The sequence below is a fragment of the Chitinophaga sp. genome, from assembly GCF_035761305.1.
Classification (GTDB): domain Bacteria; phylum Bacteroidota; class Bacteroidia; order Chitinophagales; family Chitinophagaceae; genus Chitinophaga.
In genome coordinates this window covers 1-43722 of sequence record NZ_DASTRI010000201.1, presented here as the reverse complement: position 1 = coordinate 43722, position 43722 = coordinate 1, and the positions used below count along the sequence as shown (strand labels likewise).

Annotated in this window: 22 protein-coding genes, 2 tRNA genes and 1 pseudogene; 13 read left to right on the top strand and 12 right to left on the bottom strand. The window is 51.4% G+C overall.

From position 1 onward, the window contains the following. From VFS25_RS17070 to VFS25_RS17055, 4 genes and pseudogenes are all read right to left on the bottom strand, one after another. Positions 1-430: pseudogene (locus VFS25_RS17070) on the bottom strand (hypothetical protein); the annotation flags it as partial. A 25-nt stretch (positions 431-455) separates the two neighbouring features. Then, positions 456-2930, bottom strand: a complete 2475-nt coding sequence (locus tag VFS25_RS17065) for a glycoside hydrolase family 95 protein (protein WP_326463376.1) — start codon at positions 2928-2930, stop codon at positions 456-458. Between the two features lie 210 nt (positions 2931-3140). Continuing rightward, positions 3141-3587: a hypothetical protein gene (locus VFS25_RS17060; protein WP_326463375.1), complete on the bottom strand. Its 447-nt coding sequence runs from the start codon at positions 3585-3587 to the stop codon at positions 3141-3143. Further along, positions 3587-4186 carry a Panacea domain-containing protein gene (locus tag VFS25_RS17055; RefSeq protein ID WP_326463374.1) on the bottom strand — a complete coding sequence of 200 codons (600 nt, stop codon included), beginning with the start codon at positions 4184-4186 and terminating at the stop codon, positions 3587-3589. The genes VFS25_RS17060 and VFS25_RS17055 overlap by 1 nt, the downstream gene beginning before the upstream one ends. 293 nt (positions 4187-4479) lie before the next feature. On the opposite strand from VFS25_RS17055, the gene VFS25_RS17050 reads away from it, so the two are divergent. The 5 genes from VFS25_RS17050 (at position 4480) to VFS25_RS17030 (ending at position 17738) form a co-directional block, all read left to right on the top strand. Continuing rightward, the gene (locus VFS25_RS17050) at positions 4480-8613 is read left to right on the top strand and encodes a hybrid sensor histidine kinase/response regulator transcription factor (RefSeq protein ID WP_326463373.1); all 4134 of its coding nucleotides are present in this window, start codon (positions 4480-4482) and stop codon (positions 8611-8613) included. A 549-nt stretch (positions 8614-9162) separates the two neighbouring features. Next, positions 9163-12015 (top strand): TIM-barrel domain-containing protein, encoded by a 2853-nt coding sequence (locus VFS25_RS17045; RefSeq protein ID WP_326463372.1) that lies wholly within the window; start codon positions 9163-9165, stop codon positions 12013-12015. 233 nt (positions 12016-12248) lie between these two features. Then, positions 12249-15362 (top strand): TonB-dependent receptor, encoded by a 3114-nt coding sequence (locus VFS25_RS17040; RefSeq protein WP_326463371.1) that lies wholly within the window; start codon positions 12249-12251, stop codon positions 15360-15362. A 26-nt stretch (positions 15363-15388) separates the two neighbouring features. Then, complete coding sequence (locus VFS25_RS17035; RefSeq protein WP_326463370.1) at positions 15389-16948, top strand: RagB/SusD family nutrient uptake outer membrane protein; 1560 nt, start codon at positions 15389-15391, stop codon at positions 16946-16948. A 22-nt stretch (positions 16949-16970) separates the two neighbouring features. Next, complete coding sequence (locus VFS25_RS17030; protein ID WP_326463369.1) at positions 16971-17738, top strand: hypothetical protein; 768 nt, start codon at positions 16971-16973, stop codon at positions 17736-17738. Positions 17739-17889: 151 nt separating this feature from the next. Here the strand turns inward: VFS25_RS17030 and VFS25_RS17025 are convergent, their stop codons facing one another. The 5 genes from VFS25_RS17025 to VFS25_RS17005 form a co-directional block, all read right to left on the bottom strand. Beyond that, the gene (locus VFS25_RS17025) at positions 17890-20646 is read right to left on the bottom strand and encodes a glycosyl hydrolase (RefSeq protein ID WP_326463368.1); all 2757 of its coding nucleotides are present in this window, start codon (positions 20644-20646) and stop codon (positions 17890-17892) included. Between the two features lie 33 nt (positions 20647-20679). Continuing rightward, a complete protein-coding gene (locus VFS25_RS17020; RefSeq protein WP_326463367.1) occupies positions 20680-21741 on the bottom strand; it encodes a glycoside hydrolase family protein in 1062 nt (353 codons plus the stop codon). A 32-nt stretch (positions 21742-21773) separates the two neighbouring features. After that, positions 21774-23261: a RagB/SusD family nutrient uptake outer membrane protein gene (locus VFS25_RS17015; protein WP_326463366.1), complete on the bottom strand. Its 1488-nt coding sequence runs from the start codon at positions 23259-23261 to the stop codon at positions 21774-21776. 4 nt (positions 23262-23265) lie between these two features. Further along, complete coding sequence (locus VFS25_RS17010; RefSeq protein WP_326463365.1) at positions 23266-26412, bottom strand: TonB-dependent receptor; 3147 nt, start codon at positions 26410-26412, stop codon at positions 23266-23268. A 257-nt stretch (positions 26413-26669) separates the two neighbouring features. Then, on the bottom strand, positions 26670-29081 hold the full coding sequence (locus tag VFS25_RS17005; RefSeq protein WP_326463364.1) for a glycoside hydrolase family 31 protein: 2412 nt from the start codon (positions 29079-29081) through the stop codon (positions 26670-26672). Positions 29082-29321: 240 nt separating this feature from the next. Here VFS25_RS17005 and VFS25_RS17000 point away from each other — a divergent pair, with 240 nt between their 5' ends. Then, positions 29322-33647: a hybrid sensor histidine kinase/response regulator gene (locus VFS25_RS17000; protein ID WP_326463363.1), complete on the top strand. Its 4326-nt coding sequence runs from the start codon at positions 29322-29324 to the stop codon at positions 33645-33647. A gap of 55 nt (positions 33648-33702) precedes the next feature. Here VFS25_RS17000 and VFS25_RS16995 read toward each other — a convergent pair. The 3 genes from VFS25_RS16995 to VFS25_RS16985 form a co-directional block, all read right to left on the bottom strand. Beyond that, a tRNA-Gly gene (locus VFS25_RS16995) sits at positions 33703-33775 on the bottom strand. A gap of 95 nt (positions 33776-33870) precedes the next feature. Beyond that, entirely contained in the window at positions 33871-34071 is a 201-nt protein-coding gene (locus tag VFS25_RS16990; RefSeq protein WP_326463362.1) for a hypothetical protein, read from the bottom strand. A 322-nt stretch (positions 34072-34393) separates the two neighbouring features. After that, positions 34394-35431 carry a glycosyltransferase family 2 protein gene (locus VFS25_RS16985; protein ID WP_326463361.1) on the bottom strand — a complete coding sequence of 346 codons (1038 nt, stop codon included), beginning with the start codon at positions 35429-35431 and terminating at the stop codon, positions 34394-34396. Positions 35432-35592: 161 nt separating this feature from the next. Between VFS25_RS16985 and VFS25_RS16980 the strand changes: the two genes are divergently transcribed. The 7 genes from VFS25_RS16980 to VFS25_RS16950 form a co-directional block, all read left to right on the top strand. Next, entirely contained in the window at positions 35593-36738 is a 1146-nt protein-coding gene (locus VFS25_RS16980) for a HAMP domain-containing sensor histidine kinase (RefSeq protein WP_326463360.1), read from the top strand. A 65-nt stretch (positions 36739-36803) separates the two neighbouring features. Further along, positions 36804-36887 (top strand) — tRNA-Leu (locus tag VFS25_RS16975). Between the two features lie 182 nt (positions 36888-37069). Further along, entirely contained in the window at positions 37070-37657 is a 588-nt protein-coding gene (locus tag VFS25_RS16970; protein ID WP_326463359.1) for a Crp/Fnr family transcriptional regulator, read from the top strand. Between the two features lie 125 nt (positions 37658-37782). Then, a complete protein-coding gene (locus tag VFS25_RS16965) occupies positions 37783-38295 on the top strand; it encodes a hypothetical protein (RefSeq protein ID WP_326463358.1) in 513 nt (170 codons plus the stop codon). A 300-nt stretch (positions 38296-38595) separates the two neighbouring features. After that, entirely contained in the window at positions 38596-39150 is a 555-nt protein-coding gene (locus VFS25_RS16960) for an RNA polymerase sigma-70 factor (protein WP_326463357.1), read from the top strand. A gap of 92 nt (positions 39151-39242) precedes the next feature. Continuing rightward, positions 39243-40427: a FecR family protein gene (locus tag VFS25_RS16955; RefSeq protein ID WP_326463356.1), complete on the top strand. Its 1185-nt coding sequence runs from the start codon at positions 39243-39245 to the stop codon at positions 40425-40427. Between the two features lie 454 nt (positions 40428-40881). Beyond that, a partial coding sequence (locus VFS25_RS16950) for a TonB-dependent receptor (RefSeq protein WP_326463355.1) occupies positions 40882-43722 on the top strand: 2841 nt, incomplete at its 3' end.

The following is a 43722-nucleotide window of genomic DNA, read 5'->3' as shown; positions in this document are numbered from 1 at the left end:
CCACTACGCCCAGCTGCAGGCGGTGCGGGTTTGCGCGGTACCATTCCATCGCATCTTTAGGCCGCCCGGGCCGGTTCTGTGAATACAGGTAGGGCACCTGCCGGTCGTGCACCTTATACTTTGTCCATACTTCGGTTTGCTGGTAGCGGTAAACATTGGGAAAGCTGTGCCAGCCCCATTCCGACTGTGTGCCCAGGGGCACGCCGCCCTGCTGGTAATATTCCGGGAAAGTTTGCAGGCCCGTAGGGTCTACTGTAAAAGCAAATTCGCCATTGCCCACAGAAAGCGACGCCAGCGAGTCAAACCGCTGTACAACAATATTGTGGCGCGTTACCAGCGCGTGCCGGTCTATTTTACCTGTGTGCTGCTGCGCAAAGGCCGTTTGCACAAAAAGGCCTGCATAAACAAGTACAAGGAATATACATCTCATAAGATAGCTGACATAGTTTTAATGACTACTCTCCCGTTAACGTGTACACGCCGCCTGCAACGGTGTTAAACGTGTACAGGTAACCGGTACCGTCCCCCTGTAATGCGGTAAGGGTAAGGTCACCGCTGCCTTTTACCGGGTGCAGCACCCGCAGGCGGCAGGGGCCTCCTTTCTTTGCAAGTATAACGGCTTTTTTCAACTTTCCATCGGTCCATTGCATATCAATCTCAAATCCGCCCCGTGCTACCAATCCTTTTACCTCCCCGGCCGGCCAGGCGTCCGGCAGGGCCGGTAACAGCTGTATGGCATCAAGCTGGCTTTGCAGCAGCATTTCCGTAATGCCCGATGTGCCGCCGAAATTACCGTCTATCTGGAAAGGCGGATGCGCGCAGAACAGGTTGGCGTAGGTGCCGCCGGCATTATGATAATCTGTAGCGTCATTGCTGCTCAGCTTCAGCAGCTCGCGTAATAATTTGTAGGCATGGTTGCCGTCCAGCAGGCGCGCCCATACATTAATCTTCCAGGCTTTGCTCCAGCCGGTGCCACCATCACCGCGTATGGCCAGCGTGCGCTTGCAGGCTGCTGCGAAAGCGGGCGTGGTAAGCGGCGATATTTCCCTGCCGGGGAATAAGCCGAACAGGTGCGAGATATGGCGGTGCTCGGGATCTTCATCCTTCCAATCTTTATACCACTCCTGCAGGTTGCCTTTGCGGCCTATCTGCAGCGGGAACAGCCGGCTTTTGGCTTTTACCAGCGTATCGCGGAAAGCAGCGTCTGTTTGCAATACAGCGTCTGCATCAATTATATTGCTGAACAGATCGCGGATGATAGACATATCCATAGTGGTAGCTATGGACACATCGCCCTTTACGCCCTTATCTGTAATAAACACATTTTCCGGTGAGGTAGACGGCGCCGTTACCAGGTGGCCTTTGCCATCTTCCACCAGCCAGTCAAGACAGAATTGTGCGGCAGATTTCATGATGGGGTAGGCAGTATCGCGCAGGAACTTTTTATCGCCGGTAAAACGATAGTGCTCCCAAAGGTGCTGGCACAGCCAGTTACCGCCCATAGGCCAGTTGGCCCATTGCGGATCGCCTTTGCCCATATCCCCTACAGGATTGGAAAGCCCCCATATATCGGTGTTATGGTTGGCGGCCCAGCCGCGGGTATGGTAAAAATGCCGCGCGGTGTAACGGCCGGTGCTGGCCACGTTTTGTATGAGCGTAAGCAGGGAGCGGTGCATTTCAGGCAGGTTACAGGCTTCCGCTGCCCAGTAATTCATTTCCGTATTAATGTTAATAGTATAGTTGGAGCTCCAGGGCGCCCGCAGCTCTTTATTCCAGATGCCCTGCAGGTTGGCCGGCACGCCGTTGAGGCGCGAGCTGGAGATAAGCAGGTAACGGCCAAACTGGAAGTACAGGGCTTCCAGCGTTGCATCGGGCGCTCCCTGGGCATAACGGCGCAGGCGCTCGTCGGTAGGCAGGGTGGTGCGCGCTATGCCGGGTGAGGGCGGCAGCGTAAAGCTAACGCGGTTAAAGTAGTGATGGTAATCATCCAGGTGGCGCCTGCGCAGCTCATTAAACGGGTGCTGTGCAGCGGCTTGCAAATAACCGGTGGCCAGCTTATGCTCGTCTTTACCTTCACTGTCGGGGCATTTGTTAAACCCGTTAAAGCTGGTAGCGGCAGATACCAGTATGAGGGCCTGTGTGGCATTGCTGATCTGTATACCGTCTGCCGTGGTCTTTACTGTACCGTCTGTATTACTGGCGCGTATCTTCAGCTCAAAGCGCATGCCTTTGCAGCCGCTTACATCTTCATATATGATAGGCGCTTTGTTATAGTTTACATAGCTGGGATCCAGGTGGGCAGGGGCTTTACCTTTGAGGGTTAATTCCTGCTGCCCGCTGGTTGTTGTTTGATGGCGCAGCTGGCTGGAGGTGGTAATAGTGCAGTTCAGCGCATTCTTTTTGCTGGCGGTTAACCGTATTACGATCACCTGGTCTTTACCGGAAGAAAATACCTCTCGCGTATAGGCAACACCGTTACTGGTGAAACGCGTGCCGGCTACTGCATCCGCTATATTCAGGCTGCGTACATAATCCGCGGGAGCGCCTTCCAGCTGCTGCTTAATATGAATATCTCCCAAAGGCAGGTACGACTGGCTGTACACGCCCTGCATTTGCTGTACCTCTTTGGCAGCAGCAGTATAATCTTCTTTGAAAAGGGCTTCGCGTATGGCCGGCAGATGTTTATAGGCTTCAGGGTTCACATTGTTATTAACCGGCCCGCCGGACCACAGGGTAGCTTCATTCAGCTGCAGCAGCTCATCGTTCACACCGCCAAACACCATGGCGCCCAGGCGGCCGTTGCCTACGGGCAGGGCTTCTGTCCATTCCTTTGCCGGTTGCTTGTACCAGAGTTCCAGTGTATTCGCATGTTGCTGCGCAGTAGCGGCGCCTGCAAGTAGCAGCAGGGCAGATAATAGTTTCAGTTGCATCAGTTTACAATAAATTGGAACGTACAAAATACAAATTCGTTTGCATTCTATTTTCGCAAAAGCTGATGAAAATTGATCATGAAGGGGAAGGTCCCGGAAAAAGCGGGAATAAGCTTTTTTATTGGGATTTTAATGATATTGCCGGGTTACCAGCGACTCTCCATGCCGGAAGAATTAAACAGCACTACGGCAGATTAAGCGTTTATACCATTAAAAACTGTCTTTAGCAGGCAAAATTTCTTTAATATCCTCTGCAATAAGCGGGCTTTCATGAAGACCAATAATGATCTGTTCATAATACTCCTCTGATATTTCTCCTGAGTACCGGACCGCCGCTGAGTTATACATTCTTTTGAACTCCTCAAAAGTATAAATGTGGCAGTTATTGCAGTCAACATAAGTGTCTTTAGTGAAAGGATTGCCATCTTCACCAGGCCTTATGTAAACGAGAGTAGCAAAAGGCAGCTTCCGCGATTCTATGAATTTTCTTCGTGATTCAAATTGAGAAGTACAACAGGTAAAGATTAACAGGCAATCATCTGTTCTTTTAACGCAGATAAAATAGTGAGGAACATCTGAATCTATTTTTGCGCTTGTAAAGTAGTACACTTTTTTTTCCTGAACGGCCCGCAAAAACAGCTCAAATGGCACCTTCATCACAATATATTTGACATTTTTTGATCTTCCAGGTAAATGTCTTTAGCCAACTGGGTTGAAGAGGGATCAGCTATAAACAATTTGGTACTGTCATCAACATCTTCAAAAAAATCGATGTAATTCATTTCAAACCTGGATGCAACCTTTTGCTTTAATGCAGACTCATATTTTTTCCATTCAGGAAACTGGTGGGACAGTTTACTGAGCGTGAATTGATCGAAAGCTCCGTATTTTTCTAAAATTTTCTCAAGTATATCAAGATCTGTTTTAGAAAAAACTTTTGTGTTGGGAACCTTGTTAGTATTATAATTCAATTTGTCTGTTATTACAAGATATTCATTGGAATAATTGAGCTCATCATCACTTAGTGAAAAAGAATTTATCTCGAGAATATCTCTTGTAGTTGAGGGAACAGGGCCATACGGCAAAGCAAAGTAAACATCGCCGGTTATAGTTCTGCCATAGGTTCTGAGATGTAACCTATCTGCCAGCCAAATCAGCTTTATGGCTTTCATCTTGTTTAATGGAGAGCCGTTTTTTTCGGCAAGAAAATTTAGGGCCTGAACAGCTTTTTTGTAGTTAAAACCTCTCATCAACATAAAGGTACCAATTTCCTTTCACAAAAATACTAATTTTTTTAGTAACCAACCAGTGAAAAATCATCCTCCCAAAATCAGCCACTGTAGTGCTCCAGCAGTGTGCAATCGTTTGCGTAAAAAAGAGTGCTAAAATTTGGACATCGTTTTAGCCCTCCTTACTTTTATCCTATAATATTATGGACCTGAGTACCATAACGTGGAATTTAGCACAAAGGTCGAACTCTTTCGACCTTTTTACTTTAATTTAGAGGCGGTACAAATGATGCATGTTTTCACGCTGCATCCTGCACAGCATGAGAAGATACGCCGTTATATTTTTCCTGTTATCATTACTCCCGGTACTGCGCGCCTTTCCACAAACGCCGTCATACCAGTTTACCCGTATTGATATTGACCAGGGACTTTCCAATAACCAGGTCAGCTGCATATTCAAAGACAGCAAAGGTTTTATGTGGTTTGGCACCGTGTCGGGCCTGAACCGCTACGACGGTTACACCTTCCGCATTTTCAAGCACGACCTGCGCGACACTACCTCTTTACCGGATAATTTTATTGAGCGTATTACCGGGGCGCCCGGCGGCCTGCTATGGATTTACGCGCGCGACGGCCAGCATGTGTACGACCCCGCCCGCAATGCTTTCCGCCAGCCGCAGCCGGTATTGCAGCAATGGGGCATACCCGGCGCCGCTGTGAACGATATTGTGCGCGATACCATGGGCCGCTACTGGTTCATAGTACCCGCCGCCGGCCTGTATTGTTACACGCCGGGCAAACAACCAGCCCTGCATATACAGCATACTAAAGACAGCGCCAGCATTTCCGATAACAACATTGCCGCTATATCCGGCGCCGGGCAGGGCCACTGCTGGCTGCTGCACGGCAACGGCCTGCTCGAAAAAATGGATGGCCGCACCCACCGCGTCATATACCGCAATGACTATTTACAACGCCAGCATAAAGGCGCCGTACAAACCTATTCACTGCTGACCGACCGTGAAGGCGACCTGTGGATATACAGCACCACCGACCCGCAGGGCGTATGGTACTTTAACCGCGCCACGCAAAGCTTTGTTCATTATGACCAGAACAGCAGCCCCATACGGCTGAACAATAACATTGTGCGCGGCGTAGTGCAGGATAACCAGGGCCGCATATGGATAGGCACCGACCATGGCGGCATTAACATCATTAACAAACAACGGCAAAGCATACACTACGAAGTGAACCAGCCGGAAAACCCCAAAAGCCTGGCGCAGAACAGCATTACCACCCTGTATAAAGACAACACCGGCATTATATGGGTAGGCACTTATAAAAAAGGCGTGAGCTACTATCATGAAAATATCGTAAAGTTCCCGTTGTACCAGCACCAGCCTTTTAACGCGCAAAGCCTGCCCTATGACGATGTGAACCGCTTTGTAGAGGACGATGCCGGCAACCTGTGGATAGGCACCAACGGCGGCGGTCTTATTTACTTTAACCGTAACACCAACACCTATACGCAATACCGTCATGATCCCAACAACCCGGCCAGCTTAAGCAGCGATGTGATCGTAAGCCTTTGGATAGATCACCGGCAGCAGCTGTGGGTGGGCACTTACTTTGGCGGGTTGGACTGTTTTGCCAACGGAAGGTTTGCACATTACCGGAACGATCCGGCTAACCCCGCCTCCCTGAGCAATAACAGCGTATGGGAAATATTTGAAGACAGCCGGCAGCAGCTGTGGGTGGGCACTTTAGGCGCAGGGCTTAACCTGTTCAACCCTGCCACGCAAACCTTCCGCGTGTACCGCAAAGAGCAGCCGAACGCCATACACTCCAACTATATTGCCGCCCTGCTGGAAGACCAAAAAGGCAACCTGTGGATAGGCACAGACAACGGCGTGGATATAAAAGACGCTGCTACCGGGCGTTTTACCGCCTACAGCAAAACACTAAGCAACAATAACGTGATTTGTTTGTTTGAGGACAGCCGCGGCTGGATATGGATAGGCACCCGGGAGGGCCTGAACCTGTATGATCCCCAACAGCAGCAATCACGCATATTCCGCAAAGAAGACGGGCTGCCCGACAATACGGTGCTGAACATCCTGGAAGATAATGACCATACCCTGTGGATGAGCACTCCCAACGGGCTCTCTAACCTTTCCATTACCACTGCCGCAGGAAAAACGCCTGCCTTCCATTTCCTGAACTACGATGCGGCAGACGGGCTGCAGGGCAAGGAATTTAACGAAAACGCCGCGCTGAAAACCCGGCAGGGCGAGCTGCTGTTTGGCGGCAGCAATGGCTTTAACCTGTTTTACCCGCATACCATTACCCGCAATAAAAATGTGCCGCCCCTGGTGTTCACCGACTTCCAGGTGTTTAACAAAAGCATGGGCGCCGGCGAAAAAATAAACGGCCGCGTGCTGCTCCGGCAGGATATTTCCGCCACGCAACAGATCACGCTGAAGTATAAAGAGAATGTTTTTTCCATCGGCTTTGCAGCGCTCAGCTACTTTCATCCTGAAAAAAGCCGCTACGCCTATATGCTGGAAGGCTTTAACCAGGAATGGCTGACCACCGGCGACGGGCAGCGCAAAGCGACCTTCACCAACCTGGACCCCGGCGATTACGTGTTCCGCGTAAAAGCATCCAACAATGATGGCGTGTGGACCCAGCACCCCCTGGAGCTGCGCATTAAAATATTACCGCCCTTCTGGAAAACGCCCCTGGCCTTTTTAATATATGGTGTGCTCATACTGGGCGCGCTGCTGCTGGCCAGGCGTTTAATGCTGGAAAGGGAGCGGCTGCGTTTCCGTATTGAGCAGGAACGGCAGCAGGCGCAGCGCATGCATGAGCTGGACGCGCTCAAGATCCGTTTCTTCACCAATATTTCCCACGAGTTCCGCACCCCGCTGAGCCTCATCATTACCCCGCTGGAAAAGATCATTAAAAACACGCAGGAAACAGGCGTTAAAGGACAGCTGGAGCTGATACAGCGCAATGCCCGCCGCCTTTTGAACCTGGTGAACCAGCTGCTGGACTTCCGTAAAATGGAGGTGCAGGAAATAAAGCTGCACACCACAGAAGGCGATATAGTAGCCTTTATACAGGAGCTCACCGCCTCTTTCTCCGACCTGTCTGAAAAGAAACAGGTGCGGCTGAACTTTCATACCTCCGTGGGCAGCCTGGTAATGAGCTATGATGCAGACAAAATAGAAAAGATCATCTTTAACCTGCTGAGCAACGCATTTAAATTCACGCCGGAGCACGGCCACGTAACAGTAGGCCTGCAACTGTCGGACGACGGCCGCCAGCTGATCATACAGGTAAAAGACACCGGTATTGGTATGCCGCTGGAACAACAGGAACGCATATTTGAAAGGTTTTTCCAGCATGAGGGGCAAGGCTCGCTGCTAAACCAGGGCAGCGGCATCGGGTTAAGCATTACCCGGGAGTTTGTGAAGCTGCACGGCGGCACCATTACGGTTGACAGCGCGCCGGAAATGGGCAGCTGCTTTACCATACAGCTGCCGGTAAAAACAAATGCCGCCCTGCCGGTACCCGTTACAGAAATAACAGCTGCCGGCGCGCATACGGTACAAACACCGTCCGCACCGGCGCCTGCACCGGTTATTCCGGTACGCACCGGCAAAAAACCGCTGGTGCTGCTGGTAGAAGATAATGAGGATTTCCGCTTTTACCTGAAAGATAACCTGGGGCTGCACTACCAGGTAGCCACCGCAGAAAACGGGCAAAGCGCCTGGAACATATTACAGCACTCCCTGCCCGACCTGGTGGTAAGCGACATCAGTATGCCGGTAATGGACGGCCTGGAGCTGTGCCGGCGCATACGGGGCAACCAGCGCACGGCCCACATTCCCATCATATTGCTCACGGCCCGCACTACGGAGGCCGACCAGCTGGAGGCGCTGGAACGGGGCGCTACCGACTTTATTACCAAACCTTTCAGCTTTGAGGTGCTGCTGTCCCGCATCCGCAACCTCATTGCGCAGCAGGTAACCCTAAAAAAATCGCTGCGCGAAAAAATTACCGTCAATCCCAGCGAAGTGGCCATCTCCTCTGCCGACGAACAATTTATACAACAGGCCCTCCAGGTGGTGGAAAAACACCTGTCGGATCCCGACTTTTCAGTGGAAGACCTGAGCCGCGCCCTGCACATGAGCCGCGTATCGGCCTACAAAAAAATATTATCCCTTACCGGCAAAACGCCTATTGAGTTCATCCGCTCCATCCGGTTAAAACGCGCGGCCCAACTGCTGGAAAAAAGCCAGCTTACCGTGGCGGAGGTGGCTTATGAGGTAGGCTTTAATAATCCCAAGTACTTCTCGCGCTACTTTAAAACAGCATATAACGTATTGCCCTCTGCCTACGGCCGGCAGCAGTCACCCGGCGGCGAAGCAACAAATGATACCCCATAAATAACCAAATCCTATACCTCTGCCCCGCGGGCAATCGATAGTTTTATGCATTGATCATTATAAGATATGCCTCGAAGAAACTATCAACATCGCCGCAAGCTGTACCTGACCGTAGAAATACTGTTGTATGCCCTTATTACCACCGGCCTGGTGCTGTTGCTATTGATATGACTATCAATAGCTTTTTACAAAACAATACCTGTCAGGTTAACATTTAATATACTTTCCGCTATCATTTGCATACCCTGGCGCCAACATGCGTTAACATAATCACCCCTAATCAAAAACATTCCGCTCCCCCGGGAATGGCGCAGGCAGGGTAGATTTGGAATTACGAATTATTCAATTACGAATTACGAATTGGTGTGCGGCTGAAGATGGTTGCGCACAGGAAAATACGATCAGGAGATTTTAACTATTACAATGGCAGGAGAAGAACAGCTGAACCAGGAACAACAACGCCTTTGCTTGTGACATTTCGCTTCAACAGCATTTCCCAATTCGTAATTCGTAATTGAACAATTCGCAATTAACTCAAGTTCCACTTGTATGATAAGAAAAACGCTCATCCCGGCATTGCTATGCACGTTATGTTCCCACATTGGTTTGGCCGGAAATGTAGAAAGACTTAAAGACGGTTTATTGATCCACCTGGAACAACCTGCCCCTAACGGTGCACGGCAGGTACAGCTGCAGGTAGTATCAGACAAAATTATTCATGTATCTGCAGGCCCCGGTGAAGATATTGCCGCTACACCCAGCCTTATGGCGGTTATTACCGGCTCTCCTGCCGTAAAATGGACCTCGGAGGAAAAAAACGGCACCGTAACGCTGAAAACCAGCGCGCTTACCGCCACCGTATCGCTGCAAACAGGAGAAGTAATGTTCCGCAACGCCGGCGGGCAAATTATTTTGCAGGAACCCGCAGGCGGCGGTAAAACCTTTACCCCCGTAACCATTAACGGCAAGGCGCTTTACCACATCCGGCAAATATTCAACTCCCCTGCCGATGAAGCGTTTTATGGCCTGGGCCAGCACCAGACCGGTTTAATGAACTACAAGAACCAAGATGTGGACCTTACGCAATACAACTCCATTGCCGCAGTGCCTTTCCTGCTCTCCAGCCGCCAATACGGTATTTTATGGGATAACTATTCTATTACCCGCTTTGGCGACGACCGGCCGTACGAACAGCTGGGCAGCTTTACCTTATATAATAAAGACCATCAGCCCGGCGGGTTAACCACTACCTATGCATCCCGCATGCACCCCGGCCACATATACCTGCGCAGGGAGGAAAACAAAATAGATTACACCTTCCTGGCCGACCTGCACAACATACCCGCTGCATTTCCGATGGATAAAGGCATGGTAACCTGGGAAGGATTTATATCGCCTGCGGAAGATGGGCTGCATAAATTTTTTATGACCGCCTCCGGCTATATAAAAGTGTGGATAGATGGTACCCTGGTGCTCGATAAATGGCGGGAGGGCTGGAACCCCGGCCCAACCGTATTTCAGCATGCGCTGCACAAAGGCCGGCAGCATGCGCTGAAGATAGAATGGATCCCCGAGTCGTCGCAGGCATTTGTATCATTGAAATGGCTGAGCCCTACCCCGCCTGCCCTGCAGGATAAATGGGCGCTCACCTCCGAAGCAGGCGAAAAGCTGGATTACTATTTCGTTTACGGGGATAATGCGGATGAAGTGATCAGCGGCTACCGCACCATTACCGGCCGCGCCACCCTGCTGCCCAAATGGGCTATGGGTTTCTGGCAAAGCCGGGAGCGGTATAAAACACAGGCTGAAATAGAGGAAACGGTACGGGAGTTCCGCAAAAGGAAAATACCGCTGGACAACATTGTGCTGGACTGGTCGTACTGGAAGCAGGACGCCTGGGGCAGCCAGCAGTTTGATCCCGCGCGCTTTCCCGACCCCGCCGGCATGATCAGCCGCCTGCACAACAAATACCATACGCACTTCATGATCTCTGTATGGCCGAAGTTTTATGAAGGCATTGAGAACTACCGCCTGTTTGATGAAAAAGGATGGCTGTACAAGCAGAATATTAAAGACCGGCAGCGCGACTGGATCGGCAAAGGCTATGTATCTACCTTTTATGATGCCTACAATGCAGATGCGCGTAAGCTGTTCTGGAGCCTGCTCAATAAAAACCTGTTCAGCAAAGGAGTAGATGCCTGGTGGCTGGATGCTACCGAGCCCGATGTGCTGTCGAACGCCTCTATTGCACACCGCAAGGCGCTCATGAACCCAACCGCCCTGGGACCGGCCGACCAGTATTTTAACGGCTATGCGCTGGCTAACGCTGAGGGCATATACGAAGGGCAGCGCCAAACAAAGCCGGACCAGCGCGTATTTATTCTCACCCGCTCGGCCTATGCCGGTATACAGCGTTATGCCGCTGCTACGTGGAGCGGCGACATTGCAGCCAGGTTTGACGAGCTGGCGCGCCAAATACCCGCCGGCATTAACTTCTGCCTTTCGGGACTGCCCTACTGGACCACTGACATTGGCGGTTTTTATGTAGAGGACAAATACGACAAGCCGGCCCCGCAGGGCGCTGCCCTGCAGGAGTGGCGTGAGCTGAACACCCGCTGGTTCCAGTACGGGGCTTTTTGCCCGCTGTTCCGCAGCCATGGCCAGTTTCCCTACCGGGAAATGTTCAACATTGCGCCCGCAGGCAGCACCGAATACGAGTCTATGCTGTACTATGACCAGCTGCGCTACCGCCTGATGCCTTACATCTATTCACTGGCAGGCGCCACCTACCATAAGAACTATACGATCATGCGCGGGCTGATAATGGATTTTGGAGCAGATACCGCGGTGCAGAACATAAAGGACCAGTTCATGTTTGGCCCGTCGCTGCTGGTAAACCCGGTATATGCCTACCAGGCCCGCAGCCGCCGCTTATACCTGCCGGCCGGCGCCGGCTGGTACAACCTGTACACCGGCGAATACAACGCCGGCGGCGAATACATTACTGCCAACGCGCCGCTAAGCCGTATGCCGCTGTATGTAAAAGAAGGCAGCATACTGCCCTTTGGCCCTGCCATACAATACACCGGGGAACGCCCGGCAGATACCATTACGCTGTATGTGTACACCGGTAAGGATGCGCAGTTTAACCTGTATGAAGATGAAGGCGTGAACTATAATTATGAGAAAGGCAGCTACAGCAACATACCGCTGGCTTATAATGAAGCTGCGCAAACGCTTACTATCGGCAAAAGGGAAGGCAGCTTCCCAGGCATGCTGCAGCAAAGAACTTTCCGCATAGTAAAGGTGGGCCGCAACAATGCCGTAGCGCTCAATTTCAACCGGCAAACAGATCATGTAGTAACATATAACGGTCAGGAAAAAACGGTGTTGCTGCAATAGCAGCGGCGCCGTTATTACCCGCAAACTAAAACCACGATATTATGAAAAAACAATACCTGCATACCTATGCCACTTAACGGGGAACAATCCACACTGCTTTACCTGGATAACAGGCGTTTCACATGAAAGTACAGGTGTGCTTCCATGCCGCTTCTAAAACAATCAAACAAGTTCCACATGAAATTTGCTTTGGCTCATTCCATGTGGCCTTTGAAAAATTTAAACAGTTTCACATGAAAAATGCGTACAAAAAATCTTCTATCCATGGGCTCTACAGCCTCCTGCTCCTGGCACTGGTACTGGCCGGGTACAGCGCTGCCGCCCAGGAAAGCAAACATCCGCTAACCGGCAAGGTAACGGATGCCAAGGATAACAGCCCGCTGCCGGGCGCCAGCGTAGCCGTAAAAGGCGCTACCAGCGGCACCATTACCAACGGCAACGGCGAGTTTACCCTGCAGGTTAACGATACCGACTCACTGGTGGTTTCACTGATAGGATTTAATACACAAAGCATAGCCGTTAAAGGCCGCAGCAGCATTACCATTGCCCTGGAAGGCGGCACTACCGGCCTGGATGAAGTGGTGGTAGTGGGCTACGGTACCCAAAAAGTAAAGCTGAACACCGGCGCCATCGGCCGCGTGAACGGCGCTGCGCTGGAAGAAACGCATACCCTGCGCGTTGACCAGGCTTTACAGGGGCAAACCGCCGGCATACAGGTAACTTCCAACTCGGCCCAGCCGGGTGAAAGCATGAAAGTGCGTATACGCGGTACCGGTACTATCGGCAACTCTGATCCGCTGTATATTGTAGATGGGGTGCCTACTTCAGACATCAGCTACCTGAACGCATCGGACGTAGCCTCTATGGATGTGCTGAAAGACGCCGCCTCCGCCGCTATTTACGGTTCCCGCGCGGCTAACGGCGTAGTGATCATCACTACCAAAAAAGGCCGTAAAGGCAGCATGCAGGTATCTTACGACGGTTTTTACGGCGTGCAGAACCCGGCCCGTAAACTGCCATTACTGGATGCCCATGAATACGCCATTGTAATGAATGAGGCAGCCATCAACTCCAGCCGCGCGCCCTACTTTTCGGTGGAACAGGTTAACCAGCTGGGCAAGGGCACCGACTGGCAGGAAGCCGTGTTCAATAAACACGCCCCTACCCAAAGCCACACCGTTAACGTATCCGGTGGTTCTGAAAAGTCCGTGTACTCGTCCTCGTTATCTTATATGAAGCAGGACGGTACTATCGGCTTTAAAGGACAGTCACAATATGAGCGCCTCGCCTTCCGCCTTAGCTCCGAGCATAACATGTACAAGGATGTAGTGAAGTTCGGCGAAAACTTCACCTACACCCTTTCCAATAAAAGAGGCGTTGGCGTAGGTAATATTTACGGCAATACCATGCGATCTATTGTAAATGTAAGTCCGTTGTTCCCGGTGTATGACTCTGCCGGTAATTATGCAAAATCCGCCTTCAACCCGGATGAAGCAAACCCGGTCGCTTTAATGGACTACCAGAACCAGAACAAAAACAAAACAGACCGCATACTCGGCAATGCCTACCTGGAAATAATGCCCATCAAAGGATTGAAGCTGCGCAGCGATTTTGGCCTGGACCTCAACTATACCACCGAAAACCGTTTTACGCCGGTTTATGACCTGGCTACCAACGTAGTGAACAACCATTCCCGCGCTTACATGGGTATTACCCGCAACAGCACCTGGAACTGGGATAACACCATCTCTTACCAGCACGATTTTGACAAGCATAGCGTTACCGTGCTGTTGGGTACAACCGCCAACGAGAACAATGTGTTTTATGTGAACGGCTATAAAGAAGATGTAACCATTGCAGACCTGGACCACAGTATCATTGACAACGGCACCAATGAAGATACCAAGCAGATATACGGTAAACGCAGCGAAGATGCGCTGCTCTCCTACTTTGGCCGTATCAACTATAACTACGCCGAAAAATACCTGTTCACGGCCATTTTCCGCAGGGACGGCTCTACCCGTTTTGGCGCCAACAACCGCTTTGGTAACTTCCCGTCTTTTTCCGCCGGGTGGGTGGCCAGCAATGAAAAATTCATGCAAACCAACTGGCTCAACTTTTTGAAAATACGCGCCAGCTGGGGCCGTAACGGTAACCTGCCGGCTGTATATGCGTATGATAACATTGCCACCACCAGCTACCTGTATATGGCCACCATCACCTCGGCCTACCAGGATTATTACTTCGGGAATAATGATGTAAAGTTCACCGGCTCCTCACCGGACCGCGTGCCTAACCCGGACCTGAAATGGGAAACCTCCGAGCAGCTGGATGCCGGTTTTGATGCGCAGCTGTTCAAAGACATCAGCGTTACATTTGACTGGTACCGCAAAACCACCCGCGACTGGATCATTACCGTGCCCGTGCCTGCCATAGCCGGCACCAAACCGCCTACCGTGAACGGCGGCAGCGTAAGAAACCAGGGTATAGAAGCGGCGCTGGGCTACACCCACCAGTTTGGCGATCTTTCTTTTGGCATTAATGGCAATGTTACTTTCAATCAAAACAATGTAATAGACATACCCAACGCAGAAAAGGTGATCGTAGGCGATGCCAACGTAACCTTTGTTGGTATAGATGAAATATTCCGCACACAGGTGGGCCATCCCGTAGGTTATTTCTACGGCTTAAAAACAGCCGGGATATTCCAGAACGATGCTGACGTACAAAACTACACCGGCAAAAACGGGCTGGTACAGCCCAATGCCAAACCAGGCGACGTACGTTTTGTTGACCTGAACGGCGACGGCGTAATAGACAGCCGCGATAAAACAGAGATCGGCAACCCCAACCCGGATGTGTCTTACGGCCTTAACCTGAACCTGGGCTACAAAGGCTTTGACTTTTCCGTGTTCCTGTACGGCGTTTCCGGCAACCAGGTGTTTGACGGCATCCGCGACTACTCCCGCCCCACCAGCAACTACACTACGGAGATACTGGGCCGCTGGCACGGAGAAGGCACCTCAAACCGGCTGCCGCGCATGACCCTGGGCGACGACGCCAACCAAAACTGGACCCGCTCGTCTGACCTGTTTGTGAAAGACGCCTCTTTCCTGCGTGTAAGGAGCATTAACCTGGGCTATGATTTCAAGAAAGGGTTGTTCCCGCGTATACCGTTTCAACAGTTACGGCTATACGTATCTGCCAGCAACCTGTTCACCTTTACCGGCTACAATGGTATGGACCCCGAGATTGGCTATGGTCCTTATCCCTGGGCATCCGGTATAGATGTAGGCACCTATCCGCAGCCTAAAACCGTGATTGTTGGCATAAACGCCCGGTTCTGATCTGTAAACCAAGAAAAAACATTAGGATGAAACAATTTTTTGCAGCAGCTATCATATTAACCACCGCCCTCTCCTGCAGTAAGAGCTTCCTGGAGCGGGAACCTATAGACCGGAAGGTGGAAGAAACTTTTTACAAAACGCCGCAGGACGCGCTGGAAGCCCTGGTGGCAGCTTATGACGAGCTGCAGTACGGCGACTTCGACAACATACAGCTGGTATCTGAAATAGCCAGCGACGACTGCTTTGGCGGCGGCGGCGAGTCAGACATCGTATGGAAACGGTGGGACCGCTTTGAAAACGACAACAATACCAACCTGGGTAACTGGACGAAGTACTACACAGGTATTTACCGCGCCAACCTGGTGCTGAGCAAAATGGACGGCGTGAACTGGGGCAGCGATACCACGCTTAAAACCCGCTACCTGGCAGAAGCGCATTTCCTGCGCGCCTATTATTATTTCGACCTGGTGCGCATGTTCGGCAATGTGCCGCTGGTAACCACGCCGCTTTCTCCCGACCAGTATAATGTGCCGCAGGCCAATCCTGAAGATGTGTATAAGCTCATAGCTTCCGACCTGCAGTTTGCAGCAGAAAAGCTGCCCGCCATTGCCTACAGCGGTATTCCGCCGGCAGAATACGGCCGTGTTACCAAATGGGCCGCAGAAGCGCTGCTGGGCCGCGTATTCCTGTATTACACCGGCTATTACGGGCAAAATGATATAGGCGGCATTGTTACCAAACAGCAGGCGCGCACGTATATAGATGACGTGATCAACGCCAGTGGCCACAACCTGGTAGACTCTTTTCCCCGGCTGTGGCAGGCATCCCTTTCAAGCTTTGCAGGTGAAGACAACATAGAAACCGTATTTGCCATCAAGTTCACCTACAAAGGGCTGGGCGACTGGAATAAGCATGACGGTAACCGCATGCAGGTAATGATCGGCTTCCGGAACGATGCTGTACCGCCCTACTACAAAGGCTGGGGCGCAGGCCCTGTTAACCCAAAACTGTGGGCCGCCTATGAGCCGGGCGATACGCGCCGCGCCGGGTCTATTATTTCAGTGGAAGCAGAAGGGCTGAGCTACGCAGCCGTTTACCCGCAGAAAACCGGCTTTATGTGGAAGAAGTACATGCCCATGATGGACTCCAAGGCAGAAGATTACAGCGGCGATTTCCAGATAGATAACTTTTACGACTATGTGGCCATCCGCTTTGCAGATGTGCTGCTGATGGGCGCGGAGCTGAACCTGGACGGTGACCTGGGCAAAGCGCAGCAATACTATGACCGCGTGCGCGACCGCGCTTTCCTGGACCAGAACCACCGCAGAACGCTTACCCCGGATGCTGCCGGTAAAAAGCTGATCATGGATGAACGCCGCTTTGAGCTGGCGCTGGAAGGGCATCGTTACTGGGACCTGCTGCGGCAGGGCATTCCCACCGCCAAACAAGCCATTGACAACAGCAGCAGCGATCCGCAGTTCAGCGTAACCTTCCGCCCGGAAACAAAAGGACTTTTCCAGATACCGCAGCAGGAGCTGAACCTCTCCAACGGCAGCCTGCAGCAAAACCCCGGATGGAACCAATAATGATCAACCAAAACCAAAAGCAATGAACAAGTATTTGCAATACATTATTATCAGCTGCGGGCTGCTTTGCATGCTGGCAGCCTGCGATCCGCGGGAAGACCGGGATGTGCTGCCCGCTCCGCTGCAAACAAAAGACCTGCAGTTTTCCGTAACACAGCAGCAGGGGCACGATAACATCGTGTTTCTTGAAAATAAAACACAGGGCGTTATTCCTTTCTGGGATTACGGCACCGGCATTTCCAACAAGGCAAAAGATACCATTAACATTCCTTTTGCCGGCACTTACTACATCAAATTTGTGGCTTACACCGGCGGCGGCCCCGTGCAGGACTCCGCCAAGATAGTTGTATCACAAAACGACCCCCAGTATTTCAGCAGCCCTATGTGGAACCTGCTCACCAACGGCGAAACAGGTAAAACCTGGGTATGGGCCATGGACACGCCCGGCGGCGCGCCGTATGGCAACGGTTCCGGCGCCGCTACTGCGCCGGAATGGTGGAAGCCCACACCGGCCGATGTGATCTCCTGGGGCGTTGCCAATGATGAAATGACCTTTGACCTGAACGGCGCTGCCAACTACACCAAGGTTACGCCCAAAGGCACAGAGAAAAGTTTGTTTGTGCTGGACACGCTGAATAAAACACTCAAAATACTGGGCTCGGACATCAGCAACGGCGCCAAGATCACGTATGTAATAGTAACGCTGAACGAGAATGAGCTTACACTGGCCCAGCAGGGCGATGGCTGGCGCAACCTGTGGATGTTCAAACGCAAAGGATTTAGCTATTAAAGATTGTTTTTAGTGCACTAGGTTTTAGTTTAAATAATGAATAATGCTAAACCGGGGTTATCCAGCCCTGGTGCCATTTAACACGTTACGAATAGAATAAAAAGGCCCCCCGGTTTTGCCAGGGGGCCTTTGGTATTTTATTAATATGCTGCTACTCTCTTTTTAACGGCACCAGCCGCACCGGCCCCAGTAATCCCGAAGGTGCCGGCGCCCACCCTGCCGCGGAGAAAGGCTGGTAAAATACATTTACAAAATTGATCTCGTAAAAAATGCGCCATTGCTTACCCTTCCTGTCGTAATCGGCTATACGGTTTGCCGGCAGGTTCGCCACTTCCACTTCCAGTACATTTTTTCCCGGTTGCAGGTATTTACCGATGCGCGCGCTGAAAGGCAATGCCCACAAGGTATCTGGCCGGTGGCCGTTAATAGTGATACACGCGCTTTCACGTACATCGCCTAGCTCCAGCAGCCAGTCATCTGCGGCAGTGGCAGGCTTATTAAAGCTGATGCGGTAACGCGCCGCGCCAGCATAAACCTTCGCTGCGCTGTCCGGCAGCTGTGTCCAGGAGTATAAGCTGTCCAGTGTAAAAGTTTTTGAAATGGCAGGCGTAGTATCTGTAAAAGCCAGCTCCCACTTACCGGTAAGCGGTTGCGCTGCGCCGGCCTGCTTCCAGTATGCCCAGGCAGGGCCTGTTAAGCTGCTTGCCGTACCTGCGGTTTGTACTACCAGCGATGTACCTGCTTTTAGCTGCAGCCGCACCATGGCCTTACCATCCTGCTGCCGCAGCTGCGCCAGGCCGCTGTTACCTGTGTACGCATCAAACAAAGCAGCAGCGGCGGCCGGGGTGCCCAGGGTTATCCAGCCGTCAAAATCATGATCCTGCTGGTTGGCGATCATATAATAGTGACCGCCTGCATACCTGCGGCGCACAAAACGCAGGCCTTCATCTACCATGCTTTCCCGCGATACCGGCAGCAGCTTTTCCATGTCAGCGGTTGCAGTAGTTATAATACGGCCCTTGCCCAATGGTGTTACCTTACCGGTAAAGGCAGCGGCGCCGCATGCCCGCTGTAATTGTGCAAACGCCTGCCTGCGTTCTTTTAGCTGTTGCAGCCCCGGCACGTCTTTGGGAAGATGATCTAAAAATATTACGGTGGCCCCGGCCCTGGCAAGATCAACCAGCTGCCGCATAACCGGCAGCGGCATGTAATGGCAGGCCGGTACCACAATGGTGCGGTAATGGTTGCCGGTGGTATGTATTGCCCCGTTTACCTCGCTGGTTTGCAATAGCTGCCGGTCTGAAATAAAATCAACGCCATAGCCTTCGTTTACCAGTTTGGCAGCGGCATCGTAGAAAGGAAAGGGCTTCATCCATTCCGCTGTTTTGCCGATCACAAACTGGTAATAACGGTCGCTCATGGGCGATTGCCATATATCGTACACCGGCCAGTATAAAAGAATATTGTTGTCTGCTTCACCTGCCTGCAGGAAGGATTGCGTGCGCGTAATGTACTGCGTAAATGCGGGCATGTACCGCCAGAAAGTGTTGTAGGGCGAAAACTCCACCGATGCATAGAACAGCCATCCGGGCCAGGGCGCGCCTTTGGGTGAATACGGCGTGCCATGGAACAGCACATGGTTTACGCCGCTCAGGAGCAGGTTATCCAGCTCGGGGCGGCAAAGCGATAAAGGTGTCTTAAAATGTTCCGTAAGCCAGGTAAAGGTTTCTGCAGACACATATTTTTTCCCTGTTACATGCGCCGCGGAAGTGGCAAACTTTACCATCAGCGGGTTGGACTCCGTATGGCGGATCTCGCTACTGTCTATATGCAGGCCCGGTATATTAAAATGCGTAGTGCCGAACGACTCGCATTCCGGCACATCCACGGCAGCATACAGGTCCAGCAGGTTGGCAGGCGAGCCGTGCGCCTGGTTGCGCGTGGTGCTGCCCATGATATGCGCCCAGCTGACCCATTGCTGCGTGAAATTTTCCAGCAGCATATCGGAAAGGGTTACACGATAATCGTTCACCACGCGGCGCACGGTATCGGCATTGCCCTGCCCCAGGAAAGCAGGCAGGTAATCTTCCAGCCGGTAGCCCCGGCGCTTTGCAAATTCCTTTAACAGATCGGTGGACCAATCTGCGCCAAACACTTCATACGAGTCGTTAAAGAAGCTATGCGGCGGCGGTGTATGCGTGCTTTTAAATGCATTGGTAAACCGCTGCAGGTATGCCGTTACCACGGGTTTTGAAAAGTGGTCCATTACCCATCCTTCGCCGCCGGGCGAAGCGCGTTTTACCTTTTGCCCGGTTTTACCGTTGAACAGCGCTATCAGCTGCCAGCTGCCTGCTGGCGCTGTCCACTGTAACCTGCCGGCCTCATTTACTTTGGCAGTAAGGTTTACCCGCCGTCCCCCCGGTCCATATGCCATGAGCACCTGCAGCGGTGCAGGCAGCCGCGGGTCCTTTACGTTTGCGTGTATTATTTCTTTTAACGACTGCCCGCCCTGCAAATGATATTCCTTAAAGTACACTTTCCCTGCCGCATCTTTCAACGGGATGTTAGGACCGCCAAAAGGCCAGCCCGTGCCGGTATTCATATCCACGGTAATACCCAGGCGGCGGCCTTCATGCCGGGTGTAGCCCAGCAGTTGCATCCAGCGCGGTGATAAAAAATCAACAAATTTATTTTCAAATCCCCTGACGCCATAAATGGGCGTAATCTCTACCCCCGCTATCCCGGCCTGCTGCAGCGCCTGTAAATTGTATGCCAGGCCGGGCGTATCTACCGCATTGCCCAACCACCACCAGCGGGTCCAGGGGCGGGTTTCCGCGGTAATGGATGGCCATTGCAATACCTGCTGGCCGGTACAAAAACAATAACAGCTCAATAAACATGCGGTCAAAAATCCGGTCCTTTTCATAACGGGTAATGGTTGTTATTTTATGCGGAAGATGAATGCCGAAGCAGTCATATACTGCCCGCCCTGCGAAGCGGTGAACAGGTAAGCGGGTTTACCGTTGTGCATGAGCAGCTGCGGCCGTTCAAAGCGGCCATAACGTTTCAGGTGCGGAGCCGGCGGCGGCTGCTGTATGTAATGGGCAGCATTGTAAAAAGCAATGGACGGAAACGACCAGCGAAGCCCGTCTTTAGCATCCATGTACAAACCAACATCCTGGCTATATACGCCCATGTCGCGCGCCAGCATTTTAAACCGGTCCTGCTCATACCACACAAAAGCATCTTCCAGCTGTTTGTTATCCCCTAATTTAGAAAAATCGATCAAAGGATTACCGGCATATTTATGAAAAGGGCCTTCCGGCTTTTGTGCAATAGCCAGGCCGTACTTACGGTTGCCGCGGATGGCCTTGCCCTTATCCCGCTCATATTCCGCCGTGTTCCAGGACTTATAGTACAGCCAGTATTCCCCGTTGGGGTGGTGCACCAGCGACGGATTGGTAGTACAGTGGTCGTCCCAGGCGCCGGCGGACCCGGGCTCCAGTATGGGCGCATCGCTGCGCTGCCAGGGGCCGTTAAGGCTGCCGGCAACGGCCAGGCCTATACGTTTCGTATTGGTTTTGCCGTTGGCATTGCCCATATAATACAGGTAATAGCGGTTACCCAGCTGCCGGATATGTGGGTTATGACAGGTGGTGGCATCCCAGAAGCCGGGGCCACGGGGCGCCAGCACAGTGCTTACGTATGTAAATTTGCCCTCCGGGTGGTCGGCCACGGCATGTGCAATTTCCGACCCGTTGATCCAGCCGCCCATGCCTTTGGCAGCCCGCCAGCGTGAAAAGAACACATGAATTTTGCCGTCCGGTCCTTCAATGGGACTGTTGCACCATACATACCAGCCTTCCATTTCCAGCGCACGGCCTACGGGATGCAGGCGTTTGCTGAATTCAGATACCGGGTCTTCCCACCTGTAGTGCGCCAGCAGCTTAGCGCTTATTAAAGCGCTGCCAAGGCCGGCGATAAAGGTTCTGCGAGCGATCATAGTCAATTACGAATTATCAATTACGAATTACCTCAATACCCCGCATTCTGCTCATACAGCCCGGGTTTAATATTCATTTCTGTTTGTGGAATGGGATATATGATATATTCCGTTTTCATGGGCTTCATTACTTTTTTATCATCCTCCTTCGCCATCCACGCATTCATCACTGTTACTACTTTGCCGGTACGCACCAGGTCGTGCCAGCGCAGCCCTTCCGCAGCAAACTCGCGGCGGCGTTCTGCCAGCAGCATATCTTCATTTACGCCGGTAATGCCTGCCAGGCCGGCGCGTGCGCGCACCTGGTTCACAATGCCGTCTATCTCCGCCTGGCTGCCACCGGTATGCAGCAAGGTTTCTGCATACATCATCAGCACATCGGTATAGCGCAGTACGGGCTGGTTAATGCCCCAGTCGCGCAGGTCTACGCCATAGCGCTTGGGGTCCAGGAACTTTTTAAAATAGTCCTGGTTCACAAAATTGCCGTTCTCGTCGGTATATCCCTGCAGCACGTTAAAAGTTAAACGTACGTCATTTGTATCATAGGCGCTCACCAGGTCATTAGATACGTACTTAAAATCATTCCCGCCGGCTACAGGTATTTTTTCGGCGCGCATATAGCCGCCGGGCAGCATTTCAGCGGGTATTACCGTACCGGTGCCGGTGCCGCCGCTTTTGAACTGTATCTCAAACACCGACTCGCTGTTGTTCTCATTATCATAACTGAATATTTGCGGATAGCTGTTGATGAATGTAAAGCTGCCGCTGTTAATGATCTCTTTCAGCAGGTCGCGTGCTTTGGCGTACTCGTTGGAGTTGAGCACAGGGCCTTTATCCAGCAGCACAGGACCTGAGCGGGTAAGGTACACGCGCGCCAGTATGCCTTTGGCGGCGTATAAGGTAGCGCGCCCCTTGCTGCCGCCGCTATAGGAAGCCGGCAGCAGCTGCGCCGCGCTTTCCAGGTCGGCAATAATAAGATCGTATATATCCTGTACCGGTGCGCGTGGAATATCCTGCGCATCGGTAGCCGTTACCAGGTGATCTATTTTAGGCACGCCGCCGAAAAAACGAACCAGGTCAAAATACATCAGCGCGCGTATAAATTTTGCCTCCCCGGTAAACTGGTTACGGATGCCCTCATCCGGTACTTTCTGCGCGTCAATATTGTCGAGCACCGAGTTACAGCGCATAATGGTATTATAGCAGTCGCTCCATGCGCCGGACATCAGGGTGTTGGACGAGTTAACCATAAAGTTGTTCACCGGGTTCCAGTCGTACGTGCCGCCCTCACCCGGCACATACATGTTATCTGACCGTACTTCCGATAAAAAGAAATGGCGTGTGGGATAGGTAGAAAGGCCGTTGTAGGCCGCATTCACTGCCTGCTCAAAGTCCTGCTGGTTGCGGTAAAAATTAGCTACGCTGGGATCAGAGATCGGTTTTACATCCAGCTTATCCGTGCAGCTTAATAACAGCAACGGCAATACGATAACAAGTAATATTTTAGGTAACTGTTGCATAGGATCAGAATGAAATGTTAAGACCAAGAATGTAAGATTTAGCCAGGGGAAAAGCGCCGTAATCGTCGCCGGAGTCGTTGATGGCTTCCGGGTTAAAGCCGCCGTCATAATGATCTTTTCCCCACACATTTTCGGCCGACACATAAATGCGCCCGCCGTTCACCCCGGGAATATGTTTGAGCACGCGCGACAGGTTGTAGCCCAGCGTAACGGTGCGCAGCCTGAAATATGCGGCGTTGTATAGCCAGCGGGAGTCTTTGAGGCGGCCGTATTTAATGGGGTAGGCTTTGGGCACCATGCCGTTGCCCGGGTCAGCTTCCGAACGCCAGCGGTTGCGCCATATGCCCAGTGAATTATCTGAAATACCGCTGCCCTGGCGGTCAATAGCCCGGCCAAAAGTGGAGTAGATCTTGTTGCCCCACTGCCCCTGGAACAGGAAGCTAAGGTCAAAATCCTTATAGTTAAAATTATTGGTAATGCCCCAAACGTATGTAGGATCGGGCTGTCCCATGATCACCGCATCGTTTACATCAATCACTTTGTCGTTGTTGGCGTCGCGGTATTTGGGATCGCCGGCTTCCTCCCCTGCTATAATTGGGCTGGAGGCCGCTTCCGCAGCAGTTTTCAGCACACCGGTTGTTTCCAGCACATAAAATGCGCCAATGGGCTGCCCTACGGTAGTAATATGATGACCCATGTTATCAAAGTTGCCGAAGATAATGGGCGTGTTGTTGGGCCCCAGCTGCAGCACTTTGTTGGTATTATGGCTCAGGTTAATGTTGGTGGTCCATTCCAGCTTGCCGGTAAGGTTACGGGTTGAGAGCTCAAACTCCCATCCTTTGTTTTGCACTTTGCCGATGTTGGTAATGGCTGTGCTGAAGCCCGTAACAGCAGCTACCGGCACGCTCAGCAGCAGGTCGGTATTCAGCTTGCGGTAATAGTCAAAGGAAGCAAAAATGCGGTTATCAAACAGGCCCAGGTCCAGCCCTGCGTCAATAGTTTCAGACTTTTCCCAGCCCAGGTCGGGGTTGGGAATATTGGTAGCGGTTTGGCCTTTTACCAGCGCGCCTTCCCCGGTGCCTAATACATAATTGGCAAAGCCCAGTAATCCTACCTGGCTGAAATCGCCGATGTTGTTATTGCCCGAAAGGCCCCAGCTGCCGCGTAGTTTCAGCTCGCTTACAGCGCTTATGCCTTTCATGAAAGGCTCTTCCAGCACGCGCCAGCCCGCCGATACCGCGGGGAAAACGCCCCACTTGGTGTTAGCGCCAAAACGGGAAGAACCATCCCGCCGCAAAGAGGCGGACAGCAGGTATTTATCCCGGTAACCGTACTGCACCCTGCCGAAATAAGAAATGAGCACGTTCTTGGTTTCACGTGTATACGTTCCCGATAGGGTAAGCGTGGTAGCGCCGTTTAATGTATAAATATCATCCGTGCTGTAGTTGGACCCGCCGATGCGTGCTTCTTCAAAATTGGTTTGGTTGTAGGAATAGCCGGCAACCGCTGCTATATCGTGGTTGCCCAACCGTTTATTGTATGATAGCGTATTTTCATTTACCAGCGTGGTTTTCCGGTAGGTGCGGGACGAGCCGGTACCTGCGTTGCCGTTCCGGATAATGCTGGGCGAAAATGCTTTACGGCGGTAATCGGAATTATCCAGGTTCAGCGTGGATTTAAATACCAGGCCATCCAGCAGTTTATACTCACCATAAAGACTGCCCAGCGTGCGCAGGGTGCGCTCCTCTCCCATTTGCTCGCGCAGCACAGCCACGGGACTAACGGTGGAGCTGGCCCAGGCATAGCGCGCATTCGGCACCACGCCGGTTTCCAGGCCTACGCTGTCTTCCACAATAGGCGTGGCGCTTACCGCTTTATGCAGCTGCTGGTCTTTTCCTTCCGCACCGGGGTCGGTAACCACGCTGTAGGAAGGCGCCAGGTTAAGGCCCAGGTTAATACGGTCGTTCACTTTAAGGTTAATGTTGGAGCGGAACGAATATCTTTTATACCCGGTATAGATTACAATACCATCCTGGTTCAGGTAGTCGCCCGAAATGCGATAGGTGATCTTATCCGTACCGCCGGATGCGGCCAGCTGGTAGCTGTGCACCAGGCCTTTGCGGAACAGCTCATCCTGCCAGTCAACATACCGCAGGCCGGGATGTCCCGGCTCATACCAGCGCTCATCATAGATCTTTGAAAAATCAAAGCCGCCCAGCTTTTGCCTGCGCTGCGCCGGGTTGTCGGTAGCCAGGCGGCCCAGCGCGGGGTTTACATAATTATAGTCAATGATCTCGCGGGCGCGGTCTATCCAGTCTTCGGCCGACAGCACATCCAGCTTTTTCAGCGTTTCCTGCCAGCCCACATAAGTATTGAACTCCATGCGGTTTTTACCGGCCTTGCCGGATTTGGTGGTAATGATCACCACCCCGTTGGCAGCGCGGGAGCCATAAATGGCGGCTGCCGACGCATCTTTCAGCACCTGTACGGAAGCAATATCATTCGGGTTAATATTATCGAGCGCAGAGCCTTGTGCAAAACCGCCGCTGGCGCTGGCGCCCGATACGTCCAGCGGAAAACCGTCTATCACATACAGCGGTTCTGTACCGGCATTAATGGAGCCGGTGCCTCTTACCTTTACCTGGAAACCTTTGCCCGGCGCACCGCTGATCTGCTTTACCTGCACGCCGGCCATTTGCCCCACCAGGGCCTGGTCTACCCGCGCAATAGGCCGCTCGTCCAGGTGCTGCGCATTCAGCGTGGCAATGGCGCCGGTTACATTGGCTTTCTTTTGTGTGCCGTAGCCTACCACCAGCACCTCGTTTAAGCCCTGGTTGCTTTTCTGCAAACCAACATAGCTGGCACGTTTACCCGATACCGTTACTTCCCTGGTTTCATAGCCCACAAAGCTGAATACCAGTACAGCGCCTTCTTTTGCAGTAATGGCAAAGCGGCCGCCGGCATCGGTAATGGCGCCTTTGTTGCTGCCCTTTATGCGAACGTTCACACCCGGCAGCGGCGTATGATCCTGCTCATCCAGTACCTGGCCGGTAACGCGGTCATTTGTTTGAAAAGCATAGGTAAAGGTGTGCGCCAGCAGCAGCATGCCGCACAGCAGCCACCTGTAATTGTGGATTGTATCGTTTTTCATTGTTGCGGAATTTTTTGTATGGTCCCTTTTAAAAGAGTAAATAATACAGCAGCACACAAACAAGGATGAAAGCAAGTATCAATAGCTTTTCCAGCAGTTGCAGCCTTGCAATGCGTTTCATTTCCTTTTGGCGGTTATCGTTAAGTGGCTCCATGTTCAATAGCACTGGCACAGCGTGCAAATTAGCCACTGGCGCTGCTCCCAGCCATGGAGAATTGTACAATTGCATGGAAATATCAGCAAACCATGCCGGCCGGCTAATACTGTATGATAATGCGGTTTTCATTATCAGCAGGCACCTGCTGTACCTGCAATATGCCGGCGGTGGCGTCATAATTCCATTTACTGCCGCCGTTCACTGACCGTGGTTTTACCTGCAGGTGCACTTTCAGCTCAAAGTATTTTAACGGGCTGCGGTAGCTGCCGCCTGCGGGGTTTATAGTGATCTCCATAGTGTTTTGCAGGGTTTGCTGGTGAATGCGGGTAACGGCAAACTGCCCCTGCCGGTAAGCCAGGCTTTTGCCGTCGTCTGTATACAGGCGGCAGGTGGCGCTGTCGCCGGGATATATGTTCAGTGTAAGGGTATCTATGGTTCTTTCCCCTACATATTGCAGCACGGGCTGTGTGGGAATAATGCTGCCTGCTTTTACAAACAGCGGTATTTTATCCAGCGGCGTAAGCACGTTCAGGTATTGCCTGCCGGTGTAGGCTTTGCCGGTCCAGTAATCTATCCAGGTGCCGGCGGGCAGGTACACCACGCGGGTGGCTGCGCCCTTTTGCGTTACAGGGCACACCAGCAGGCTGCTGCCCAGCAGGTACTGGTCCGTAATATCATACACATTCACATCATCCTGGTAATCCAGCACCAGCGCACGCATGAGCGGCATGCCGGTAGTGTACATTTCATATGCATGGTTATATAAATAAGGTAACAGCTGGTAACGCAGGCGGGCATATTGCTTAAAAATGGCCAGCGCTTCCCGGCCATAGTTCCAGGGCTCTTTATAGCCGGGATGGTCCATGCCAAACAGCAATGCAACCGGGCTAAGCATACCAAACTGGCACCAGCGGATGTACAGCTCCGGGTCGGCCGGGTGCTCAAAACCGCCCATGCAGTGCGCCCAGTAGCCTACGCCCGACAATCCTATGTTAAGACCGGCTTTTATTACCGGCTCAAAATACTGCCACTCGCTGGGCCAGTCGCCCGCAAAAATAAAGGGGTAACGCTGGATGCCGGCATATCCTTCGCGCGTTTGGTTCATACCACGTAAATGGTTATACGCTGCAAACTGCTCATAGGCAGCTTTGGCATATGCAATGGGAAATACGTTATGCAGGCCAAGGGCTTTTGCATCTGTAGGCCCTGTTTTATTGCTTTCATTGGCCAGGTGGCCGAATGCGCTGCCCTCATCTGTTTTAAAGAACCTGGCGCCCATGCCGGCCACCTTCATGGCGGCATGCTGCCACCACCAGCGTACGGCGGCACTGTCAAAAAAATTCACAAACTCGCCGGGGCCGCCGGCTTCCGGATAGGTGTAGCCGCCGGCAGCAGCGCTATCTAACAGGTGGTTATGCAGCCCGTTATCCAGGCGGGGACGTATATGCAGGCCCACCATATTATAATGCAGGGCATACAGGCTGTCCATCATGGCGCGCGGATGATGGAAGGTTTCTCGCCACTCAAAGCTGGTAGCGCCTTTGCCGCCGTTTTTGCCGAACAGCCGCCAGGTAGAGTCCAGGAACAGGATGTCTACCGGTATGCCCAGCGCACGGAAGCGCCGTGCCAGCGCCAGCACATAGGCGGCAGAAGTTTGGTCCTCATGCCCCCAGGTGCCGCCGCTGTACGTGCCTACATGCAGGCCCATGGCAAACAGCGGCATCAGCGGGGAGCGGCCTGTAAGCAGCGTGTATTGCTCCAGTATATTGGCAAAGCGGGGGCCGTAGATAAAATAGTAATCCAGCTCCCCGTTGCTTTGGGTAGTGCTGAACGTGTATTGACCAGGGTGCGTATTACCCATGTCCCATTCGGTAGCAGCGGAGCTATGCAGGAAAATACCATAGCCGCGGGTGCTCATAAAAAAGGGCACGGGGCTGTAATTGGCCGCCAGTACATTGTATGCGCCGGTAATGTGCGGCATGCCCGTACCGCGGCCTACATTCAGCAGCAGCTTTTTACCGCGCTGGTCCAGGAAATCCATCCGTTCCCCGAAGCCAAAGAAATGCTCGTTTGGCTGCAGGGTTTTGGTGCAGCGGGCGGTATCGCCTGCAAAAGCCATTTCTCCGCCCGGCTGTGCCGATCCCGCGCACAGCAGCTGTCCGCCCGGTGTAAAAACATCTATGCTGAAGGGCTGCTTATTTACGGTTACCCGCAGCACCGGTGTTTGCAGCTGAAAAGCGGTTGCGGTTTCCGTTGCCTGTACAGGCACCTGGCTCCACTGGTACTGCGCCACCATCCAGGGTTCATTGGGCGCAAAGTTGCCGCTGCGGCTCATTCTTACGCGGAACAGGGCCGCTGTGCAAAATTCCAGCTGCACCCGGGCGCCGCTGGTGGTAAAATAAAAGGTGTTGCCTTTACGGGAGAAATCCTGCTGGTAATTACCCACCTGCGCCTGTACAACGGGCAGGCAATAATATAAGACCAGGCAAATTGTAAGGATCGGTTTTAACATAATTCCGGGCAATTGATACTGCAATGAAGAAGGTTACTGCGCAAAATTGCCGGTAAAACCGCGCCGGCGACATGGAAAAATTGACTTTATGCTGTAAAAATGTACGCACAGCGTGGCCAGTAGGAAAGCATAGGATGCATTTCACCAATTAAAATGTCAAATTCAGTACGCCGACTTCCACGTGTGGGCATAGCGCTTCTGCTATTGAAAAATCCGGTCCGGAACTTTATAAATTCCGTTATGAAACTCCTGAAATGTGTATTCACCATTTGCAGCAGCCTGCTGTTTGCCCAAACCCATGCCGCTGCCGCCGCTATCCGCCCCTCTATTCAAACCGGGTCAGAAAATAATGTATGCCTGGAGCAGCTGACCACCCACGATGGCCTTTCTCAAAACACGGTACGCTGTCTTTTGCAGGATAAAAAAGGTTTTATATGGATAGGCACTTTAAATGGACTAAACCGTTACGATGGCAGGAAATTTATTGTGTACCGGCCGGAATACGGCAACCCGCATTCCATCAGCGATACCCGCATCCGCGAGCTGCATGAGGACAGCCACGGCTTTATATGGATAAAAACATTTGAAGGGCGCTTTCACTGCTTTGATCCCGCCACGGAAGATTTTATAGCCTTTGCCAATAATAACGCCCCGCTTGCCTACGATCAGTATTTTGCCGCCGCCAATGGCGACGTATGGCTATACGGCCATGCCGGCGGATGCCTGCGCATACAGCGCCGCAACAATAAATTTGTTACGCAACGCTACACCCTGCCGGGCAGCAACCAGGTGAACTTTATTTTTGAAGATGCTGTGCATCACCTGTGGATAGGCACTACAAAGGCGCTGCACCAGCTGGATACGCAGGGTAAACGGCTGGCCGCCTTACAGCCGCCGGCAGGCGCCGATTTTATACAAACAATAGCCGGTAAGGAGCAGCTGTATTTTGTTACCCGCAGCAATGGCGTGTTTACCTATCATTTACAGCGCCATACTTTTAGCGCACAGCCGCTAAGCAAGCCGCTGCCGCTTACCGGCGCTGCCCTGCTGGATCACCGGCGGCTGCTGTTGGGCACTCCCGGTTCCGGCGCCTGGGTGCTGCAGCTGGCCACCGGCCTGGTAACGCCGGCTGCCACGCTGTTCGGCGAAAACATACCGGGGCATATAGACCTGGTTAGCAATCATCCCGGGACGGCTTGGATAAACAACCACTCCGGCGCGGTATGGTATTATGATACGCTGCTGCTGCGGGCCAGGCGCTTTAACCTGGTGCCTCCGCAGGTGATGCAGCGGGTAGATGATGACCGTTTTACCATTCACACGCCGGATAACGATAACACCTGGATCACCACTTACGGCGGCGGCCTGTATTGCTATAACCGCCGTACAGATACGCTCCAGCACTTTGCATACAATGCCGGTAATGCCAACGGCCTTAGCTCCAACTACCTGCTAAGCGTGCTGGCCGACCGTTCCGGCCTGGTATGGGTAGGCACGGAGCATACGGGGCTGAATAAGCTGATGCCCCAGTCTTTTACGGTATCGCACTTTTACCCGGACGTCGGCGCTCCCAAACATTACAGCGCCAACATTGTAAAAACGCTGTTTGAGGACAGCCGCGGCAACATATGGGTAAGCACCAAGAACGGCTCCCTTACCTTATACAACAGCCGGCTGCAACAGGTGCGCTCCCTGAACCACCTGCTTCCCCGGCAAAGCCCTAATGTATATTGCATAGCCGAAGATGCGCAGGGCTATATATGGCTGGGCACCAAAGGCCAGGGCCTGTATATTACGCACTTAGACTCGCTGCAGCGGCCCGCCCGGCATTTTACATTGCCCGACCCCGCAGGCGGCAGCGGCAAGAACAACCTGGTGTACACCCTGCTGCGCGACCGGCAGCAGCGCATGTGGATAGGCACGTTTGGCGCAGGATTTAACCTGGCCGAATACAAAGGCGGCAATAACATTTCCTTTACGAATTTCCTGGGCACGCATGAAACGCTGAAGGATATACGCTGTTTAATGCAGGACCATACCGGGCAAATATGGGCCGGCACCAATAACGGCCTCCTTGTTTTTAACCCGCAGGTGCTGCAGCAGCACCCGGATGCTTACCAGGTGTACCGGTCCGACCTGCAAAATCCCAACGGCCTTACCAGCAACGTAATTAAAACCGTTTGCGAAGACCATCGCGGGCGTATATGGGCCGGCACCTATGGCGGGGGCCTTTGCCGGTTTATACCGGCCACGGATAAACGCGGTGCGTGCTTTAAAACCTATACCACGCAGCAGGGCCTTTCCAACGATATTGTGAACGGGTTGCTGGAAGATGAGCAGGGCGATTTATGGATCAGCACAGAAAGCGGGCTTACCCGCTTTAACCCCGACAAAAATACCTTTGAGGTGTTTTACTTTTCAAACAGCACGCTGGGCAACCTGTTTGCGGAAGCCTCCTGCTGTAAACGGCGCAACGGCCAGCAGCTGTGGGGCAGCATGGACGGGTTTTACAGCTGCTATCCCGCCTGCATGAAAACAAGCGAGCAGGATGCGCCCGTGGTGCTTACCGGCTTTAATATTGCCGGCAGCCCGCAGCACGCAGGCAACCTTTCCATAACAGCCGCAACGGCCATCACCCTGCAGCCTAACCAGAAAGTGTTTAGCATCGAATTTGCATCGCTGGCGCTGCGTAACCCGCAAAAGAACAAGTACACCTATATACTGGAAAATTATGAAGAGGCGTGGAACACACCAGCCAGCTACAATATAGCCACCTACCGGAACCTGCCGCCGGGAGATTATACGTTCCGTGTAAAAGGCACTAATAACGACGGCAGCTGGAGCCGGCAGGAAGCCAGCATACGCATTACGGTGCTGCCGCCCTTCTGGCGTTCCAACGGCGCATTTGTGCTGTACGCCTGTATTATACTGACGCTTATAACCGCCATCCGCATTGTGCGGCAGCGTATTTACCGCCTGCAGCATGCGGTGGCGCTGGAAAAGGAGCTGACAGAGTACAAGCTCAATTTCTTTACCAACATATCGCACGAGTTCCGCACCCCGCTTTCCCTGATCGTGAGCGCCATGGAAAACCTGCTGCCCGGCAAACAAAGCGCCTGGCAAACCGGCAAACACCTGCACATTATGCAAAAAAATGTGCACCGCTTAATGCGGCTGGTGGATCAGCTGCTGGACTTCCGTAAAATACAGCACCAGCGCATGAAGCTGCAGCTGCAGGAGCTGCCTGTTATCAGCCTGCTGCAGGAACTGTGCGACAGCTTTAACGACCTGGCGGAACAAAAACATATACAGCTGCAGTTCCACAGCAATGTGCAGGAATATATGATGTGGATAGATGATAACAAGCTGGATAAAATGTTATATAACCTGTTATCTAATGCGCATAAGTTTACGCCTGCAGGCGGCAGCATTACCGTAAATGTAATAGTGGATGAAGCCGCCGGCAGCTTACAGGTGCAGGTGTCGGACACCGGCATTTCCATACCGGAAAGCCGCCGCGACCAGATATTCCAGCGCTTTACACAGCTCAACAGCGCTATAACGGGAACGGGCATAGGATTATCGCTTACCAGGGAGCTGGTGCTGCTGCATAAGGGGCAGATTGATTTTCATAACAACCCCGGCGCGGGTGTAACCTTTACCATCACCCTGCCGCTTTCCAAAACCGCCTACAGCGCAGACGATCTTGCAGCGCCGGGGGCAGTAAGCGGGCAGCCGTCCATACCCTGCCCGCCGGCCTACATAGCCGACGAAGGCGAAATGGAGCTGCCGGAGCCTACCTCCCGCTATAAAATACTGGTAATAGAAGACAATCCTGATATTTGCGATTACCTGGCTGCCCGGTTAAGCCAGTATTTTCATGTGCACACCGCCAACAACGGGCGCGAAGGACTGGCGCTGGCAATAGAAACGGCGCCGGACCTGGTGGTATGCGATGTAATGCTGCCGGAAATGAACGGCTTTGAAATTACGCGCCGCATCCGCAACGAGTTCCAGACCTGCCATATACCCGTGGTGCTGCTCACCGCCCTGTCGTCCGGCGAGCACCAGCTGCAGGGCGTGGATGCAGGGGCCGACGCCTATATAGCCAAGCCTTTCAGCACCCGCTTTCTGCTAACCAATATTATCCGCATTATTGAGCAGCGTGAGAAGATCCGCAAACGTTTCTCCAACGACCCGGGCTTTTTTGAAGTGAATATTGCGGAACATGAGGCCGACCGTAAGTTCCTGGACCGCCTGCATTTTATTATTACCCGCAACCTGGATAATACGCAGTTTTCTGTAGATGAGTTTGCGGCAGCCGTAAAGCTGGGGCGTACGCTGTTCTATAAAAAGGTAAAGGGGCTTACCGGTTATTCGCCTAATGAATACATGCGCCTGGTGCGGCTGAAAAAGGCGGCTGAGCTGCTGAATACCGGCGACTATACCGTATCTGAAGTAGCATATAAAGTAGGAATGAACGACCCGTTTTATTTCAGCAAATGCTTTAAGGCCCAGTTTGGCATACCGCCATCGGCTTATCTGAAAAAGGTTAAGGCGGGATGATGGATATAAACAAAAAAGCCTGGCAGATATTACAATCTGTCAGGCTTTATCTTTGAGCGGAAGACCGGGCTCGAACCGGCCACCCCGACCTTGGCAAGGTCGTGCTCTACCAAATGAGCTACTTCCGCGTTATTTAAAGAACTTTAGTTATTTATGGGCTTTTACGCCTGCTTACTTTTGAATTTGGGATTGCAAAAATAAGGCAATATTTGAAATAACCAAATTATTTGTACTTAGGATTGTATAAAGTGTTCTCCGGTACAGCAACCTCAGGCTTGCCCTTGTAACGGTGCTGGTACAGCTTGTAGGAGGCCCCTAACAAAAAAGCCAGCGAGCAAAATATCATCACATAAAAAAGAAAGCGGGAAGAGCTAACCCAGTCGCGGGAAAAATCATTCTTGTTTTCAACAGTATTCTGTTCCATATTTATCCTTTTGGCGTTGCAAACTTACATTATGTGAAATAATAATCAAAGTAATATTTGAAAAAAGCTGAAGGCAAAAAGCGGAAATCTGAAAGCCGGGAGCTGAATGTGCGAAACGGCAAGTGTGGATGCGGGGAACAGGAAACGCGGAACGCCAGGGCCGGATAGTGCGCAGAATGCCAGTAACTTAGGGCAGCAAACATACAGGTGTTTTTACCAGCTATTTTAATATAACATAGTAGCCTGGCTCTTTTTGCTTTGTGCTTTCTGCTTTCTGCTTTCAGCTTTTTGCTTTTTACTTTTTGCTTTCCACTTTCAGCTTTCAGCTTTCAGCCTCTTTCTCCAGCTCCGAGAATTTTTTACGGCCCAGGAAATAGTAACGCCAGATCATGATGCCGTGAAAAACACCCTGCATGTCCAGCAGTTTTTTCCAGGGCAGCTTGTCCTGTTTCAGGTCATATTTACGGCGCCATTTATGGTAATGCCGGTAGGCCCGTATAATAGCCGCCATATCCTTTGGCTTGCCGGACACCAGGCTTTTCACGCCCGCCAGTATATCCAGGAAAACGCGCTGGAACAACACTATCCACCGGTCGGCCGGATGCAGGTTCTTCCACAGCATCATCAGGTTATTGCGGAAGTTCAGGTACAGCTTGCGCGGGTTGCCCTGCGGCAGACTGCCGCCGCCTACATGGTATACCAGCGATTGAGGGCAGTAGCTGATACGGTACCCCGCCCGCTGCAGGCGCCAGCAAAGGTCCACCTCCTCCATATGCGCAAAAAAATCGGCATCAAAGCCGTTCACCTCATGAAAACACCTGGAGCGGATGAACAGCGCAGCGCCGGTTGCCCAGAATACATCCTGTGCATCATCATACTGGCCGGTATCTTTTTCAGTGGTGTACAATATGCGGCCGCGGCAAAAGGTATAGCCCAGTATATCCATCCAGCCGCCGGCGGCACCTGCATACTCGAACTCATCCCGCTGGTAATAGGCGCGCAGCTTGGGCTGGCAGGCAGCTACCTGCGGATTTTGCTGCAGCAGCGCTACTACCGGCTCTATCCAGCCGGCCTCCACCTCCACATCCTGGTTCAGGAGCACATAAATATCGGCCTGCACGTGCCGCAGGGCCTGGTTATAGCCGCCGGCAAAACCGTCGTTGGAAGGGTTTTGTATGATCTTTACCTGCGGAAAGTGGGTTTGGGTAAAGGCCACGCTGTCGTCGGTAGAGGCATTGTCGGCCAGGTAAAGTGCCAGGTTGCCATAGGTTGAACGGCATACTGAGGGCAGGAACTTTTCCAGAAATCCCCTCCCGTTCCAGTTAAGAATAACTACGGCAACTGATGGCAATGCGGACAACCCGTATTCGTTTAGGCGTGATGAATTATTTGTATTTGCAAATAAATCTTTTTGCGATTGCAAATATAATAGAAAAGTCCATAGTCCATAATCCGTTGGGGGGCCCCTGCCAGCCGGTACCATTAACCGCCAACACAAGATTTATATTAACTTAGGGCCAAATGTTTAAACAGTACATAGGCTGGAAGTTTGTATTGGTTTCCATGGCGGTGGTGATTATTGTAGCCACCATCTGGTTTGTAAGCAGCTTGTCTCAACGCATACAGGAAGAAGAAACCAAAAAAGTAGCTACCTGGGTAGAAGCCAACCGGGAGCTGCTGCAGGCGTCCGCAGACGCCAACCTGAACCTGGCCGTGGAAATTGTAACCACCAATACCACCATTCCCCTGATACTGACCGACGAAGCCGGGAATATTATTGACAGCCGTAACCTGGACACGCTGAAGACCAGCAACCCCCGCTACCTGCAGGACCAGCTGGAAACGTTCCGGGAAAAGCACCCTCCTTTTATCATGGAGGTGGATGCCAAACAAAAGATCTACAATTATATCTATTACGGCGACTCCCTGATACTGAAGCAGGTGCGCTACTACCCCTACATACAGCTGATAGTGGTAACCCTGTTTATAGGGGTGGTGCTGTTTGCGCTATCTTCCACCAACCGGGCTACCCAAAACCTGGTATGGGTGGGGCTGGCCAAGGAAACAGCCCACCAGCTGGGCACTCCCCTGTCGTCGCTGGAAGCCTGGCTGGAGATACTGAAGGAGAACGACGATAACGCCGGTATTGCAACAGAAATGGGCAAGGATGTAGACCGCCTGAAGCTGATCACCGACCGCTTTTCCAAAATAGGCAGCGTGCCCAGGCTGGAGGAAAAGAATGTAGTGGAGCAGATAGAACATATGACTGCCTACATCCGGAAAAGGGCGCCGCAAAAGGTGCAGTTTACAGTGCACGCTAAAGAAGCAGATATGCCCGCCATGATCTCGCCTCCGCTGTTTGACTGGGTAGTGGAAAACCTGCTGAAAAATGCCCTGGACGCCATGGAAGGCAAAGGCGCCATTGATATTTACATAGAAAACCACGCTACCGACATCACCATAGATGTAACAGATACCGGCAAGGGCATTCCCAAGCCGTATTATGAAAAGGTGTTCACGCCGGGCTTCAGCACCAAAAAACGGGGCTGGGGCCTGGGCCTGTCGCTGGCCAAGCGTATTATTGAGGAGTACCACAAGGGGCGGCTGTTTGTAAGATCGTCAGAAGTAGGCAAAGGCACCACCTTCCGCATTATACTGCGTAAATAGCCGGCACCCATAATAAATTTGTACATTCTCAAAAACAGATTATTTTTGCAGCCACTTCAAGGCTTGCGGCGGTGGCGAAATTGGTAGACGCGCTACTTTGAGGTGGTAGTGCCTGAAAGGGCTTGGGAGTTCGAATCTCCTCTGCCGCACCTAAAAACGTCATAATGATTTTATCGTTATGGCGTTTTTTTATTTTAGGGCATAACGGCGCCCTAACCCGGTTTCGCAGGCAAAGTATTGCTATTTTACTGTGACGCCTGAAATACTTGTTCCTGATTTTTTTATTTTGGCATTTTAGCACCCCGTGCGTCAAAGTTCAAAACGCCAGTGTATGAGTGAACATCATGAAATATTAAGGCAGCACCTGATAAACTTTGCAGCGCTCACACCCAAAGACATCACAGACAGCTGGGCCTATTGGAAAAACCGCAAAATAGGAAAAGGCGACTTTTTTAATATGCAAAACGTGGTTTGTAATGACCTGGGGTTGGTAGTGAAAGGAATTTTCAGGATTTATTACAATGATCCTATAACCGACGAAGAAAAGAATATTTTCTTCTTTTCCGAAAATCAGTTTATTGTATCATTCAGGAGCTTCATCACCCGTTATCCCTGCGTATATTTCATAGAAGCATTGGAGGACTCTGAAATAATATATATCACTTACCGTGATTTAAACAGTTTGTACGACACGCATCCTAACTGGAGCAAATTCGGGCGGCTGCTGGCGGAGCTGTTTTTTAACCACTCCCAGGCCCGGACAGAGGATTTCCTGTTTTACTCACATGAAGAGCGCTATATTAAATTGCTGGAAGAACACCCTAATATCGTAAACCGCATCCCGTCATACCATATATCATCTTACCTGGGTATCACTAATCCTTCGTTAAGCCGCATTCGTAAGAGAATTAACCGTTGATTCCTTACTGTGGTTTAACAGGTCGTCCGCTTCTTACCGGGCAAAGTGCAAAAAAGTTATTTTGAATTAACTTAAGTGAATATTTCCCATTTTTTTTCTCCAAAAATTCGCAGAAAAAATAACATATGGGATTATCAAATTTGGGCATTTTCCATACCATCATCGGTATCATTGCCATTGCAGCAGGATTAACATCTTTTGTAAAGCATGCCAGGATCAATCTTGCTAACACATCCGGTAAAATATATTTTTACGGAACAATCATAACTTCATTAACCGCTTTAGGGCTTTCAAAGCACGGAGGCTTTAACGCAGGGCACGTTTTTTCACTATTCATTTTAATCCTGGTTATAATTGCCTTTTTTCTTTATTACAGGATGGGACAGCATAACAGGGCCCGTTATTTTGAAAACTTTCTTCTGTCGCTCAGCTTTTTTCTATCCCTGGTTCCTACGGTTAATGAAACACTCACCCGTATTCCACCCGGGGAACCTTTAGCCCAAAATAGCAGCGACCCTTTGATAGGGAAAACACTGCTTGTAATTTTTATACTGTTTCTTGCAGGTTCGGTTTATCAATTTATCAGGCAAAAAAGGAGTAATAGAAATTCATCGGGAGGTAATATGCCTGTCAAATAAAAAATACAAAGGAGCTATTTCTGAAGAAATAGTTCCTTTGGTATTTTCAACCACCTCCATTCCGCACTTCAATACACTAACCAAATTTCCCTCCCTATCACGCACGGCATTATTGGTAACCTGCCCGGAAAATAGTAATTTTCTGAGCGGCACTATCCGTACCCCGGCATCCAACCACCTTTTTTTGATGCCCGTGGCGCCGGCACAGTACGTTATCTATCGGTTAAATAATATTTCAAGGGGATAAGTACCAGAGAAATTTTTGCTAGTTTGCAAACGGTATAATAAACCCGTATAATAGTGGCTGACTATTCACCCTACGACGAAAAAGAGCTGTTGCAACGCATGGCCAGTGACGACACTAAGGCCTTTGCGCGGTTAATGGACCATTATTCTCCAATGGTATATGGGTACCTGTTAAGATTTGTTAAAGATTCTTTCCTGGCGCAGGAGCTGGCCCAGGACGTATTCCTGAAGATATGGAACCACCGTAAACAGCTGACGGGGATAGAAAATTTCGCCGGCTACCTGTACGTGGCGCTAAGGAATACCGCCGCCAATGCATTTAAGGAAAAACTCTATAAAAACGATGGGCCGCCTACCGATACCATTGCCTGCGCAGCAGCCCCCACTGCTTCAAAGCTCGAATATAACGAGCTGGCTGATACACTTACCAGGGCTATTGACCAATTGCCGCCGCGCAGGAAAGAAGTATTTAAGCTGAACCGGTTTGAGGGCCTTACCTACGAAGAGATAGCCAAACGGCTGAATATAGCAAAGAGCACTGTTAAAGATCATATGATCGAGTCGCTCCTGTTCCTCAGGGAGCACCTGAAGAAAAGCTGGATGCCGTAATACCTCCCCTATAAGCTCAAACGTATTAATAATAAAAAAATATCTCGCAGCACCCCACCTCCCCTTTTAAAATCTTGTCTATACCTATAGTCATGCCATTTCAACCACTTGAATACTATATCAACAGTTATCTCAGCGGCTCTATTACGCCTGAAGAATGGGGTGAGCTACAGGAGCTCTTAAAGGATAGCAACAACTGGCAGGAGCTGAAAAAGCTGATGGATATCCAGATAGCTGAGTATGCCTTGTCGGAGCCGCTATTTCCACGTATGAAAGATGCCATTAGAAAAGGTGTGCTTGAAAAGATCGCAGGGGACGAAGCAGCCGGCGCCCCTGAAGAAAACCTGGGAAAAACCAGGACCGTTGCGCTTAGGCGCTGGTACTGGGCTGCTGCCGCAGCCGTTCTGCTCACAGGTACAGCAGCGGTCTATTATATGGCTGGCAAAAAGCATACACCACCACCGGCTTTAGTCCATCATCAGCCTGCTGACATTGCACCAGGCACCAATAAGGCGGTGCTTACACTGGCAAACGGTTCAACGGTAAGCCTGGACAGCTCCGGGGCCCGTGTTATTGCACAGGGACCAGCCGTTATCCGCCAGCAGGGCGGGCAGCTGCTTTACGCGGCTAAAGGAAATTCCGGCAACATCACCTATAATACACTGAATACGCCGCAGGGCGGACAGTTCCAGCTGCAGCTGTCAGATGGTACACGGATATGGCTGAACGCCGCCAGCTCCATCACCTATCCAACGGCATTCACAGGCCATGAACGGAGAGTGGCGGTAAAGGGAGAAGTTTATTTTGAAATAGCGCCATCCGCAAACACGCCTTTTATTGTGCAGGTAGATGACCGCGCAGCCATAGAGGTATTAGGCACTGCTTTTAATGTAAATGCATATAAAGATGAAAAAAGCCTGGACGCTACCTTGCTGAACGGCAGCATAAAAGTGAACGGGGTGGTGATAAAGCCGGGACAGCAGGCGCGCATACAGCCGTCCAGCGAGATCCGGATAGTAAAGCAGGCGGATGTTGTCAAAGCCCTGGCCTGGAAGAATGGGCTTTTTGATTTTGAAGATGCAAAGCTGGATGAAGTAATGCGCCAGCTGGCGCGGTGGTATGATATTGAAGTATCTTATGAAGGCGATATTCCTGATATTGAATTCATTGGGAAGATCAGCAGAAATTCTTCCCTAAAAGGAGTATTAAAAGGACTGGAAAGAATGGGGGTTCATTTCCGGCTGGATGAAGGAAGAAAACTGGTTGTCATAAAATAAAGCTTTCCCCCAATGCGGGAAGCATCGGTGAATAAACGATAACATAAATAAAGCAACTGTGGCTGGTGGCCCGAAAGGCGCCACAGGCAGGGTATTGCCCGTAAGAAATGGGACAAAAGCTATCGGCCGACTACTATATAACGTTATGAAAGTGCCACAACAAATGGATCAATCTTTTAGCAAACAGATATTCAAAATGTGTTCAATGTTCAACGTTCAGGGGGGCGTATCTCCGCCACGGGAAAAGCCACCCAGTTGGTACTAAAAAACGGACCAGTCAAAAAAAAACCGGAAGTGCTTGGACCCACCTCCGGCGAATAGTTTGGCCGGTTCAAATCGAGTGCTGAATTCTCTTTTTTCACTACCAAACCTTGCACAAATTATGCAAAAAAAAGTTACCCGCCACCGGCCTGGCCGGGAGGGGCATCTGTGCCTAACAAAAATCATTTTGGTTATGAAACTAACCATTTTCCTGATGACAGCAGCTCTCCTTCAGGTGCATGCGGGCAGCATGGCCCAATCCATCACGATGTATGGAAAGGACATTTCCCTGAAGCAGGTATTTACTGCTATTGAAACGCAAACAAGCTTTGTTGTTTTTTCTTCCAAAAACGACATGCAGCAGGCAAGGCCGGTGTCCCTGTCTGTTTACAACATGCCGCTGACAGACTTCCTGGACCTGGCGTTAAGGGATCAGCCGCTGGACTATTCCATTGACGGCAGAACCATTTTCCTGACCAGGAAAGCGCCGGGAACCGGCAATACGGCCAATAACAGGAACGGCTCAGGTGCATTGCATGCCGCCGCGGCCAATGCGCCTATCCGTGTTTCAGGAACCGTAACCGATACCCTGGGACATGTATTGATTGGTGTTACCGTAAAAGTAAAAGATGGTTCCATAGGCACCATTACAGACGAAAACGGGCATTACCACCTGGATGCCCAGCGCAACTCGGTACTGGTGTTCTCTTATATAGGGTATAATGTTATGGAGGTGCCTGTTAATGGAAGAAGCGTTATCAATGTAAGCCTGAAGAATACCTACAGTGGCCTGAATGAAGTAGTGGTAGTGGGCTATGGCACCCAAACCAAGGTTAACTTAACAGGCGCGGTATCTACTGTTTCCATAGATGCGCTGAAACAGGTGCCGGTTACTAACTTCTCCAATACGCTGGCAGGCAGGCTGCCGGGGGTAATAGCCGTGAACAGCAGCGGGGAGCCGGGCGAAGACGGCAGCTCCATTCTCATCAGGGGTAACCATACCCTCAATAACAATGCGCCGCTGGTGGTGGTAGATGGTGTGCCTACCCCCAGTGATATACTGCAAAGGATCAATCCTCATGATATAGAGAACATAAGCGTGCTGAAAGATGCTACCGCTTCTATATATGGTTCTGAATCTGCGAACGGCGTAATATTAATCACCACCAAGCATGGCCTGAAGAACCAGGTGCCGTTATTTAGCCTGAACATTAACCAGGGTTTTGCGCAGCCCACGCGTATACCTAAAATGGCTAGCGCTGTTGATTATATGACCATGCTGAATGAAGCAGCCATCTATCATGGCACCACACCGCAGTTCTCTGAAGAAGCTATTAAAGCATACAGCGATCCTAACCGGGATCCCTGGCTGTACCCTAATACCGACTGGTATAAAGAAGGCCTGAAAACATTATCGCCCCAAACCACCGGTAACTTATCCGTACAGGGCGGCTCATCCAACCTTACCTATTTTCTTTCCCTGGGAGGATTAACGCAGGATGGCTATTACAAGAGCAGCGCTACCAGGTACAACCAGTTTAATGTGCGCAGTAATATTACCGGCCAGATCACCAAAAACATTAAGCTGGGACTGGATCTCAGCGGGCGTAAGGAAGACCGGCATTTCCCCACCGTGGCTGCCGCACAGATATTCCGTATGCTGATGCGCGGCCGGCCTACCGATCCGGCTTACTTCCCCAACGGGTTGCCGGGACCAGACCTGTCAGAAGGTACGCAGCCGGTAGTATCAGGCAGCAAGCAAACAGGGTATGACAACAACCAGCAGTATCATATGACCGGCAACCTGTCATTGGATATTACTATACCCGGGCTCACCGGCTTTAACATCCAGGGATTGCTTTCCTACAACAAAGAGTTCCAGGAAGTTAAAGTATGGAAAACGCCCTGGACCCTGTATAGCTTTGACAAGCAGGCTTACATCAATAATGGCCAGAAGGATCCGGAGAAATTTTTAACGCCTTATTCTGCAGGCGCCACTGATCCTTCGCTGTCACAGTCCTACTACCAGCAGGAAAAACGGCTTGGCAACCTGGTAGCTAACTATAAACGCACCTTCGGCAGCCATAATGTTGCCATTATGGCCGGCACTGAAGTGCAAAAGTTTATGGACAACACCTTTAATGCCTTCCGCCGTCATTTTATATCCACCAGCATTCCGGAACTGTTTGCAGGTGGACAAGCGGACTGGAAGAACGGCGGTTCAGCGGCCGAAGGGGCAAGATTGAGCTACTTTGGCAGGGCCAATTACAATTTCAAAAACAAGTACCTCTTCGAGTTTGTAGGCCGTTATGATGGTTCCTATCTTTTTCCTGCTGATAAAAGGTTCGGGTTCTTCCCGGCATTTTCTGCGGGATGGCGTGTTACAGAAGAGCCTTTCTTTAAGAATAATGTAAAAGCCTTCAACGAATTAAAAATAAGGGCCTCCTGGGGTAAAACAGGTAATGATCTTACCAACCCCAACGACCTGGTGGAAGCGCAGCAATACTACAGCGGCTTTGGATTTGGCAGCGGGTATGTGTTAGGTGTAAACCAGGTAATACAGAACATTGCCCCCACCATTACCGCTAACCCGTATGTTACCTGGGAAAGGGCCAAGCAGTTTGACATAGGCCTGGACGGAGCCATACTGGATAATAAGCTCACCTTTACAGTTGACTACTGGAACCAGGAGCGGTCCGGTATATTGATCGCCAGGAATGCCTCTATTCCCAGGAGCACCGGCCTTACCCTTCCCAGGGAAAACCTGGGCATCGTAAAAAGCTGGGGCTATGATGGAAATGTAACCTGGACACAACAGGTTACGAAGGATCTGTCATTTAATGTTTTACTGAACCTGGGCTATTCAACAACAAAAATCGTTTTCTGGGACGAGCCGCCCGGTGCGCCTGATTATCAGCAGTCTACCGGCGGTAAGATAAGCACCGGTTTATATTACCGGGCCATTGGCGTGTTCCAGGATCAGAAACAGGTAGACGACTATCCCCACTGGTCTGGCGCCAGGCCGGGTGACCTG

Coding starts and splice junctions, on each gene's coding strand:
- VFS25_RS17065 (WP_326463376.1), bottom strand. CDS start 2,930: ATGCAACTGAAACTATTATCTGCCCTGCTGCTACTTGCAGGCGCCGCT.
- VFS25_RS17060 (WP_326463375.1), bottom strand. CDS start 3,587: ATGAAGGTGCCATTTGAGCTGTTTTTGCGGGCCGTTCAGGAAAAAAAA.
- VFS25_RS17055 (WP_326463374.1), bottom strand. CDS start 4,186: ATGTTGATGAGAGGTTTTAACTACAAAAAAGCTGTTCAGGCCCTAAAT.
- VFS25_RS17050 (WP_326463373.1), top strand. CDS start 4,480: ATGAGAAGATACGCCGTTATATTTTTCCTGTTATCATTACTCCCGGTA.
- VFS25_RS17045 (WP_326463372.1), top strand. CDS start 9,163: ATGATAAGAAAAACGCTCATCCCGGCATTGCTATGCACGTTATGTTCC.
- VFS25_RS17040 (WP_326463371.1), top strand. CDS start 12,249: ATGAAAAATGCGTACAAAAAATCTTCTATCCATGGGCTCTACAGCCTC.
- VFS25_RS17035 (WP_326463370.1), top strand. CDS start 15,389: ATGAAACAATTTTTTGCAGCAGCTATCATATTAACCACCGCCCTCTCC.
- VFS25_RS17030 (WP_326463369.1), top strand. CDS start 16,971: ATGAACAAGTATTTGCAATACATTATTATCAGCTGCGGGCTGCTTTGC.
- VFS25_RS17020 (WP_326463367.1), bottom strand. CDS start 21,741: ATGATCGCTCGCAGAACCTTTATCGCCGGCCTTGGCAGCGCTTTAATA.
- VFS25_RS17015 (WP_326463366.1), bottom strand. CDS start 23,261: ATGCAACAGTTACCTAAAATATTACTTGTTATCGTATTGCCGTTGCTG.
- VFS25_RS17010 (WP_326463365.1), bottom strand. CDS start 26,412: ATGAAAAACGATACAATCCACAATTACAGGTGGCTGCTGTGCGGCATG.
- VFS25_RS17005 (WP_326463364.1), bottom strand. CDS start 29,081: ATGTTAAAACCGATCCTTACAATTTGCCTGGTCTTATATTATTGCCTG.
- VFS25_RS17000 (WP_326463363.1), top strand. CDS start 29,322: ATGAAACTCCTGAAATGTGTATTCACCATTTGCAGCAGCCTGCTGTTT.
- VFS25_RS16990 (WP_326463362.1), bottom strand. CDS start 34,071: ATGGAACAGAATACTGTTGAAAACAAGAATGATTTTTCCCGCGACTGG.
- VFS25_RS16980 (WP_326463360.1), top strand. CDS start 35,593: ATGTTTAAACAGTACATAGGCTGGAAGTTTGTATTGGTTTCCATGGCG.
- VFS25_RS16970 (WP_326463359.1), top strand. CDS start 37,070: ATGAGTGAACATCATGAAATATTAAGGCAGCACCTGATAAACTTTGCA.
- VFS25_RS16965 (WP_326463358.1), top strand. CDS start 37,783: ATGGGATTATCAAATTTGGGCATTTTCCATACCATCATCGGTATCATT.
- VFS25_RS16955 (WP_326463356.1), top strand. CDS start 39,243: ATGCCATTTCAACCACTTGAATACTATATCAACAGTTATCTCAGCGGC.